This is a genomic window from Bacillus sp. 95MFCvi2.1 (genome assembly GCF_000374965.1).
Lineage (GTDB): Bacteria > Bacillota > Bacilli > Bacillales > Bacillaceae_G > Bacillus_A > Bacillus_A pseudomycoides.
The window spans coordinates 1-49552 of the sequence record NZ_KB895716.1; the positions used below are offsets into that span (position 1 = coordinate 1).

47 protein-coding genes and 1 pseudogene are annotated in these 49552 nt (G+C 36.7%); 21 read left to right on the forward strand and 27 right to left on the reverse strand.

Going from position 1 to position 49552, the window contains the following annotated elements:
• Together C568_RS35750 and trpS are read left to right on the forward strand one after the other, a co-directional pair.
• A partial coding sequence (locus C568_RS35750) for a hypothetical protein (RefSeq protein ID WP_331271565.1) occupies positions 1-185 on the forward strand: 185 nt, incomplete at its 5' end.
• Complete coding sequence (trpS, locus tag C568_RS0124745) at positions 125-1114, forward strand: tryptophan--tRNA ligase (RefSeq protein ID WP_018783033.1); 990 nt, start codon at positions 125-127, stop codon at positions 1112-1114. The genes C568_RS35750 and trpS, both read left to right, overlap by 61 nt.
• Before the next feature lie 277 nt (positions 1115-1391).
• Here the strand turns inward: trpS and C568_RS0124750 are convergent, their stop codons facing one another.
• From C568_RS0124750 to C568_RS0124780, 7 genes are all read right to left on the reverse strand, one after another.
• Positions 1392-2138 carry a YjbA family protein gene (locus C568_RS0124750; RefSeq protein WP_003206164.1) on the reverse strand — a complete coding sequence of 249 codons (747 nt, stop codon included), beginning with the start codon at positions 2136-2138 and terminating at the stop codon, positions 1392-1394.
• A gap of 171 nt (positions 2139-2309) precedes the next feature.
• On the reverse strand, positions 2310-3098 hold the full coding sequence (locus tag C568_RS0124755; RefSeq protein WP_018783034.1) for a DUF2268 domain-containing protein: 789 nt from the start codon (positions 3096-3098) through the stop codon (positions 2310-2312).
• A 414-nt stretch (positions 3099-3512) separates the two neighbouring features.
• A complete protein-coding gene (gene fabF / locus C568_RS0124760) occupies positions 3513-4751 on the reverse strand; it encodes a beta-ketoacyl-ACP synthase II (protein ID WP_018783035.1) in 1239 nt (412 codons plus the stop codon).
• A gap of 31 nt (positions 4752-4782) precedes the next feature.
• Positions 4783-5715 (reverse strand): beta-ketoacyl-ACP synthase III, encoded by a 933-nt coding sequence (fabH, locus tag C568_RS0124765; protein ID WP_018783036.1) that lies wholly within the window; start codon positions 5713-5715, stop codon positions 4783-4785.
• A gap of 345 nt (positions 5716-6060) precedes the next feature.
• Positions 6061-6234: a ComZ family protein gene (locus C568_RS0124770; RefSeq protein ID WP_003195910.1), complete on the reverse strand. Its 174-nt coding sequence runs from the start codon at positions 6232-6234 to the stop codon at positions 6061-6063.
• Positions 6235-6650: 416 nt separating this feature from the next.
• On the reverse strand, positions 6651-7511 hold the full coding sequence (locus C568_RS0124775) for an NAD-dependent epimerase/dehydratase family protein (RefSeq protein ID WP_018783037.1): 861 nt from the start codon (positions 7509-7511) through the stop codon (positions 6651-6653).
• A 57-nt stretch (positions 7512-7568) separates the two neighbouring features.
• Positions 7569-8303, reverse strand: a complete 735-nt coding sequence (locus C568_RS0124780) for a hydrolase (protein WP_018783038.1) — start codon at positions 8301-8303, stop codon at positions 7569-7571.
• A gap of 157 nt (positions 8304-8460) precedes the next feature.
• Between C568_RS0124780 and C568_RS0124785 the strand changes: the two genes are divergently transcribed.
• Positions 8461-8643, forward strand: a complete 183-nt coding sequence (locus C568_RS0124785; protein WP_016113766.1) for a YjzD family protein — start codon at positions 8461-8463, stop codon at positions 8641-8643.
• A 38-nt stretch (positions 8644-8681) separates the two neighbouring features.
• On the opposite strand, the gene clpB is transcribed toward C568_RS0124785, so the two are convergent.
• Positions 8682-11282 carry an ATP-dependent chaperone ClpB gene (gene clpB / locus C568_RS0124790; protein ID WP_018783039.1) on the reverse strand — a complete coding sequence of 867 codons (2601 nt, stop codon included), beginning with the start codon at positions 11280-11282 and terminating at the stop codon, positions 8682-8684.
• Between the two features lie 206 nt (positions 11283-11488).
• Positions 11489-11668: a YjzC family protein gene (locus tag C568_RS0124795; RefSeq protein WP_018763997.1), complete on the reverse strand. Its 180-nt coding sequence runs from the start codon at positions 11666-11668 to the stop codon at positions 11489-11491.
• Positions 11669-12211: 543 nt separating this feature from the next.
• On the opposite strand from C568_RS0124795, the gene C568_RS0124800 reads away from it, so the two are divergent.
• From C568_RS0124800 to C568_RS0124810, 3 genes are all read left to right on the forward strand, one after another.
• Complete coding sequence (locus C568_RS0124800; RefSeq protein ID WP_003195903.1) at positions 12212-13021, forward strand: Cof-type HAD-IIB family hydrolase; 810 nt, start codon at positions 12212-12214, stop codon at positions 13019-13021.
• A gap of 100 nt (positions 13022-13121) precedes the next feature.
• A complete protein-coding gene (locus tag C568_RS0124805; protein ID WP_003195901.1) occupies positions 13122-13262 on the forward strand; it encodes a hypothetical protein in 141 nt (46 codons plus the stop codon).
• The gene (locus tag C568_RS0124810; protein WP_003195898.1) at positions 13263-13460 is read left to right on the forward strand and encodes a DUF3813 domain-containing protein; all 198 of its coding nucleotides are present in this window, start codon (positions 13263-13265) and stop codon (positions 13458-13460) included.
• A gap of 27 nt (positions 13461-13487) precedes the next feature.
• Here the strand turns inward: C568_RS0124810 and C568_RS0124815 are convergent, their stop codons facing one another.
• Positions 13488-14345, reverse strand: a complete 858-nt coding sequence (locus C568_RS0124815) for a YitT family protein (protein WP_033798724.1) — start codon at positions 14343-14345, stop codon at positions 13488-13490.
• Positions 14346-14452: 107 nt separating this feature from the next.
• Here C568_RS0124815 and C568_RS33655 point away from each other — a divergent pair, with 107 nt between their 5' ends.
• Together C568_RS33655 and prsA are read left to right on the forward strand one after the other, a co-directional pair.
• Positions 14453-14584: a DUF3941 domain-containing protein gene (locus C568_RS33655; protein ID WP_001120851.1), complete on the forward strand. Its 132-nt coding sequence runs from the start codon at positions 14453-14455 to the stop codon at positions 14582-14584.
• A gap of 123 nt (positions 14585-14707) precedes the next feature.
• Positions 14708-15562, forward strand: a complete 855-nt coding sequence (gene prsA / locus C568_RS0124825) for a peptidylprolyl isomerase PrsA (protein ID WP_018783040.1) — start codon at positions 14708-14710, stop codon at positions 15560-15562.
• Between the two features lie 322 nt (positions 15563-15884).
• Here prsA and C568_RS0124830 read toward each other — a convergent pair whose 3' ends face one another.
• Positions 15885-16751 (reverse strand): CvfB family protein, encoded by an 867-nt coding sequence (locus C568_RS0124830; RefSeq protein ID WP_006093927.1) that lies wholly within the window; start codon positions 16749-16751, stop codon positions 15885-15887.
• Positions 16752-16893: 142 nt separating this feature from the next.
• Here C568_RS0124830 and C568_RS0124835 point away from each other — a divergent pair, with 142 nt between their 5' ends.
• The gene (locus C568_RS0124835; protein WP_003195889.1) at positions 16894-17385 is read left to right on the forward strand and encodes a YajQ family cyclic di-GMP-binding protein; all 492 of its coding nucleotides are present in this window, start codon (positions 16894-16896) and stop codon (positions 17383-17385) included.
• Between the two features lie 841 nt (positions 17386-18226).
• A complete protein-coding gene (locus C568_RS0124840; RefSeq protein ID WP_029427737.1) occupies positions 18227-19567 on the forward strand; it encodes a SpaA isopeptide-forming pilin-related protein in 1341 nt (446 codons plus the stop codon).
• 653 nt (positions 19568-20220) lie between these two features.
• On the opposite strand, the gene C568_RS0124845 is transcribed toward C568_RS0124840, so the two are convergent.
• Positions 20221-21492 (reverse strand): alpha-amylase family glycosyl hydrolase, encoded by a 1272-nt coding sequence (locus tag C568_RS0124845; protein ID WP_018783042.1) that lies wholly within the window; start codon positions 21490-21492, stop codon positions 20221-20223.
• 247 nt (positions 21493-21739) lie between these two features.
• Here C568_RS0124845 and C568_RS0124850 point away from each other — a divergent pair, with 247 nt between their 5' ends.
• Positions 21740-23002 (forward strand): ammonium transporter, encoded by a 1263-nt coding sequence (locus tag C568_RS0124850; RefSeq protein WP_018783043.1) that lies wholly within the window; start codon positions 21740-21742, stop codon positions 23000-23002.
• A 212-nt stretch (positions 23003-23214) separates the two neighbouring features.
• Here C568_RS0124850 and C568_RS0124855 read toward each other — a convergent pair whose 3' ends face one another.
• Both C568_RS0124855 and hemH read right to left on the reverse strand, forming a co-directional pair.
• Positions 23215-24681 (reverse strand): catalase, encoded by a 1467-nt coding sequence (locus tag C568_RS0124855; protein WP_006093931.1) that lies wholly within the window; start codon positions 24679-24681, stop codon positions 23215-23217.
• A gap of 57 nt (positions 24682-24738) precedes the next feature.
• Positions 24739-25698 carry a ferrochelatase gene (gene hemH, locus C568_RS0124860; RefSeq protein ID WP_018783044.1) on the reverse strand — a complete coding sequence of 320 codons (960 nt, stop codon included), beginning with the start codon at positions 25696-25698 and terminating at the stop codon, positions 24739-24741.
• Between the two features lie 479 nt (positions 25699-26177).
• On the opposite strand from hemH, the gene C568_RS0124865 reads away from it, so the two are divergent.
• On the forward strand, positions 26178-26975 hold the full coding sequence (locus C568_RS0124865; RefSeq protein ID WP_018783045.1) for a LysM peptidoglycan-binding domain-containing protein: 798 nt from the start codon (positions 26178-26180) through the stop codon (positions 26973-26975).
• Between the two features lie 245 nt (positions 26976-27220).
• Here C568_RS0124865 and C568_RS0124870 read toward each other — a convergent pair whose 3' ends face one another.
• Both C568_RS0124870 and asnB read right to left on the reverse strand, forming a co-directional pair.
• A complete protein-coding gene (locus C568_RS0124870; RefSeq protein ID WP_018783046.1) occupies positions 27221-28459 on the reverse strand; it encodes an N-acetylmuramoyl-L-alanine amidase family protein in 1239 nt (412 codons plus the stop codon).
• Positions 28460-28762: 303 nt separating this feature from the next.
• Positions 28763-30616 (reverse strand): asparagine synthase (glutamine-hydrolyzing), encoded by a 1854-nt coding sequence (gene asnB / locus C568_RS0124875; protein WP_018783047.1) that lies wholly within the window; start codon positions 30614-30616, stop codon positions 28763-28765.
• Between the two features lie 272 nt (positions 30617-30888).
• Here asnB and C568_RS0124880 point away from each other — a divergent pair, with 272 nt between their 5' ends.
• Entirely contained in the window at positions 30889-31443 is a 555-nt protein-coding gene (locus C568_RS0124880; RefSeq protein ID WP_003195877.1) for a DUF2777 domain-containing protein, read from the forward strand.
• A gap of 141 nt (positions 31444-31584) precedes the next feature.
• Here the strand turns inward: C568_RS0124880 and C568_RS0124885 are convergent, their stop codons facing one another.
• Complete coding sequence (locus tag C568_RS0124885; RefSeq protein WP_033794635.1) at positions 31585-31944, reverse strand: YisL family protein; 360 nt, start codon at positions 31942-31944, stop codon at positions 31585-31587.
• Positions 31945-32105: 161 nt separating this feature from the next.
• Here C568_RS0124885 and rocD point away from each other — a divergent pair, with 161 nt between their 5' ends.
• Positions 32106-33296 (forward strand): ornithine aminotransferase, encoded by a 1191-nt coding sequence (gene rocD, locus C568_RS0124890; RefSeq protein ID WP_003195875.1) that lies wholly within the window; start codon positions 32106-32108, stop codon positions 33294-33296.
• A 34-nt stretch (positions 33297-33330) separates the two neighbouring features.
• On the opposite strand, the gene C568_RS0124895 is transcribed toward rocD, so the two are convergent.
• A complete protein-coding gene (locus tag C568_RS0124895) occupies positions 33331-33837 on the reverse strand; it encodes an HXXEE domain-containing protein (RefSeq protein ID WP_029427741.1) in 507 nt (168 codons plus the stop codon).
• Entirely contained in the window at positions 33806-34705 is a 900-nt protein-coding gene (locus C568_RS0124900) for a fumarylacetoacetate hydrolase family protein (protein WP_018783050.1), read from the reverse strand. The genes C568_RS0124895 and C568_RS0124900 overlap by 32 nt, the downstream gene beginning before the upstream one ends.
• Before the next feature lie 241 nt (positions 34706-34946).
• Between C568_RS0124900 and C568_RS0124905 the strand changes: the two genes are divergently transcribed.
• The 7 genes from C568_RS0124905 to gerPF all read left to right on the forward strand — a co-directional run bounded on the left by C568_RS0124905 (position 34947) and on the right by gerPF (position 37250).
• Positions 34947-35126 (forward strand): aspartyl-phosphate phosphatase Spo0E family protein, encoded by a 180-nt coding sequence (locus C568_RS0124905; protein WP_018783051.1) that lies wholly within the window; start codon positions 34947-34949, stop codon positions 35124-35126.
• A gap of 135 nt (positions 35127-35261) precedes the next feature.
• The gene (locus C568_RS0124910) at positions 35262-35483 is read left to right on the forward strand and encodes a spore germination protein (protein WP_006093916.1); all 222 of its coding nucleotides are present in this window, start codon (positions 35262-35264) and stop codon (positions 35481-35483) included.
• A 16-nt stretch (positions 35484-35499) separates the two neighbouring features.
• A complete protein-coding gene (locus C568_RS0124915; RefSeq protein WP_006093915.1) occupies positions 35500-35691 on the forward strand; it encodes a spore germination protein GerPB in 192 nt (63 codons plus the stop codon).
• Positions 35692-35774: 83 nt separating this feature from the next.
• Entirely contained in the window at positions 35775-36389 is a 615-nt protein-coding gene (locus C568_RS0124920; RefSeq protein ID WP_006093914.1) for a spore germination protein GerPC, read from the forward strand.
• A gap of 6 nt (positions 36390-36395) precedes the next feature.
• On the forward strand, positions 36396-36590 hold the full coding sequence (locus C568_RS0124925) for a hypothetical protein (protein ID WP_018766557.1): 195 nt from the start codon (positions 36396-36398) through the stop codon (positions 36588-36590).
• A 12-nt stretch (positions 36591-36602) separates the two neighbouring features.
• On the forward strand, positions 36603-36989 hold the full coding sequence (locus C568_RS0124930) for a spore germination protein GerPE (protein WP_006093913.1): 387 nt from the start codon (positions 36603-36605) through the stop codon (positions 36987-36989).
• Between the two features lie 45 nt (positions 36990-37034).
• Positions 37035-37250 (forward strand): spore germination protein GerPF, encoded by a 216-nt coding sequence (gene gerPF, locus C568_RS0124935; RefSeq protein WP_003195867.1) that lies wholly within the window; start codon positions 37035-37037, stop codon positions 37248-37250.
• Between the two features lie 85 nt (positions 37251-37335).
• Here gerPF and C568_RS0124940 read toward each other — a convergent pair whose 3' ends face one another.
• The 8 genes and pseudogenes from C568_RS0124940 to C568_RS0124970 all read right to left on the reverse strand — a co-directional run.
• Positions 37336-37629, reverse strand: a complete 294-nt coding sequence (locus C568_RS0124940; protein WP_006093912.1) for an RNA polymerase alpha subunit C-terminal domain-containing protein — start codon at positions 37627-37629, stop codon at positions 37336-37338.
• A 77-nt stretch (positions 37630-37706) separates the two neighbouring features.
• The gene (gene addA / locus C568_RS0124945; RefSeq protein ID WP_018783052.1) at positions 37707-41432 is read right to left on the reverse strand and encodes a helicase-exonuclease AddAB subunit AddA; all 3726 of its coding nucleotides are present in this window, start codon (positions 41430-41432) and stop codon (positions 37707-37709) included.
• Entirely contained in the window at positions 41429-44941 is a 3513-nt protein-coding gene (addB, locus tag C568_RS0124950) for a helicase-exonuclease AddAB subunit AddB (protein ID WP_018783053.1), read from the reverse strand. The genes addA and addB overlap by 4 nt, the downstream gene beginning before the upstream one ends.
• Before the next feature lie 125 nt (positions 44942-45066).
• On the reverse strand, positions 45067-45630 hold the full coding sequence (gene lepB, locus C568_RS0124955; protein WP_018783054.1) for a signal peptidase I: 564 nt from the start codon (positions 45628-45630) through the stop codon (positions 45067-45069).
• Positions 45631-45688: 58 nt separating this feature from the next.
• Complete coding sequence (locus C568_RS0124960; RefSeq protein ID WP_006093908.1) at positions 45689-46282, reverse strand: TVP38/TMEM64 family protein; 594 nt, start codon at positions 46280-46282, stop codon at positions 45689-45691.
• Between the two features lie 399 nt (positions 46283-46681).
• On the reverse strand, positions 46682-48469 hold the full coding sequence (locus C568_RS0124965) for a PAS domain-containing sensor histidine kinase (protein WP_018783055.1): 1788 nt from the start codon (positions 48467-48469) through the stop codon (positions 46682-46684).
• A 71-nt stretch (positions 48470-48540) separates the two neighbouring features.
• Positions 48541-48806: pseudogene (locus C568_RS36570) on the reverse strand (DDE-type integrase/transposase/recombinase); the annotation flags it as partial.
• Between the two features lie 257 nt (positions 48807-49063).
• A partial coding sequence (locus C568_RS0124970; RefSeq protein WP_018783056.1) for a Cna B-type domain-containing protein occupies positions 49064-49552 on the reverse strand: 489 nt, incomplete at its 5' end.

Sequence of the window (49552 nt, forward strand, 5' to 3'; positions counted from 1 at the left end):
AAGGCGCGAAGCCACCCATCATTCTTGCCGCTGGAGCTGGATTATATAAAAAGCGCAAGCGGCTCGCATTGACCTACTTCCCCCACTCTTCAACAATACATACAAATTTCAAGGAGGCATTATTATGTCAGTTATTTTTTCTGGTATTCAGCCAAGCGGAACAATTACGCTTGGAAACTATTTAGGAGCAATGAAACAATTTACAGAATTACAAAACGAACATGATTGTTATTTCTGCATTGTAAACCAGCATGCGATTACAGTTCCTCAAGATTCTGTACAACTTCGTAAAAACATCCGCAGCCTTGCTGCGCTATATGTAGCTTGTGGTATTGATCCTGAAAAATCTACTTTATTTGTACAATCAGAGGTACCTGCGCACGCTCAACTCGGATGGATTATGCAATCTATCGCATATGTTGGAGAATTAGAACGTATGACGCAATATAAAGATAAATCATCTGGTAGAGAATCTGTTCCAGCTGGATTACTTACGTATCCACCATTAATGGCAGCTGACATCTTACTTTACAACACTGAGATTGTGCCAGTTGGCGACGATCAAAAACAACATATGGAATTAACTCGCGATTTAGCAGAGCGTTTCAATAAACGTTTCCGTGAAATTTTCACAATTCCAGAGATTCGCATTCCAAAAGTAGGCGCTCGTGTTATGTCATTAACAGAACCTACGAAAAAAATGAGCAAATCTGATCCAAATCCAAAATCAATGATTAGTATGCTTGATGAGCCAAAAACAATTGAAAAGAAAATTAAAAGTGCAGTAACTGATTCTGACGGTATCGTAAAATACAACAAAGAAAACAAACCTGGTATTTCCAACTTATTAACAATCTACTCTTCATTCTCAGGTAAAACAATTGAAGAACTAGAAGCTTACTATGAAGGAAAAGGATACGGCGACTTTAAAGGTGATTTAGCACAAGTAGTCGTAGAAGCAATTCGTCCAATTCAAGAAAAATATAACGAACTAATTAACTCCCCTGAATTAGATGAAATTCTTGACAAAGGTGCTGAAAAAGCAAACCGCGTTGCAATGAAACAACTACGTAAAGTTGAAAATGCAATGGGATTAAGCAGAAAACGTAGGTAACTAAAAAAGCGGAGGCGACTGCTTAGCCCTGGGTGGCTAAGGTTCTTTCCCACAGAAGGTGCTTTTTACCTTCTCGTGGGGAAGGTTCTTAGACGCAAAGGGCTAGGAGCCGGAGCTGGATTATAACAAAAAGCGGAGGTGGATCATTCAGCTCTGACGGTCTAAGGTTTTTTCGCATAGAAGGCGTTCTTTGACTTCTTATGCGGAAGGTTCTTAGACACGAAGAGCTTGCCACCGGAGCTGGATCAAATTAAAAAACCGCCAATTTGGCGGTTTTTTAATTTACCTTTTGTTCATTTTCCATTTCCCATAACTTTTCAAAGAATGGTTGCCCTTTTACAAGGCGTTCACATAGCTGTTCATGCTTTTTTGACCAACCATATTTCGCTTCCTCATAAAGGCGCTCCCAGACGTCTTCAAATTTCATATGTTGAACAGTCCCATATGCAGATGGATCCCATTCTGTATACCAATAGCGAATTTCAGCTGGATTTTTCGTTGTATGTAGTTGATCTAGCGCCATAAAAAGCAATTGTTTTAATTGTCGTTCTTTACGAGTTAAGCCATTCATAATATATGGCGATGGCGATAAAATATGATGCTCTTTTTGTGATTCTTCCACTTGAAACTCATACTTTTCTGCTTGGACATTTTCCACCATCTCATATACCATCTGCTCTTGACGAGGAATAAGCCTACTTTTTCGAATCGGTACATTGTACCCAATTGAATCCACTGCAATAATTCCTTTTCCATCTGTAACAACAAAACAATACTCTTGTTGCAAACGCTCATGATTTTTACGAATATACGCCTTATGATGTACGTCTTCCAATAGTTTTTGCGGAAGTTCCAATAATTCGTTCTCGATGTAATGATATAATGTAGAATCTACTTTTAATAATGGCACTTGATCTAATAATTCGATCGTATCATCCTTCCGCCATTCGTAAAAATGACAAACGTTATACCCATTTTCTTCACCTTCAAACCAATTTACCCACACATCATGTAGATATAACATTTTCTACCCCTCACTTCACTACTGTTTGTACATCTCATTATGTTCATTTCTTGTGAAATTTATTCCATCCAAGGGAATATATTCTACTTATTATTTCTTCACTACTTCTCACTTCCATTTTCATCATGCAAAAAAACTTGGCAGCGCCAAGTTTTTTATATTTATCACCTATTAAGAGGTAAAAGTATTTGCTTTATTTAATATACATATGGCATCCATGGGCAATAAAGAAAGCGTGTTATCTTTCTCAAATTCCACACAATCTTTTACAATATGAAATCCAACGCCATATCCAAGCATCTTCGGGTACATTTGCATTCCATTTAGTAAGCAGTCATGCTCCCTTGTTCCTCTCTTCATATCCAGTTTCTTTTTTACAACCTTCTCCCAATAATGAACCGCTTCCTCTTTTGTATAGTACGATGTCCACGGTGCATAACTTTTTTCTGAGTGCCTTTCATACACCGCTTGCTCTGCAAGCCCCTCCATTATCATTGTATCAAGTAATGTATAATCCTTTTCTTTCTTTTCAATTTGATGTAACCGACATATGTGATGATATTCATGGGTAAGCAATGCTTTTAATTCCTTCACTGTATTCCGTCCACAGACAAACAGGAAAATCACATGACGCATTGTTAAGCCAGCTTTTCCGTTATATTCCGCTTGTACCATGCGATTATATGAATCTGATAACAAAATAAAGATAGGGACATCTGGCCCTTGTAACCAGTGCTTTAGTTCCTCATACTCCTCAGAAAGCTCTTTCCAAATCTGCTTTTCCTCTAGTCGCTCAATTTCTTTTTGTCCTTCCATCACTGGACGATACATACCTTTAGAAATTAAAAAACGGTACAACCTCTCCTTTGGCAATGGAATGTATTTTGTAAACTTCTCACAAAGCTTTTCTGGACGCCCATAATAAAGGTGCAGCCAATCTGCCGTTTGAATAACCCCCATCTTCACTCCTCCCTTTTCTTCTATATATATGCAAGAAAAGGAGCGAACGCGAAGTAATAAAATGAAACTTTTGATTGGCTTTACTTTGTTTCTGATTGCGTTACTTCATCTTTCCCGCATGCGCCCAAAAAGATTAGTAGTAAAGTCATGATGCCGAAACAAATCCCCTTCATTTTTACTACATTATTTATAAGCTTTAAATACTAACACTGCGTTATGACCACCGAATCCTAGTTATGGCTATGCAATCAAAAGCTGACCCGCTCTCACTTTCTACTTTTGTTTTTACATGGCATGGGGCGAAAACAGGCACTGACCGCTTCTACACATGATCGGACGCTCTCTTCCATCCAAAAAAGGGTGTTTTAAGAAGTAGCTCTCCTTTGCTACTTCCCAAAACACCCTTTTACTACATTATTTATAAGCTTTAAATACTAACACTGCGTTATGACCACCGAACCCTAATGAGTTACTTAAAACAGTGCGTACTTCTTGATGTCTCGCTTTGTTTGGTACGTAATCTAAATCACATTCTGGATCTGGTGTTTCATAGTTAATTGTTGGCGGAATCACGCCATCTGTAATAGATTTAACAGAGAAAATCGCCTCAACAGCGCCAGCTGCTCCTAATAAATGACCAGTCATTGATTTTGTAGAGCTAATCGCTACTTTATATGCATGTTCACCAAATGCTTCTTTAATTGCCATCGTTTCGTATTTCTCATTCGCATCTGTACTTGTACCATGCGCATTAATATAATCGATATCCTCAGGCTGAAGACCGGCATCTGCTAATGCTTGACGTATCGCACGAACACCGCCCTCACCGCCAGGAGCAGGCATTGTAATATGGAACGCATCACCTGTTGCACCATATCCGACAAGTTCAGCATAAATACGTGCACCTCGTGCTAACGCATGCTCCAACTCTTCTAGTATAAGAATACCAGCTCCTTCTCCCATTACAAATCCACTACGATTTTTATCAAATGGACGACAAGCAGTTGCTGGATCCTCATTAAATGTTAATGCTTTCGCTGAACTAAATCCTGCAAATGCCATACTTGTTAACGGCGCCTCTGCACCGCCTGTAATCATTGCATCTGCATCACCGCGCTGAATGACTTTAAATGCGTCACCAATTGAGTTTGCCCCAGATGCACAAGCTGTCACAGAACAAGTATTAATTCCTTTTGCACCTGTAGCAATTGAGACTTGGCCCGCAGCCATATCAGGAATCATCATTGGTATCAAAAATGGACTTACACGGCGCGGGCCTTTTTCCGTAAAGATTTTAAATTGCTCTTCATACGTTTCCATGCCACCAATACCAGAACCTATCCATACACCAATACGCGGTGCATTTTCTTCTGTAATGTCCAACTTTGCATCTTCAACTGCCATTTTCGCTGCTGCTACCGCATATTGTGTGAAGCGATCCATACGGCGCGCTTCTTTTTTCTCAACATATTTTTCAGCTTCAAAGTCGTTAATTTCCGCTGCTACTTTTGCTGGAAATTGTTCCGGATCTAAGCGTGTAAGCCGTCCGATTCCAGATACACCATTTTTAATGTTTTCCCAAGCTGTTTCTACATCTGTTCCGATCGGCGTAACAGCTCCTAGTCCTGTAATTACGACACGCTTCTTTTCCATACAAAATACACTCCTTTTTTTCTCTCAGTCCTTATTTGCCCCAACGAAGAGCGACTGCTCCCCATGTTAATCCGCCACCAAAGCCGACTAATATAATTAAATCACCGTCTTGAATACGTCCATTTTGCAATTCCTCTACCATCGCAATTGGAATTGAAGAAGCTGACGTATTCCCAAACTTTTCAATTGTTGTACTCATTTTTTCTTGTGGCAAACCTAATCGTTCCCTTGCCGATTCCATAATACGAATATTTGCTTGATGCGGAACTAAAAAGTCCACATCTTCTTTCGTAAGACCTGCTTTTTCTACAACACGAAGACAAGAATCACCAAGTTGACGAACAGCGAATTTAAAGACTTCTCTGCCATTCATCATAACATATTCATCTTGATAAAGGTGCTTGCCACCACTTCCATCTGCGCCTAATTCAAATGAAAGGATACCGTTTCCTTCTGAAACAGCTCCCATTACAACAGCACCTGCTCCGTCTCCAAATAACACTGCCGTATTGCGGTCGTTCCAATCTACAATTTTAGATAATTTATCACTACCAACTACTAATACGTTTTTATAAGTTCCAGTTTGAATAAATTGCTGCGCTGTAATCATTCCGTACATAAAGCCCGCACATGCTGCACCTAAATCCATTGCTGCTGCATGTTTCGCACCAATTTGTTCTTGAATTACACAAGCAACGGCTGGAAAAGAGCGATCTGGCGTTACTGTTGCAACTAAAATAAGGTCAATTTCTTCTCCACTAATCCCTGCATTTTCAATAGCTTTCTTGGCAGCTTCTACCGCCATATATGAAGTATCTATTGTATCATCGGCAATGCGTCTCTCTGCAATTCCCGTTCTCGTACGAATCCACTCATCAGATGTATCCATGATTTTCTCTAAGTCGTGATTTGTGACTACTTTTTCTGGCACATATCTTCCGATCCCTAAAATGCCTACGTTCACATCGCAGCCCTCCGTTTTATATCAATTATTATGACTTGGTACTAATTCTAAAACATAAATGTTTATTTGTCTAGAATATATTTCTAAGTAAAAAAATAAAGCCGACATATTGTCGACCTTATCTCATAGTAGAACCAAAAGCAAGCTACCTATATATCCCGCTCTTTTCCAATTGAACTCCCCCCTCCTTCACTTTGCTTAGAAGAGGGAGCCTTCTCGGTTAAAATGACAAAAATACTTCCGTATCTGCTTTTACTTGGCGTGGGGCAGAAAAAGGCTCTGACCGTTTCTATGCATGGCTAGATGCTCTCTTCCTCCAAAAAAAGGTTTTTTGTCTAGTTCACCTTATTTTCCCGCTTTTCCAAGCTCATATGCTTCGTTCATTACTTTCATTAACAACTCTAGTACTGGCTGCGCTTTTTCCATATCAAGTGCAATCCCATTATCATCCAAAATGGCCTTTGCTTCCGGCAGGTGTTTCATAGCGATTTGTAAAAACTGCATATTTTTTTCATTCATATTTCTTCATCCTTTCCATAAAAGGAGCACTAATCTCCTTACTTCTACACTATATAAATTCCTTTTGATTTTTCAACATATAAGTCGGTGCTACAAAAACAAAAGGTGACTTGCACTCGTGTTCTCTCTTTGTTTTTAACTTTTGGTATGGGGTATGGCTTCTATGCATGGGCGGATACTCTCTCCCACCTAAAAAAGAAAGGTTTTATATCGGTTTTTCAATTTGTATTTATATTGATTTTCCAACATACAAACCACGGCTTTGAAAATAAACGGAGATTTTCACTCGTTTTCTCCTTTTGTTTTCACTTGGCATGGGGCCAAAAAAGGACCTGACCGCTTCTATGCATGGGCGGATACTCTCTCCCACCTAAAAAAAGGTTTTATATCCGTTTTTCAATTTATATTTGTATAGTTTAACATATGTTATGTTCTTCGTATAACTCTTTATATCGTTTTAAATGTGTCAATTGCTTATTTAAACCGAATTCTAACGGCGTGTTTTTCACAATACAAACACTCTTTATCTCTTCTCTTTTTACTTCTTTAACAGTTTTTTTCACTTTATGCTCAGCATTTAAAAGGATAATTCCTTTTTCCCATAGATTTTCTTTACCACTGATCATATTATATACACCTAAATTTTCTATGGTTTTACCTTTTTCCCACAAATATTCACACACATCTTCTACATAAAGAAGGTCCGCTCCATTTTCATTTTGAAGAAGCTCATATTCCTTTTCCATAAGTTCAGAAAGAATAAGCCTGTGGTACGTCATAAAGGAAGGCTGCCATGGGCCATATAAAGTTGGAACACGAAGTATACTATAACGAATATTCCCCTTCTCCACTTCTTCCTCTACTTTCATAAATAATCGTTTATTTTCAGATTGATCTTGCACATTTGCTATTTCAATAGAAGAAAGTACATTTAGCTTCACTTGTTTTCTTTCGCACATATGAATGACACGCTTTAAATATTGTAAAATGATTCGTTCATTTCGAAATCCGCTTTGCCTGTTCGGTTCACATAAACAAAAGTAAGCCGCATCAAATTGATCGGTTTCTACTGTCTTCCATCCGCTCTCATCTCTTATAGACGAATACATAAACAAATCATTCCGCCCAATTAGAAATAACTTTTCTTCACTTACTTTTGACATACTTTCCAGATCAGCAAAATCAAGGCCATATACTTCTACTTCTTCCGCAAGCATTTTATTTACAAGATGATAGCCTACAAACGAAAGTGCTCCTATAATTAGTACGCGCTTCATGTCACCAACCCTTTCTCCCTCTAAACAAATAGCTCCTCATTTATGTATATTGGAGCTTCATAAATCTTCTTCATATTTTTTAAAGAAATGACATGTATGTTGAACCATCTTATATTTTACATGTTGCAAATGAAACGATAGTGAGGTCTCACAATTTTTATTTATCCGCTTTTTTTCATATTCACGTAACAATTGCTTGCGCGCTTTTTGTTCTTGTGTGGATACAAATATTTTTACAGGCACACAAGAAGGTAAATAAGAAAAAGACTTCTTAGCAATTTCCGCTTCTAACTGAGCTTCCTTCACATCATACGCAAGCAATAACTCTCTCACTAACCTTTTATAGAAAAATTTATGCTCTTTTTCAAATTCCACATGTGCAGGCAAATCTAGGCATGGAGTAAGCATCACTACAGATCGAATACATTCTGGGTATCGATTCATCATTTCAAGAGCCACAAGAGCCCCCATTCCATCTGCAATGATATGAATTTGTTCGTTTAGTGTTTCTTTTTTCATAACAACATGATACAAACGCTTCGCTAAACGAACCGATTGATCATTCCCCCAATGTCTCCCGTATAAATTAGATGAAAAAACGGTATATCCATTTTCTATCAGCCCATTTAAAAAATGAGCGCGCCCCGCATGCTGCGTCCATAAACTTGTACCATTCTCAATAAAATAATTGTAATCACCAAGAAGCATGACACCAAATCCATTGGGCTTCTCTGGCAAATAAATCACACATGGTTCTTGTTCTAAGTAAAAAAAACGTTCCGTAACACTCATCATTCTCCCGCCTTATTTTCTAAACATAAAAACTACTCCTTTATAATGTATGAAAGGAATACAATTTTGCTTTGAAAAATCTACAAATATTTTTTCTATATTCTTTTTTCAATTGTGTTACAATAAGGACAGATTGAACGAATAGGGGTGTGAAAAGATGCGTGTAATTTGGGCCTTTATTTGGTCGTTTATGCTTGTACATATGATGAGCTACGTAATTAGCTCTATGACTGGCGGTGTATACGATTTCGCGCTAGCGTCTAAATTCTCAATTGTTCTTGCTGTGCTTGTAATGGCAATTGCAGCAGCAATTCCAAACGAACCAGTAGAACAACACTAATAAAGAAAGAGCCCGGATTCAATCTCCGGACTCTTTTTTTATTGGGCATGAACAACTAGTTCGTTATTTTCCACATCAACAACTACATGACTATTATCAGTAATTGTTCCCGCAATCAATTCACGTGCTAACTTTGTTTCAACTTGACGCTGTACATATCGTTTTAATGGACGCGCTCCATACATCGGATCGAACCCAGATTCCACAACAAACTCTTTTGCTACTTCTGTTAATTCCACTGTAATATGACGATCTATTAAACGCCCTTGTAACTCTTTTACAATTTTATCAACGATTCCTTTGATCTCATTTGTTGTAAGTGGTTTAAATAAAATAATTTCATCCACACGATTTAAAAACTCTGGACGAAAATGTCCTCTAAGCTGCCCCATAACAAGATCTCTTGCTTCCTCTTTAATTGTACCATCTTCTTGTAACCCTTCTAATAAATGCCCTGAACCAATATTCGATGTCATAATAATCACTGTATTTTTGAAATCCACTGTTCGTCCTTGTGAATCCGTAATACGCCCATCATCTAACATTTGTAATAAAATGTTGAATACTTCTGGATGTGCTTTTTCAATTTCATCTAATAAAATAACGGAATATGGTTTACGGCGTACGGCTTCTGTTAATTGTCCACCTTCCTCATATCCTACATATCCAGGAGGAGCTCCAATCAAGCGAGACACAGCATGTTTCTCCATATACTCGGACATATCAATGCGAATGATTTGCTCTTCACTATCAAATAAAGATTGTGCTAATGTTTTCGCAAGTTCTGTTTTCCCAACGCCTGTTGGTCCTAAGAAAATGAATGAACCGATTGGACGATTTGGATCTTTAATACCAGCGCGAGCACGAAGAACTGCATCCGCCACAAGACTAACTGCTTCCTCTTGCCCAATAACACGTTCTGATAAAATTTGCTCTAAACGTAGCAGTTTTTCACGTTCACCTTCTACAAGTTTTGCAACTGGTATGCCAGTCCAACGTGAAACGATATTTGCAATTTCTTCTTCACTTACTTCTTCACGAAGCAAACGGTTCTCTTGTTCGTTATGCGCTCCCGTTTCTTCCGCTTCTCTTAATTCTTTTTCCACTGCTGGAATTTTACCATGACGAAGCTCTGCTGCTTTATTTAAGTCGTAATTCCCTTCTGCTTCTTCTAATTCACGACGTAAACGTTCAAGGTGTTCCCTTAAGTCACGAACTTTATGGATTTCTTCTTTTTCTTTTTGCCATTGCGCTCGCATTCCATTTGCAACTTCTTTTAAATCAGATAGTTCATGTTGCAATGTTTTTAGTCGCTCTTGACTACCACGATCCGTTTCTTTTCCTAAAGCAGCTTCTTCAATTTCCAGCTGCATAATGCGGCGCGTTACTTCATCCAATTCTGTTGGCATAGAATCAATTTCTGTTCGAATTGTTGCGCACGCTTCATCAACAAGGTCAATCGCTTTATCTGGTAAAAAGCGATCAGATATATATCGATCAGACAATACAGATGCCGCTACAATCGCACGGTCATGAATATTTACACCATGATAAATTTCAAAGCGCTCTTTTAAACCACGTAAAATAGAAATTGTATCTTCTACCGTTGGCTCTTCTGCTAACACTTGTTGAAAACGACGTTCTAGCGCTGGATCTTTCTCAATATATTTTCGATACTCATCTAAAGTAGTCGCACCAATACAATGAAGTTCACCGCGCGCAAGCATTGGTTTTAACATATTCCCTGCATCCATCGCCCCTTCTGTTTTACCAGCACCAACAATTGTATGGAGCTCATCAATGAATAAAAGAATACGCCCTTCACTTTTTTTGATTTCATTTAACACAGCTTGCAAACGTTCTTCAAACTCACCACGGAACTTTGCACCCGCCACAAGCGCGCTCATATCTAACGCAAAGATTGTTCTATCTTTTAATCCTTCTGGTACATCTTTTCGCACAATTCGTTGTGCCAATCCTTCAACAATGGCTGTTTTCCCAACGCCTGGTTCACCAATTAAAACAGGGTTGTTTTTTGTTTTACGAGAAAGAATGCGGATAACCCGACGAATTTCGCTATCACGACCAATGACAGGATCAATTTTCCCTTGTCTTACTTCTGCCACTAAATCACGGCCATACTTTTCTAACGCTTCATATGTTACTTCTGGATTTTGACTAGTCACTCTCTGATTCCCCCGAACTTCCATTAAAGACTGTAATAATGTATCCTTCGTAATGTGAAATGCTGTGAACAAGTGATTCATATCACCTTTTTCCTCACAAAATGCGAGCAATACATGTTCCACTGAAATATATTCATCTTGCAGTTTTTTTGCCTCTGCCTCTGCTTTAACGAGTAATTGCCCTAAAGCATTTGTCACATACACTTTGCCAGCTTCTACACCACTTCCTGTAACAGATGGTTTCTTTTGAAGCAATCTTTCTACTTCTTTCGTTAATTGTTCTATATTGACATTCATTTTTTGAAAAATACGCACTGCTAATCCATCTTGCTGCTGTAATAATGCAAGTAATAGATGAACAGTATCAACTTCTTGATGATGATGAGATACCGCTAAAGATTGAGCACTCATAATTGCTTCTTGTGTTTTCGTCGTCATTTGATTTAAGTCCATCTTCACAAACCTCCAAACATTGGAATCCTCTTGATGTTTGACCTTTTTTGATTTTTTGACTTTATTTGACCTTTAATTTAATTATACGCCAATTGTCTTTTTTATACAATGAATTTGATTATGAAATTTGAACTTTGTTTCCCAAAAAAAGTATGTATACCTCTGCTCTTCAATCACAAAAGCCGCAATATAAATTGCGGCTTCTCTTACGGCTTTCTTTTATATGTCCACTGGCGGTTCTGATTCGAATTCTCAGGAAACCTTTGACCAGCAGTTAATTTTACCAGTTGTGGATCTTTAACCATACTTCCTGTTTCACCAATTTCTACATAAATCCCATCATTTGGTGCTTTCTGTCCAGAACGAAACCTATGATTTTGTCCCATTTTCATTCTCCTTCCATGACATCTTTACACCGTTAGTATATCCATTTTTGAAAAAGCCTTTCTGTTATGTTTAGGAAACGAGTCATATTTTTTATTACTGTTCATATGTATGACTTTACATGATAAAGCAGGAGAACAAGCATCACTTGTTGAAAAAAAAGAAACCGACCTATTCTAGGCCAGTTCCAAAGGAGAGTCAAACATATACGAGAAGATTACATGTTCATTATATGTCTTGCTGCGCCCGTAATGTAACCCTTTTCACAAATTGTACAAAATGAAAGAAACATTATTTGAACTTTCAAAAAAATCATTGACTTTTCTGATTTTGGGTAGGAAATAGTGGACACTAACATGTTTCGCGACGTAAGATGAATATATAATGAAACTTCCATTCATGGTTGTTTCTCCCGCATTAACGGGGGATGGAGCCCCCCGCTGATGGAAGTTCCACTTTATCTATACACTTTCCAACCTCTTATTTCTGCATCTTAAAACGGAAATACAGATAGAAACAAAAAATTTTTCATAAGAGGTGAAAACATGAAAAAACAACATTTAATCGCATTAGATTTAGATGGCACTTTACTTACAGACAATAAAATTATTTCCGCACGAACAAAGCAAACAATTGAAAAAGCAAAAGAACAAGGACATGTTGTTGTCATTTCAACAGGACGTCCATTTCGCGCTAGTCACGCTTATTATAAAGAACTTGGTTTGAATACACCTATCGTTAACTTTAACGGCGCTTATGTTCATCACCCGCTTGATACAAATTGGGGAACGCACCATTCCCCCCTTGAGCTTTCTACTGCACAAGAAATCGTTCGGGCTTGCTTTGATTTTGGCGTTAAAAACATTTATGCCGAAGTAATTGACGATGTATATGTTCGCGAAATTGATGAGGATAAAAAGCATATCTTTGAATTTGGCTCTCCAAATATTTTTACAGGAGACTTACTAAACATTTTGCAAGATCATCCAACATGCTTATTAATCGATGCACTGGATGAGCAATCAACAGCTATTCGTAAGCATTTAACAGATATGCATGCAGAAGTGATTGATCATCGAAAATGGGGTGCTCCTTGGCCGATTATTGAAATTGTGAAAAGCGGCCTCAATAAAGCGATTGGACTTCAAAAAGTTTCTAGCTATTATAACATTCCACAAGAACGAATTATTGCGTTCGGTGACGAAGACAATGATTTTGAGATGATTGAGTTTGCAGGTCACGGCATCGCCATGGGTAATGCCATTCCTGAATTAAAAACATTAGCGAATCATACGACATTAACAAACGAAGAAGATGGAATTGCTCTTTATTTAGAAGAGGTTCTTGGATTGTAATCTAAAAATTCCCTACTTATAGTTTGGTTCAAAACGCTCATACTATAACTAGACACAGCGATGTGTCAGTTGTTTTCTGCTAAAAAAGGGGGAATTACGAATGGGTAAAAAGAACAAATCAAAACGTTTCACCCAACAAGGGGCCGATGCTGTTATGAAGCATGCTGAAAGATTCCCGTACCGCGGTACATTAGCTGATGCAGAAAAAGAACGAAACAACTCTTCTCTCGGAGGGGTTTAAATGGGTAACTTATTATTTCAGCAAGCACGAGATGCTGTTGCAGGCGCCGTTTCTTGTTCAAGCGGCACAGAACAGCGGGAACTCGTTTATAGAGCAAAAAATGCTTTGCAATCCGCTTATGCCAATTCTTCAACTGCTGAAAAGGTACAACTGCGTGAGATGCAACAGCAACTGCAAAACATCACTAACACACATTAAAACAAGAGGACCGATTCCCGGTCCTCTTTAATCTTTCCGAAACAACCCAAATATACCGACTGTTTGAATGACATTTGTAAATGCGCCAGGATCTACCTGTCTAATAATTCTCTCTAATTCATATAGCTCGTAACGGGTAATCACAATCATTAGCATTTCTTTATTTTCATTTGTATATGCCCCTGTCGCTGGTATAGTTGTAATACCGCGTACTAAACGTGCTTGAATCGCTTTTCGTACATCTTTACCATTTTTCGTAACGATAAATGCTGTAATTTTCACATGACGAGTATGAATTGCATCAATAATCCTCGATGATACATATAGTGTCACTAACGTGTATAACGCTTTTTCCCATCCGTACAAATAGCCAGCTGCAATAATGATGATTGCATTAAAGAAAAAGAAATATGTTCCGACAGGCTTATCTTTTATTTTTGACAAAATCATTGCAATGATATCTAAACCACCTGTAGAAGCTCCCCATTTCAAGGCAATTCCTACCCCTATCGCTGAAATGAGACCACCAAAAATAGCATTCAATATAATATCATTTGAAACAGCCTTCACTGGTATAATTTCTAAAAACAGTGTCATAAATACAACACATAAAAAACTAAATAACGTAAACGCTTTTCCGACCTTTTTCCATGCTAAAATAACGACCGGAATATTAAATAAAGCAAAAAGTACTCCCGTCGATATGTGAATCGATGCAAAATCGCCTAACACTTGCGAAAGCAATTGAGATAATCCCGCGAAACCGCTCGCATATACTTTTGCTGGTGTTAAGAACAAGTTCATTCCAATTGCATTTAATAAACCTGCGATGATAACAACAATTAGTTTTTTCGTTAATTCGGCATAATTTAATTTTAAGTCCATACCCCATCCACCTTTATACATAATAGGTTCACCTCTACTCGTATACATAGTCTTTACGAAAACGGAAATGATAAACGTACAACTGTTTAGAAATGGAGTTGATATGTATGCCGCATACAAGCGATAATGACAAAAAAGCACGCGATAATAATGCAAAGCGCACACAAAAAAATGAACAAGAACAAAAAAATATTCAGCAAGGAAAACGTGCATACTCTAAAAAAACAGATCATCTTTAATTATTTCGTACATCAACATAATTGTTGATGTACTTTTTTATTTCACAAAAAACATCTCAAATTCACTTCTTGTTCACTTCTCTATTTTACAATAATAACAGCATAATTAGATGAGGTGTTAGGATGCAAAGAAAACAATTATGGATAGCAACAGCTGCGCTCGGAACGTTAATGCTGTCTGCTTGTGGTCCAAAAGATAACTCAGAGGCGATTGCAACATCAAAAGTTTCAACCATTACAAAAGGTGATTTTGACAAGCAGTTAAAAGAACGGTACGGAAAAGATATGCTATATGAAATGATGGCACAAGATATCATGACAAAAAAATATAAAGTATCTGATGATGAAGTCGATAAAGAATTCAAAAAAGCAAAAGATCAATTTGGTGATCAATTCAAAACGGTATTAGAAAGTAACCGCCTAAAAGATGAAGATGACTTTAAAAATCAAATTAGGTTCAAATTAGCAATGAACGAAGCCATTAAGAAAAGCATTACAGATAAAGATGTAAAAGCAAACTATAAACCTGAAATTAAAGCCAGCCACATTTTAGTAAACGATGAAAAAACGGCAAATGATATTAAGAAACAACTGGATGAAGGTGCTTCATTCGAAGAGTTAGCAAAACAACAATCACAGGACCCAGGTTCAAAGGAAAATGGCGGAGACCTTGGATACTTCGGTCCAGGTAAAATGGTACCTGAATTTGAAGAAGCGGCTTACAAATTAAATGTCGGTGAAATTAGCAAACCTATCAAGTCATCACAAGGCTATCACATTATTAAACTTACCGATAAAAAAGAATTAAAACCATATGATGAAGTAAAAGATTCCATTCGTAAAAATCTGGAAGAAAAGTTGTTAGCAGATCAAACTACCGGTCAAAAAATATTGTTAGACGAATTCAAGAAAGCTGATATTAAAGTAAAAGATAGTGATTTGAAAGATACATTCTCTCGTCTTTCCGGACAACAATAAAAAATCTAGCAACAGAGTTGGCTGGTAGAAAAGTAGTAAATGAAATTTCACCCCGCATTAACGGGCAGTAAGACTCCCACCTCAAGATTCAGAGAAAAACAAGAAAGATAAGTGAGGAATCAACTGCTCGTAAAAGCCCGATTGGCGAGAGCTAATAATCAGTGGGAGATGAAGAAAACCCCACTGATTAAAGTTTCACTTTATCGGAGCAAATTCGAATATATCGACGTTCCGACACATAACGACAAAAAACAGGAGCCTGCTGACTCCTGTTTCCCAACACTCTGAAAATCCGAACAGGCATGAGCCTGTTCGGATTTTTTTATTTCTTGAAGTACGTCCAACCTTCTTCTTGATAAACCTTTTCTTCTTTCATCAACTTACCAAGCGCACGTTTAAACGCTGCTTTACTCATATTAAAACGTTCTTTAATGTCTTCTGGATGGCTCTTATCCCAAAACGGCATTGCTCCTCCGCGGCTCTCCATGTACTCATAAACCACCGCAGCATCATCTTCCATTCCCTCTTCTTTACGCGGAAGAAGTGAAATATTAATCGTACCATCATCTTTCACATCAATAATACGGCCCGTTACACGCTCACCAATACGAACTTGTTCTTTTCTTTCTGTGTGGTGTAAAAAGGCACGGAAATGTTCATCCGTTAATACAAACGAACCAACTTGAAGTGAGCGATATACACGTCCGTTCACATTTTTATTACGCATAGATGGCGTTGCCTCTACAATAATTTCCTGCATATCTGAATCTCTTGCCGGAAGAGCAATAAGACGACCACGATTTGTTAATTTTAATGTACAATATAACTCATCGCCTTCTTCTGGCCAAACTGGTGTATAAATTGGAAACTCATCAGCTGGGATTAAGATATCCTTAGAAACACCGATATCAACGAACACACCTAAATCAGGTTTTACTTCTACGACTTTTACCCAATTCCAATCACTTATCGTAATAAGCGGCGTCTTCATTGTCGCAGAAATTCGCTCTTGATGATCAAGATATAGAAATACATCAATCGTATCGCCTTCCTCAATTTCTCCCGCTACTTCATTTTTATGTAAAAATACTTCTTCATAACCATCCTCATCGTCAAATCCAACCATATATCCAATTTCCGTTTCTCGTAAAACAGTTACCTGTTCAATCGATCCTGGCTGCAAATACATATATTTTAATTCCCTTCTATATATAAAGTATATTTTTATCATTCCAAAGAAAGCTTCATTATAACACGAATTTTCCTTTATTTGTCCAACTCGCAAAAATTCACTATAATAAGAGGTGGAATTTAATTTGGAGGTGCTTACTATGGCAAAAGATAGTTCTTTTGACATCGTTTCAAAAGTAGAATTACCAGAAGTAACAAATGCTATTAACATCGCATTAAAAGAAATTCAAAATCGATATGACTTTAAAGGAAGCAAGAGTGATATTAAATTAGAAAAAGAAGTAATCGTTTTAACTTCTGATGATGAATTTAAATTAGATCAAGTAAAAGATGTTCTTATTTCAAAACTAGTTAAACGTGAAGTACCAATTAAAAACTTAGACTACGGAAAAGTAGAAAGCGCTACTGGTAACACAGTACGTCAACGTGCAACACTGCAACAAGGTATCGATAAAGATAACGCGAAGAAAATTAATAACATTATTAAAGAGTTAAAATTAAAAGTGAAAACACAAGTACAAGATGATCAAGTACGCGTAACAGCAAAAAGCCGCGATGACTTACAAGCAGTAATCGCAGCGGTTCGTAGCGCTGATTTACCAATCGACGTACAATTCATTAACTATCGTTAATAGAAAAATAATAAAAAATGATAAACACACGTAAAATAGCGCTTCACCTAACCCTTTTTGGTCAGATGAAGCGCTATTTTTTCATATTTTGGCACGCTACGATGAGATAGGCCTGCATTTGGACAGACTTCAGCCCTCAGAACCGAGCGTATCGATAACCATCTACTTTTGTCTATAATTGAAATTTATCAGGATTACACTTTTTTCAAATATTCTCATTAATCAATTCTATTTTACAGAAAAAAACTGTTTCACCTTCTAACTAATTGAACTACCCCCACCTTCACTTCGTTTAGAGGAGGGGGTCTTCTCGGTTAAAATGATAAAATCCATTATTCTACCCATGATATTCCTTATATATAAAATTATAAATTATAACATAAAACTATAATAACTTCATATGCAATATTGCATATGAAAACGGATTGCAAATCATCTATTTTCTGAATATAATAAACATAAAATATGGCTAAATTTTCAGAAAATAAATAAAGGTAATTTTAAAGAGCGGATTGAATACCAAAAACGTTCATCTAATAAACGAATTATTAATTGTGTTTATTTTCAAATAGCTAGATTTCACCTTTCAAAACTCATTTTTTTGAAAAGATTTTTAATAGTATAGAATAATATTTATATCAAGAAAGTTAGTCCAATACATAGTAATCTTAATAAAGGTTATAGCTCAGATAAGTCAACAAATATTGTCAGACATTATAAGATTCTAAAATAACCATTATTTTAATTTAAATTTTCAGAATAATCAAACTGAAATATCGAAGTAAGAAAAATTAACATGTACATATTTATTACTAAAACTTTAATGAATGGTGGGAATGAAATGAAACGCAAAGTATTAACAAAATGGTTTGGAATTATAAGTTTAATCATTATGTTGCTAGGAGTTTCTATTCCACAAGCAGCAGCTGAGATAATACATCAAGAAAAGTTTCAAATTAACTGGAATCACATTAAATTCAAAGGTGCTGAAGTAAAAATAAAGGCAGATCTCTTAAAAACTTCATCAAAAGATGTTGCATATTGTTTATCACCTGATTTGAATTCACCAAACGGAGAGGAACTTCCTGAAATCGGGAAAGAAAATGATTTTGTATATCGTGTTTTACTTTATGGCTATCCTCAAAAAACACCAGCTGAACTGGGAGTTTCTACAAAAGAGGAAGCATACTATGCAACTCAATTAGCTATCTGGGTTGCATCTAAAAAAATCGAAATTGCTGATTCAAAACCAGAGAACCAACCGGTATATAATCTTGTAAAACAGCTGATAGACAAAGCTTCTAAAGGTACTGAAGTACAGGAAACATACTTAAACATAATACCTAATGAAAAACAGACAGTAGAGCAAAATGGGGACTATCTTGAAACCAAATTATATACGGTTCAATCAAATGCCTTATCTGGAGTATATTCCGTTCAATTGGAGGAGGCACCAGAAGGAGTGAAAATTTTAAATGAACAAGGTGAAGAAAAGAATGAATTCTCTATAAAGGAAAAATTTAAAATTTTAATTCCAAAAAAATCGACAAATGGAACTTTCAAACTAAGAGTACATACAAAATTGCAAAGTTTACAAGCAGTTGTTTTTGATGGCAAACAAAAGGTTCAAAATACCACAGCTTTATTGCCAAGAATGAGTGAAAAAAGTAGTACTGATATAGCAGTGCAATGGGAATCATTAGGATCTCTAAAAATTACGAAGGTAGGAGAGAATAGAGAAACTTTAAAAGGAGCGGTATTTGAGGTTGCAAGTGAAAATGGCGATTTTAGGAAAGAAATCACTACAACTAAAGATGGAGTTGCACTATTAAATCAGCTTCCTATTGGTACATATATTATAAAGGAAATTCAGGCACCAGAGGGTTATGTACTGGACCCTACAATACAGAGAATGGAAGTAAAGAACGGCGAAATAGCAAAAATAGAAATAAAGAATAAAAAAATAAAAAATGAGCTGCAAGTTACAAAAATACATGATACATATAAAAACACTAAACAATCTGATGATATACAAAATAAAGAGTACACAGAAGAAAAAGAGCATGTAAGTCAAGAACAATATTACTTACCATCAACAGGAGGAAAATTTCCAATTACATCATATATAGGAATATCATTTGTTGTTTTAGGACTCTACATATTGAAAGTAAAACACAAATAAGTTACAAATAGTAGAGGCTTATTATTAAAATTTATAGAAGGTAGTAGATAATACTTAATATTCAAGATACCTTAATAGCCCTATATAATGTTAACAGATGTTTTGTAAAAATGTAGCTTATAATGATTCTTAAAAATGAAAACGCTTGCAAAATTAAAGGTTATTAAAACTATAGGTATGTCTTTTTATCCTAGGAACCATGAGAGACGCCTACTAAAATAAATGAACATTAATTTTGTATTCAGGAGAATCCATCCAATTTTGCAAGTGGTAATAGTTTAGTAAATAGGTAAGATAAAGAATAAGCCAAAAAACAAATTTATCAAATAGAACCGTATAATGCACAAAAAGGGTATTCATTGGCGGCAATTACATTTACATACTAAAGCATAAAAAGCTTTTTCACCATGAAACTGATACTGTTGAACCTATGTCCGCAGAACAGGAGGAGCTACTTAAATAGAATCTGCGATGTCTTTTCGAATCTCTGAACCATTTAAATAACGTTTTACAGCCTTTAACTTCTCTTCGATTGTAAATTAAAAAGCACCTCCAATTGTTAAACTGTGTCTAACAATTGGAGGTGTTCTTCATAATCTCCTTTTATTTTCATAACTACGGCTTGTATATAGTCTAAAACCTACCCTCTCCTATTATTTCTTCTTTTTCTTTACCGCGATTAAAAAAGCAATAAACAAAACATTTACCCCAATTAGTAAAGAGATAAAAAGCCAATTAACCCCTGTTTTTTCTCTAACTTGATATACATTTGCTTCTTCTCGCTTCAATACGAGATAATAATTCCCATCTTCTTCTCTAATGATTTCATCTTCCAATAATCCCTTTAATTCTCGATTTTCTCCTATCTCATTTGCCGAAAGTGAAACTTTTTGTGTCTCTTTCGTGTTGTTAATTGCAACAAGTGTCACTTCATCTTTATACGTCCTTTTTAGCACACTCATCCCAGTCTTATCATATACCAACTCAAATGTCCCACGGCGAAGAGAAGGGAATTTTTGACGGATCTCTCCCAATCTCGTTACATACTGTAAAAACTTTTCATCTGTTTTAAAATCCATTAAGCGGCGATTATCTGGCACTCCCCCGCCATCAAGCGCAATTTCCGTTCCGTAATACACAATCGGCATCCCTGGTGTTGTATATAAATAAGTAAGCGCAAGTTTTAAACGAGCCGGCGGATAATATGCTTTCTCTTTCGCGATTCTGACAAACCGCTTTGTGTCTTGATTATCTAAAAAATTACTTGTTACTTTACCATTTTCTATTAAACTAACGTCATAAAGTGGTTTAATAGGTGTATCCGTTTTCGTAAAGACATCTGTTATGTGCTTATAGTACTCATTATGTATACCCTCTCCCTCATCAGTCATAACGAGGAAATCTTTTTTTATTCCTTGAACACTTTGTTTTACTGTATTTAAAAAGGCACGAGATATTTCTTTACTATGCATAAGATAACTTCCATCTATGTTCGCTTCTTTCATCCACCATTTTATCGAATCAATAAGCGTTTCTTGCTCTTTTTCTACAACAAATTGAAACACCACTTTCATATCTCGTTTATGTGCTTCTTGTACAAGTTGTTTCACATCTTGCATTGACCCAAAATGTTCATTCACTTTTTGCAAATCAACCATACCATACCCATCATACGTTTCACCTTTAAAAATTGGCGAAAGCATAATAGTAGTGAATCCCATCTCTTTTATGTAATCTATTCGCTTTACAATCCCTTGTATATCTCCCCCTTGGTATCTTTCTAAATTCCCTACATCAAGCTGTTTATCATTTTTTGCATCTCCATTATTAAAACGGTCAACCATAATAGAATATACTACTTCATCTTGCCACTCTCTTTTTTCTTCCGCTAATGTATGTATAGGCGCTAAGAAAGCAAATACCATACAAAAACAAATCAACACTCCTCTTCTCCATATCTTCTTCACATAATATCCCCCAACTTCTTTTTAATTGTAAGAATAGTATATCAATTTTCCGGACAAACCGCACTTACACAAACGACATGTCAGGTTTCCTCACGTAACATTTGAAATTTTCTGAAAAACATGTTGATTTTTTATTTATTATTGAATATGATATGAAACATAACATCGAATGTAATATTTTATAACATTATAGGAGGGGAAAAGAATGAACATGGGAGATACTGTGTTTTTATTTTTAGCGACGGTAATGGTTATGATTATGACGCCAGGTTTGGCACTTTTTTACGGCGGGATGGTTCGTAGCAAAAATGTACTGAGTACTACAATGCATAGCTATAGCGCAATGGCGATCGTTTCCATTCAATGGATTTTTATCGGTTATTCTTTATCATTCGGGCCAGATTGGAATGGCGTCATTGGTACATTAGATTGGTTCGGCTTACAAAACGTAACTTACGCACCAAACGCAGACTACTCCGCTACTATTCCTCACAATTTATTTATGATGTTTCAACTTATGTTTGCAATCTTAACACCAGCGCTCATTTCAGGAGCATTCGCTGAAAGAATGCGATTTTCTGCTTTTCTCATTTTCATCCTTATTTGGACGACAATCGTTTATAATCCCGTTGCCCATTGGGTATGGGGCGTTGGCGGATGGCTTCGCGAACTCGGAGCATTAGATTTCGCTGGCGGTAACGTTGTCCATATCACATCCGGTGTCGCTGGGCTTGTATTAGCGATTTTCCTCGGCAAGCGAAAAGACGTAAACGGATCTTCTCCTCACCATCTCCCCTTTACACTTTTAGGCGCAGGCTTATTATGGTTTGGATGGTTCGGGTTTAACGTCGGTAGCGCCCTTACACTGAACGATGTAGCACTGACCGCATTCATTAATACAAATACCGCAGCCGCAGCTTCCGCCTTAACATGGATCTTAGCAGAGTGGTTCTTCCAATCAAAACCGACTGTAATGGGAGCGGCTTGCGGCGCTGTATCAGGCCTCGTTGCTATTACACCAGCTTGCGGATTCGTCACTCCTTTCTCCGCTCTTTTAATCGGAGCGATCGGAGGCGTTCTTTGCTTCGGAGCTGTCTTCTTTTTAAAACATAAACTTGGCTATGATGATGCACTTGATGCATTTGGATGTCACGGTATCGGCGGAACATGGGGCGGCATTGCAACAGGACTATTTGCAACCACTTCTGTAAATAGCGGCGGCGCTGATGGATTATTTTATGGAAATGCCGCACTCCTTTGGAAACAGCTAGCTGCAATTGGAGCGACTTATGCATTTACAATCGTGATGACGTACGCCATTATTAAAGGAATTAGTTTCTTCCTTCCCGTTCGCGCGCATGAGCATGAAGAGCAAATGGGGCTCGATATTTCGATGCATGGGGAGAAGGCTTATGAATATAGTGAGAAATCACTAGGCGAGGTGGCAATACAAAAAGAGGCTAAGTGATGCATTTTATAAGTATATAACTTTTATAATAGAAAAAGGTTTATCTCTTTTTAAATTCGAATTTAGAAAGTAAAAAATCTAATAAAAAATAAAGTTCTTATAAGTATTTTAAAAGAAAAGACGACTGAAAATTCAGCCGTCTTTTTATTCATTATATTAGTAGACACATATAGCAATTAAAATTTGAGAATAAAATAGAACCATGAATATTATTATTTCTTAGGATTTCCTACATACGCTGAAATATCAACGTTTAATGATTTTGCTAAGCGCATACCGTAATCACGATCTGCACGGAAGAAGTTACAGATTGCAAGTAATTTTGTTTGCTCATGCACATCTTTTAAATCGTTTGTTAAGTTGGCAATTAAGTTATCTTGTTCCTTTTTAGAGAATGAACGGTAACGCTCACCCGCTTGCTGGAAGTCGTTTGGTTTATCGATTTTTTCACGAGATACATAACCTTCAAGCTTCATAGTTGAATCACGGTATGCTGGATCCTCAACTGGATTTTCCGCATGACGACTTGGCTCGTAGTTAATTGTTGATGGTTGTTGATTCATTTGCATTGCACCATCACGTTGTTGATTACGAACAGCTGCATATGGGCAGTTCACAGGGATTTGTAAGTAGTTCGCACCAAGACGGTAACGTTGTGTATCTGGATAAGAGAATAAACGTCCTTGTAATAATTTATCTTCAGACGGTTCAATACCAGGTACAGTTGCACTTGGAGTAAACGCAGCTTGCTCTACTTCTGCAAAGAAGTTTTGCGGGTTGCGATTTAACGTCATTGTTCCGACTTCTATTAACGGAAAGCGATCTTCTGGCCATACTTTTGTTGGATCTAATGGATCAAAGTCTAAAGAATCCATTTCATCAAGTTGCATTACCTGTACGTGAAGATCCCATTTTGGATAATCTCCACGCTCGATTGCATCAAATAAGTCACGAGTTGCATGGTTGAAGTCTTTTCCTTGTACTTGTTCTACTTCTTTTGCACTCAAGTTACGAACACCTTGCTGTGGTTTCCAATGATATTTAATATAAACAATTTTACCTTCTGCACTAATCCATTTAAATGAATGTACACCGAAACCTTCCATTTGACGATAGTTTGCTGGCGTACCGTAATCAGAGAATACCCATGTCATCATGTGTGTAGACTCTGGAGACAAAGTCATGAAATCCCAGTAACGATCTGGCGTTTGAATATTTGTATCTGGCGCTGGTTTTAAAGAGTGCACCATGTCAGGGAATTTAATTGCATCACGAATGAAGAAAACTGGTAAATGGTTACCAACGATATCATAGTTTCCTTCCTCTGTATAAAACTTTACAGCGAAACCACGTGGGTCACGAGCTGTTTCCGGAGAACCTTGCCCATGAATAACCGTTGAGAAACGAACGAATACAGGTGTTTCTGTTCCCTCGTTTTGTAAAAACGCTGCTTTCGTATATGCTTTCATGCTATTTTTCGTTACGAAAACACCATGAGCACCTGCGCCACGCGCATGAACAACACGTTCTGGAATACGTTCACGATCAAAATGAGCAAGTTTTTCTACTAAATGATAATCTTCTAATAATACCGGTCCACGGCGACCAGCTGTACGAGAATTTTGGTTATCCCCTACCGGAGCACCTTGGTTTGTTGTTAAGCGATTATTTGGATTCATCAAGAGGAACCTCCTATTATTTCATAATAATAATTACTTATTTAAAATTATTATAATTTAATTATTGTTCAAAATTAATTTTTTGTCAATTATTTTATTCACTTTTTTGGAAACAATTTCTACTAAACAATCAATAAATAAGTCTTGAGCATTCGGCATAGCTGGTCTGAAATAGGATGCACCTAGTTCATCCGTTACAACTTTACATTCATAATCGTTGTCATACAGCACTTCTAAATGTTCTGCCACAAACCCGACAGGACAGTATACAAAAGATTCATAACCATGCTTTTCGTATAAATCTTTCGTTACATCTTGTACATCTGGTCCAATCCATGGATCTGGTGTATTTCCTGCACTTTGCCAGCCAATTGTATAATTTTGAATACCTGCTGCTTCAGCAATTAAATCTGCCGTATGCTGTAGTTGCTTCACATACGGGTCTCCTGCTGTAATAATCTTCTCCGGTAAACTATGCGCTGAAAAAATTACAACAGCTTTCTCTCCGTCTGTAATTCTAGTAAATGTTTCTTTTATTCGGTTTGCCCAATACGCAATAAATTTCGGTTCATCGTACCATTGCTCAATCGGCTCTATAACAGGACCATTTATGTTCTCAGAAATCTTTTCGGCACGCTCGTTGTACGCTTTAATACTAAAAGTTGAATAATGAGGTGCTAACACAATACTAATTGCTTCCTCAATACCATCCCGCTTCATCTCTTCCACCGCATCTTCAATAAATGGAGCGATATGTTTTAGTCCCAAATAACATACAAATTCAAATTCTGAAAAACTCTTATTTAACTCATTTGTTAATTTTCTAGCTTGTTCCTTTGTAATTTTCGCAAGTGGTGAAATACCACCAATCGCTTTATAACGCCCCACTAAATCATCAAGCGCTTCTTGAGATGGTTTACGTCCATGACGAATATGCGTATAATACGCCGCTACATCCTCAAGTGATTCCGGTGTTCCGTACGCCATCACAAGTAAACCTATTTTCTTCTTATTCATCTATATTCACCTCAATATTAGAAATGAGAATCTTTTTCAAGAACATTCGTTTCCAGTATACCAATCGATAATGAGTACGTCAAAATAATAATTATAAATAAGTATTATTTATAATATGATTTTTAATTTTATTTGACAATTTATTTAATATCATTTGTCATATTCTGGTTTACTTCCACTGAATTTTGAGATAGGGTCTTACTGTCCGCAAATAGCGAGATAAAAATGTAACAGTTAACATTCTAAAATCAAAATAAAATGAATAACAAATGAATAAAAATTATACGTAAGATATAAGATCATTAAGATATTCAGTTACATAAAGATCATTAATATGTTGATACACAATTAATGACGATACTCATTCAATTTGTTAGTATATAAATGACTTAACCACGAATGATAAATAAACATTCTAATTTATGAATTTTCATTCACAACTAAGTATATCTCAACGATTTTCAGGAGGTTTTTTTCAGATGAAGTTACATAAGATGAAACATTTGCTACCTATATCTGCTGCAACAATTACACTCGTATCTAATCAAGGAACGGCCGATGCAGCAACGGTTTATACTGTTAAAAAGAATGACACTCTCGGGGGTATTAGCATCCACTATGGAGTTTCAGTTCAAGCCATTAAACAAGCGAATCATAAGACAAATGATCGAATTTATATTGGAGAACAATTAACCATTCCAGTCTCGCCTTCATCAAGCGAATCTACACAACAAAAAGATGTGGAAGCTTCAAATCATTCAACTCAAATTGTTTATCAAGTTCAACGAGGAGATACATTAGAAGCTATCGCAAAACGATACAATGTATCCATACAATCAATTAGACAAGCTAACAATACAAACGGCGATCGGATTTATGCAGGTCAACACTTAATTATTACGACAGGTATTTCAGAACAAGAACTGGACTTAATGGCTCGTTTGGTCACTGCCGAAGCCGGAGGAGAGCCTTACGCTGGGAAAGTCGCAGTGGCCAAAGTTATATTAAATCGCGTTGATGCAGTAGGGTTTCCAAATACAATTACCGATGTTATTTATGAACCTATTAAATACGGCTATGCCTTTACACCAGTTACAGATGGAAGAATTGATCAACCAGCAACCCGCGAAGCGAGAATGGCGGTAGAAGAAGCAATTTCTACTAAAGGAATTAATTCTGATTGGCTTTATTTTTATAATCCAAAAACCTCTACCGACAAATGGATTACGACACGCCAAACTGTTGCAGTAATTGGGAATCATGTGTTTGCTAAATGAGGAATTGATTCATTAACTATATTTACTCTCGGACAGATCTCTTCCCTTGGAAGGTCTGTCCCTTTTTATTTCTCTTCTATAGATTCATAGAGAATATTCAACTCCCCCTCCCTTCACTTCGTTTAGAGGAGTGAGTCTTCTCGGTTAAAATGATAAAGAAGACACTCTAACAAGTGTCTTCTTTCGTTGTAAAAACCTCTTAAAATATGTATCTAGTATCCTACATACTCATAAAAAAACTTTCGTTACATCATAACGCCATTATCTTTGAATGAATACCATTTTCCATCAATGAAATGTTTACCTGTTGCCATTGCACCGTTAGACTGTAAATAATACCAATTGCCATTTTCTTGTAGCCATCCTGTTTTCATCGGGCCATCCGCATTCAGATAGTACCATGTACCCTCATCTTGCACCCAGCCTGTTTTCATCGGGCCATCATAAAAGTAATACCATTTCCCGTTATAACTTAACCAACCTGCGTGGCTTGCTCCAGTTTTATCATTAAAGTAATACCAATCACCATCAACTAATTCCCATCCCGTTACCATTGATCCATCTGGATTGAAATACCATACAGTACCACCTTCAGCTAGTTTTCCTGTCCGCATAGCACCACTGTCATCAAAAAAGTAACGCTTTCCTCCCTCATCTAACCAACCTTCGTTCCACCCATTTGCTGAGCTTTTCATTGTGCCATTTGCATTTAAGTAATACCATGTGCCCTTATCTTTTAACCAGCCTGTTTTCATCGTTCCATTTGCATTCAGGTAGTACCAATTCCCATTATCTTCAATCCAACCTGTTTGCATCTTAGAAGCCACAAAGTAATACCAGCTTCCTTTGTACTGTAACCAGCCATTATAGCTAATGCCCTCTTGATTAAAGTAGTACCACTCATTCTTAATCAAATTCCACCCTTTTACCATTGATCCATCTTCAAGAAAATAGTTACCATCTGGATGTGAACCTAACCAAATGTTCTTTTGCATTTTGCCACTCTCTATAGCCATGGAATATACCTTACCGTTATATTCAAGATAGCCCTCGTGTAGCTTTCCTCCTTGGTGAACGTAATACCATTCTCCTTCGTACTGAACCCAGCCTTCGTTCGTATATAACGCACCGTCTGCTCCTAATAAATAACATGAACCTTGATTAAAAATATTACCCGTTTTCATTGCTCCACTTTCAGCAAAGTAGTACCACTTTCCTCCATCACTTAACCAGCTATTACTTTTCATTGCCCCATCCGCATTCAAGTAATACCATGCACCATTATCTTTTAACCACCCTGTTTTCTTCACACCATTTTGGTCATAGAAATACCATGTATTCCCCTCTTTTACCCAACCTGTTTTCTGCATTGCCTGTTCTGTTTTTGGAGCAAATTGTTTTACAGCCTCTTGGTTTTCAGCATGAGATACTGCAGGAACTACAAACATTGCAGACATTAAAACTGGTAAAATAGTTTTCTTCATTTTCCATATCCCCCAAATAATGAATAATTTGTGTTTTTATTTCCACAAGGAGAATTATATTACGACGTTTCAATATAATCAACATTTTTGTAATTTATTTGTAATATTCTTTATTCAACCGAAACAAAAATTAATTAAAGTTAATTTTTATTACCTTTTTGTTATATTTTTATTTTAATAAATTTTCAAATTAGTTATTTCTTTGAGACATTAAGAATAGATAAAGGGCCCCTATTCTGGAAATGTATATTCAAGTTAAATAGCGAAAAAAAGCGGCTCACAATGATTGTGAGCCGCTTTTTACTATTCTTTAATATTTACCCCATACTCCTTAAACCACACATGAATTTGTGCCAAATGTGCCAATAGTTGTGGCCCGGTCATCAACTGACCAAACCATGGCGTTTGAAACGCACTACCACCTGATTGAATCAACCCTTGTAATTGTTCTTTATCAAACAACTCATGCAAAATTGAGTTTTTATCCGTTAACAGATTCTGTAACCACACTGTTACCGCTTCCGTGTAGTGCGGATTGTGCGTTTTTGGATACGGACTTTTCTTTCTGTATAATATATCATTTGGTAATACACCTTCTAATACTTTACGTAATAGACCTTTTTCGCGATTTTTATACATTTTTATTTCCCAAGGAATATTCCACGCATATTCGACCAGACGATGATCCGCAAATGGAACACGTACTTCTAGGCTCGCTCCCATACTCATGCGATCCTTTCTGTCTAATAATGTCGTCATAAACCAAACCATATTCAAATAAAATAATTGTCGTCTTTTTGCTTCAATTGTACTTTCTCCTTCTAAAATCGGCACTTCCTGTATAGATTCTTCGTAGCGTCGTTGTACATATTCTTGCAGTTTTAATTTATCACGCCATTCTTTTTTCAGGAGTTGTTCGCGTGCCTCTGTAGAGCGCATCCAAGGGAATGCACTTGATTGCAAATCATCTTCCCGGTAAAACCATGGATAACCTCCAAAGATTTCATCTGCACATTCACCCGACAAACCGACGACAAAATCTTGTTTAATTTCTCGGCAAAACCATAATAATGAAGAATCGATATCTGCCATACCAGGTAAATCGCGAACGAGTACTGCTTCTGTTAAATACTCCGCTAACTGTTCATTGGAAATCACACAGCGGTGATGAATTGTACCAAATGTTTCTGTCATCAAATCAATAAATGGTGCATCCGAATTTGGTTGAAAAGCATTTGCTTTAAAATATTTTTCATTATCTTCATAATCAATCGAATACGTATGCAACTTCCCTTTTCCTTCTCTTTCATATGCCATTGCCGCAAACGCTGTAATGGCACTTGAATCTACCCCACCCGACAAAAATGTACATAACGGTACATCTGAAACCAATTGTCTTGTAATCGCATCCTTAAGCAGAAAACGTACTTGTTCTACTGTTTCTTCAAATGAATGTTCATGTTTTTTACTCTCAACATTCCAATAGCGCCATATACATAAACCATCTTTTGAAAAAGTAAGAACATGACCTGGACGTAGCTCTTGAATTCCTGCATAAATACCATGTCCAGGTGTTCGAGACGGTCCTAATCCAAATATTTCTGATAGTCCCTCTGTCGTAACTTCTGTCTTTACATCTGGATGAGCTAAAATAGCTTTTAATTCTGAAGCAAACAATAATCTTCCGTTTTCATATTTATAAAATAATGGTTTCACACCTAATCGATCCCGTGCAATAAACACTTGTTCTTTTTTCTCATCCCAAACCGCAAAAGCATATATTCCATTTAAATGATTCACACATTCTTCTTTCCATTCGATATAAGACGCTAATAATACTTCCGTATCAGAATGCCCTTTAAATCTATAACCTCTTTGCATTAATTCTTTACGAATATCTTCTGTATTATAAAGTTCCCCATTATAACAAATTGTGTAATACTCTTCTTCTTTCATACATGTACATGTCATCGGCTGTTTCCCACCTTCAGGATCAACCACAATTAAACGTTTATGCCCAAAAGCAACATGCCTTTTGATCCAGACATTCGTATCATCTGGACCGCGCTTTGCAAGTGTTTCTGCCATCTTCGTAACCGTTTCTCTTTCACCTTCTAACGACCGCTTATAATCAATCCATCCTGTAATCCCGCACATATAAATCATCCTTCCTATCCTATATCCGTATAACTTTACTCCATTCAAAACCCACATAGAACCAAAAAGGCTGAACTGAAACGTCTGCACGTAAAAGCCTAATTGATGAGGGCTAACGATCCAGACGGAATTTCTCCGTCCGGATAAAAAATTCACTGTTTGAAGCATGTTTTTATTCTATGCCCACCTTTCTTTAGGTGTTCCATGGTTATAAAGAATGCCTGAACTGTCCATAACAGGAATAACTACTTCTATAAAAGGAGAAATCACGAATGAAACAACGCAAACATATTTTGTATAATCAACCGCGTGCTCATACAATTGGGAATGTGGAATATATAAACAATGAATGGATATTCTTTGATGATGAAAATGATGAAGCATTTTTGCTTGAGGATATTATTGAAGATGGATTTGAAGTTTTATATAACAACAATTGGCTACCGGCAAGATTCTACGAACAAAACATATTACAAATTGCAAATGAACATCATCCATTGCAAAATGGTGAAATGATACGAATTCGTAAAAAATTACTACTCAGTTATCATGAATGGTTAGAAGAGCTATCCGATTCCGCTTTTGCGTTATTTGCAGAAACATTGCAGTCCTTCAATTATTCTTTATATGACTGTATATATTGTCATAATTTCTTATCGTTTCAGCCGAAAGAAGGGCCTTGTGAAGGTGTAAACCTGCTATTATTTGATAACGAAGAAATGATTTGCTCGTTGCACCATCATTACGTTCGGTATTCCACTTGTAATAAGAATATATTTCAATTTACAAAAACAAATGGGGAACAACTACATATAGAATCTACGTGAATACAATAGCTATACCTCGTCTCTATCTTTTCCGTAATCAAACCTCATAAATGTATTTTATTTCATATAAGTTCAAATTTGACAAACCATTAAACAAAAACCATCTTATTCTCCTTTACAGAAAAATAAGATGGTTTTATTTTACGCAAATGGTGAAAATCCCATCGGTAATCGTAATCCAAGATATAGTACAATAACAAGCGCAATAATAAATTGAACCCAAAACGCCCCTGCTGGTTTCTTCTTACTTGTTTTCACAAGAATCATTTCCATTGCAGCAATAACCCAAACACCAACTAACATTTTTAGGCCATACCACATATGCATGTTCCCTGTTGCTGTTTTCATAATGCTTTGATACAGTAAGAAACCCGTTACAATGATGATGATATACACAAGACGAAGCCCCATATGTACGCCTTTACCTTTTCTTCCTGCCGTATACATAGAATACGCCACAAAGAATAAAATAAGCCCTAGTGCCCACGCTGTAATATGCATGTGTGTTGTCACGATATCCCAACCTCCTCTTTTCACACTTTTTCACTTTATATGATACCATGTCCACTTCTTTTCAGGAAATATTTCGCTTTTTTACATTTAAATGATATAATATTTAGAGTATTTATAAACTTCTTGTAATAACAAAAGGGGGAACAATCATGATTCAAACAAAAGATATTATCGAACTAACAGACACATATGGAGCTCACAACTATCATCCGCTACCAATCGTAATTTCGAAAGCAGAAGGAGTTTGGGTAGAAGATCCTGAAGGAAACCGCTACATGGACTTACTTAGTGCATATTCTGCGGTAAACCAAGGACACCGTCATCCGAAAATTATTGACGCTTTAATTGAACAAGCAAACCGTGTTACGTTAACTTCACGTGCCTTCCATAGTGATCAATTAGGTCCTTGGTACGAAAAAGTAGCGGAATTAACAAATAAAAATATGGTACTTCCAATGAATACAGGTGCGGAAGCTGTTGAAACCGCAATCAAAACAGCACGTCGCTGGGCATATGATGTGAAAAAGGTAGAAGAAAATAGAGCTGAAATTATCGTTTGTGAAGATAACTTCCATGGTCGTACAATGGGGGCAGTTTCCATGTCATCCAATGAAGAATACAAACGTGGCTTCGGACCAATGCTTCCTGGCATTATTGTGATTCCTTACGGTGATTTAGAAGCATTAAAAGCTGCAATTACACCAAATACAGCTGCATTTATTTTAGAACCAATTCAAGGAGAAGCAGGAATTAACATTCCACCAGCTGGATTCCTAAAAGAAGCATACGATGTATGTAAAAAAGAAAACGTTTTATTTGTAGCTGACGAAATTCAAACTGGTTTAGGTCGTACTGGTAAACTATTTGCATGTGATTGGGACAACATAATTCCTGACATGTACATACTTGGTAAAGCACTTGGCGGCGGCGTATTCCCAATTTCTTGCGTTGCAGCAAATCGCGATATTTTAGGCGTATTCGAACCAGGTTCTCACGGCTCTACATTCGGTGGTAATCCACTTGCATGTGCTGTTTCTATTGCGGCTCTTGACGTATTATTAGATGAGAAATTAACAGAGCGTTCTCTTCAATTAGGTGAAAAATTAGTAGGACAATTAAAAGAAATTGATAATCCTATGATCACAGAAATCCGTGGTAAAGGATTATTTATCGGAATCGAATTGAACGAGCCTGCTCGTCCATATTGCGAAAAATTAAAAGAAGCGGGTTTATTATGTAAAGAAACACATGAAAATGTAATTCGTATCGCACCACCTCTTGTTATTTCTGAGGAAGACCTAGAGTGGGCGTTCCAAAAAATTAAAGCGGTATTATCTTAATCAAAACAAGCTGCCTCTTACGAGGCAGCTTGTTTCATGAAACAATCATTTTTGAGAAAAGTAATATCCCAACGATAACCGGAAATAGAAGCAACACACCTGCTATACAGGAGACAATCACATGTTTCAATTCCCACCAATCATTTCTTATCCCTTTCCGAAACCAAAACAATGAAAAAGGTATAATGAATATCACTGCCGTTACCAATCCTGGAACATATCTTTCTGTCAAAATTGCCCCAGTGATATGAAACAACCCATTCATAAAAATCATCGCTTGTATAACGAGCAATATATAAAGCGTGACTTTCTTTTTAAATATAGAATGAATACACACAAGCAGAAAGACAATGCTTGTTAACAAACATAATGCAATGAAGAAATATTGTTTTTGCCACGCGTTTTCTTCCATACGAATCGGTTGGAAATATTTCATTTCAGGGAAAAAATAATATTCCTCAGCATTATGAAATGCAAATAGAATAGGGATGAGCCAAATATATAACGTACTATTTGACCAGGTTTTGAAGCGTTCCAACATGCTGCACCGTTATTGTTACTTCATCACCAGCGCTTAGAAATTTAGGTGGTATAAACCCTTTCCCAACTCCCGCTGGTGTTCCAGTCGCAATAATATCCCCAGGCTCTAACGTCATCCCTTTACTTACGATAGAAATAATATCTTCTATTGAAAATATCATATTTGCAGTATTTGAAGTTTGCCGAACCTCTCCGTTCACTCTTGTTTCAATATCTAATTGATTCGGGGTTTTAATAGCCGTCTTATGAACTAAATACGGCCCCATTGGGCAAAATGTATCAAAACTTTTTCCTAAGAAAAATTGTTTATGTTTTCTTTGAATATCTCGAGCAGTTATGTCATTTACAATTGTATAACCGAAAACATATTCAAGCGCCTTATCTTTTGCAATTTGTTTTCCGCGTTTCCCAATCACAATTGCGAGTTCTCCTTCATAATCTAGTTCACTCGTTGCATGCGGATGACTGTGAATTTTCTCTCTATTCCCGATAACCGTCGTCGGCGCCTTTGTGAAAATCATGATATCTTTCGGAATAGACTCTTCTCCACCCATCTCTATCGCATGATCACGATAGTTTTTTCCGACGCAAAGAATATTCTTTCTTGGTCTTGGAATAGGTGCTAATATTTTAACGTCTTGCAATGGATAATACGCCGTCGTTTCATTTTCCTTTGCCCAATTTATAATTTCTACCACCTTTTCAATAAAAGCATTTCCTTTTTCGATACACTCTAGCATTGTAATAGGAACTGTAATCTTTTCGCCTTTTTGCCGCTGTGCTTCTCTAATATGCAGCACTTTTTCTTCATACTCATCCACAATGCCAACAAATACTTTCTCTTCCTTCTTCACTGTAACAAACCGCATGATTTCCACTCTCCATCCTAAAACTCATACAATGTAATTGTATTCGCATTCCTTTAAAAAAAACCTGCCAATACATTTTAATTTTTACAAGATTCTTCATTTTTCACACTGTCCGATGTTATTTTGGAATAAAATGTAGAATTTTTACTTTTTTTATCGAAGCTATTTCTTTTTTATGGAACTTTTGTATAATATGTACTACATATATACTTAAAATTTATAAAGAGATGGAGCCGATTCTATGTTTGAGCAAGCGATTGAAAAAAAACGTGAGAAAATGATGTATTTTGCTGAACGTTACGGAATAACTTCTCAAAAAACAGTGAATTGTAGCCAAGAACTGGACAGGCTCTTAAATGTGGTTTGGCTTTTGAAAGCGGATTTCACCTCAACTTATACTATAGACGAACACACACAATGAAGTGTGTGTCTTTTATTTGAAAAAAGACACATTTTAATGAAAACGCCCATACAATAATAGAAAAGGATATTGATTTTTCATATAGAACATGGATGATAACAGCAGTAAAAATTTTATTTATGAAAGGTGTTTGCTATGCCAGCGATGGTTGGACATATTCATATCGTTAACATTGGATCAAGTGGTATTTTTCATGTTGGAGATGTATTTGCAATTAGACCGATTAGTTACTCACGTGCTTTTGCAGGAGCTGGTTCTTTTAATGTTGGTGAAAATATTTCAGTATACAATTATCAAAATGCGACAACAGTCAATGATACAGACATAATCGATCAAGCTATAATTGGATCCAACTAAAGGAGGCGATTCGTAAGTGAACTTTTATGTACAGCAAAGTATTATCATTAACAATATAAGAATTGATAGCATTACAACATCCTCCGTTTTTCAAATTGGAAGTGCCGGTAGCATTAAAGCATTATCTAAATTTTCCAATACAGGTGGATTTACAGCGCCACTTCGCCCCTTGAAATCAAAAGGACAAATTATTTCTATTAAACCATGATGGGTTCTTCTTAAGCTCTTTATGTCATAAACATATAGAGCAAGCATACACACCCCTCCCTATTGAAAAGGAGGTTTCACACAGTGAATCAAGATGTATATATTTACCTACAACAATTTCAACAAGTTCTTCAAAAACAACAAGAAGCAATTCATGCATTAGAAGAGCAAGTACAGACATTAAGGAAAGAACTTGATGAACTAAAAGGCCGGCCCTCCTCTTCTATAGGAAAAGTAGAATATAAATTCGATCAATTAAAAGTAGAAAACTTAAATGGTACGTTAAATATCGGCTTAAATCCATTCGCAACGAAAGGACAACAGATTGAAGATTTTGAGGTGGATACAGAAACATTAAAAGTAAATCCAGAAACACAAACAAACCCTGATTTTTATCAAGGCATTATTCAAGAGATGCATCGCTATTTAGATGAAGAAGCATATAGCAGAATTCTTCATTTTGAACAAGAACAGCGGACACCACTCGATGATATGTATCGACAAATGATGATTGATGATATAAAAAAACAAATGGAGCATCGCCTTCCTTACTATTTATCACAAGTACAACCGTATGAAGAGATTACATCAGATCCTCAGTATATGAAAGATGCAATTATTCAAGCTATGAAACAAGATATTGATAAAGCATTCCTTTCCTTTATTCAGCACATACCGAACAATTTTCGAAAGGAGTAAGTTTATATGAATTTTAACGTGATAAATCGTGAAATGAAAGTTGGCCAGATTAAAATGAACGGGGTATCTTCATCTGCACTTTTTTTAATCGGTGATGCGAACCTTCTCATTCTCTCTTCTATTCTCGATACACCTTTCGAATCAGTTACTGAGGGTCCATTTGTACCTCTCGTAACTGCCGCGCCTACTACTCCAGGTTAAGGAGGGAGCTTTATGCTTCAGCACATTTCAGTTGTTCATCAATCCAAAGTTATTTCTATGGGGATTGCTAGTGTTTTTCAAGTTGGCGATGCGAAACAGATGGAATTAAAAAGTCGTGCACTTATTGTTCATCGAGAAATCCCTTTTTATTTAAAAGATGAAGGAAGTTTCGAGGCTTTTAAAATCTTTACAGATGAGTATATTACAATTCCCAAAAGATCGACAGATGTCAAAGTGAATATTATAAATGAATGTCCCTTCATTGAAGTAAATGATGTTACGATTCGTACTTTATTAAATTCTGCCTGCTTTCAAATCGGCTCCGTTGACTATGCATTTAATAATTCACGCATTCACCAACTCCGTCAATATATTACAGATGAACCTTTCAACAAATAAATCATATAGTGATGTTAAAGAAGACTAATGAAGTAGGTGAATAACATGCCCTCTGTCGTTGGAAACCTCGTTGTTCAAAATAGTAATGGCTCTTTTAACTTAGGTGACTTCTATAATGTCTCTCCTAAGGAAAATACAAAGGCATATAACGGTTCAGGAGCATCAAATGTTGCTTTTGTTGTTAATACATTTAACGGTGTCAGCGCAACAAATACATTCGATTCAGATGTTGCGGATCAAGATCAAATTGGAACGGCTTAAAAAAAGTAGGAGAATTGTTCTCCTACTTTTTTCGTTCTTTTGATTTTCTTGTTCGCGCTTCAATAAGTGTAATCATTCTTATTGTTTAGCCTTTGAATGATAACCCACTTTCCTTCAAAGCAGTTCTAAGTTTAGGTAAAGATGCTGACCCCATACCGTGCAGTTGTAAAATCTCTTTCTCACTACATTTTGAGAGCTGCTGCAAAGAAGTTATTTCATTGTATTCCAATGCTCTTCTTGCTGGTGCCGAGAGAAGTGAAAGAAATCCACTTTCCGGTTTTCGTTCTTTCTCACAGATCGGGCAAGAAGGACAATCGCTACTTTTATAGTATTGGTGTCCATTATCACAAGTTCTTAAACTTTTTTTGGAAGTTACCATTTTACATACTCCCTTCCTAGAGTTACATCTTTCCCCTTTTTCACATTTATACTTTGATGTATGTTTCACTTACTTTGTTAATCAACATGTACTATGTGATTTCCATCAAAGAAATATAAACACTTTTCTTTCACTGGATGATGTAAACTTTTCTCTAACGCTTTCGCATATAATGAAAGCTGTACTTTATAACGTTCTTCTAAAATCGGCTTTGCTTGATCGAATCCACCTGAGAACTTTCCTTCAATTGTATCTGTTTTAAAATCGATTAATACAACTCCGTCTTCCTCTTCTATCATACAATCGATAACCCCTTGGACAAGTACAGATTCTCTGCTCTGATTTTGCCAATCTTGATACGCTTCTTCCGCTGAAAGCATCATCGTAAACGGCACTTCACGTTCTACACTTTTCGCAGCTAACACACGCTTACCAAGATCCGTATCAAAAAATGCTACAATTCGATCAATCGCAATTTCTTCTGCTTGCTCAAATGTTAGTAATTCTTTATTTACCATTTCCGCAATTTGCTCTTGAACGGTTTCAAGCGTGATCGGTTTTTGTAAATTAACATGTTGCATTACGGCGTGAACAGCTGTCCCCCGTTCAGCATAAGTTAACCCCTTTTTCTCCATAAAACGAGGACGCGTTTTTATAGGAGTACGAATTTTTTTAATAAAGGCATTATCACTTCCATCTTCCGATTGATAATTCCGCTTTATCTCAGTAACAGACTGCTTCGCCCGATGCGCTGTTGCACCTTCATACGCATATTCCCAAGTTAAACGAGCATACACCTCTTCTTTTCGTTCACTTTCTAGAGGAACAGGTTTTTTCTCACGAAGCGCTTCTAACAATTCTTGCTTTTCTTCTTGTACTGGTTCCGGTGCAAGTAAAGTGCTACCATCAACCACTTCCACTTTCCAGCTCGCATCGTATTCATAAATTTCATTTGGTATATTTCCTTGTCCAAGTTCAAGAAGCATTTCGCTATCACGATGTCTATATAGTGACGGTGCAATCCAATCTAAGTAACAAGATGCTCCTGCACGAACGTAATCCGGTAACAACCAATCTGTATGTTCACGCGAGTCAAGCCACTTTTCAATTTCTTTTTCTTTATCTTTCACCGTACCAATTAAAATTAGTTTTTCTTTTGCACGCGTTAGAGCAACATATAATACGCGCATCTCTTCCGCAATTAGTTCCATCTTCATTTTACGTTTAATGGCTAGTTGTGATATCGTTGTATATTTAATTCGTTTACGAGGATCAATAAACTGTGATCCAAAACCGAAATCTTTGTGTAATAAGAATCGTTTCATTAAATCTTGTGTATTAAAACGGCGTCCAAGCCCCGCTACAAATACAACTGGGAACTCTAACCCTTTACTTTTATGAATCGTCATAATTCGAACCACATCTTCTTGTTCGCCAAGCGCTCTCGCTGTTCCCATGTCGTCCCCGCGCTCTAAAATACGTTCAATAAAGCGAAGGAAACGGAATAACCCGCGGAAAGATGTTGCTTCGTACTGCCTTGCGCGATCATATAGTACGCGTAAGTTAGCTTGACGCTGTTTTCCCGCTGGAAGACCACCAACGAAATCGTAATAACCCGTCTCACGATATACTTTCCAAATTAAATCAGAAAGAGACTGCTGGCGCGCAAATTCACGCCACACTTGCAAGAGATTATAGAACCATTGTAATTTCCCATGTAATTCTGCCTCTTCTTCAAGTGGCGCGCCTTGTAAGAAGGAACGCATCACTTCATAAAACGAACCTTTTTTCTCATGAGCACGTAACATCGCAAGCTCTTCATCATTTAACCCAACAATCGGGGAACGAAGCACAGCAGCAAGCGGAATATCTTGCATCGGATTATCAATTACCCGAAACACATTCATCATAACGGTCACTTCTGTCGCTTCAAAATAACCTGTCGCGAGCTCAGCGTAAACAGGAATGCCTTGTAATTTTAACTCTTCCATAATTTGCGGAGCCCACGGCATCGAGCGAAGTAAAATGACAAAGTCACGGTATTTCACAGGGCGCATGCTATCTGTTTTACGATCATATACTTCATAACCTGAATCAACCATCGCTTTAATTCGCTGCGCCATTAAACGTGCTTCAAGCTGTGCTTTTTCTACTTCTACACCGTCTTCTCCCTCTACCGATTCTTCTCCCTCAGACTGATGAATACATAACAGTTCGGCTGCTACATCTTCTCCTTCTGGGTAGCTCGCACCTAACTTTAGTTCAGCATCAGCATCGTAATCGATTTCCCCGACAGTTTCGCCCATAATTTGTTTAAAAATAAAGTTCGTACCTGCTAGTACTTCATGACGACTGCGGAAGTTTTTGGCTAAATCAATCTTCATCCCGCCGTCTATTCCTTCAGGTGTAAAACGTTTATACTTTCCTAGAAATAAGCCAGGCTCTGCTAATCGGAATCGGTATATCGACTGTTTTACGTCGCCGACCATAAACAGATTACCTTCTTGTTCAAAGTCTTTCGTTACAAACTTAATAATTGACTCCTGCACAAAGTTCGTATCTTGATATTCATCGACAAGTACTTCGGCAAATTTATTCCGATATTGAAGCGCAACTAGTGATGGACGAAGCTCGCCATCGTTCGTACGTTCACTTAAAATTTGTAAGCAAAAATGCTCTAAATCTGTGAAATCAACCATTCCTTTATCACGCTTTATCGTTTGAAAACGCTCAGTAAATACTTTTACAATCTGAACAAGCTTTTCTAGTATAGGGTGCATATCCTTGAAATCACGTAAAAAGCTTTCTGGTTTCCGGCTAAACAACTCTTCTTGTAGCTTCTTCACTTCATCTTTCGCTTTATTTCTAAGTGAATCTACTTGTTTGACAATCTCTTCATTGTAATCACTCTTTTTAATACGCTTTAACGTTTGCCACGAAACATTTTGCATCGCTTCATATACACTTGTCCAAGACTGATGTGCTGCACTAGATAACGTCCCGAGTAACACAAGGTCCGCTTGTAATGTCTCAATGCGAGGCGCTGGCCCATCCGGAAGCATAGCTAACTCAATTGCTTTTCGAATATGCTTTTCAGCAGTTTCCAGCTGAAACTTCACATCTTCTAATAAATAAGTTGCATACGATAAGTCTTCAATTGATTTCCCTTCCACATCATATGCTTCGACAAGCTTATCCAGCCACTTCTCTGGATCTGGATGTGCCCTCGATTCCGTATGAAGCGCTAAAATCATACGCTGCAGGTCATCATCACTACGATCGCTTGTATATCGATCAACTAGTTCAAAGAAAATGTCATTTCCTTCGATTCCATATTCCTCTTCTAATATGTCATCTAATACTTCTTCTTTTAACAATTCATTTTCCGTCTGATTAGCAATGCGAAAACGTGGATCAACGTCGAGCATATAATAGTACGTTCGAATCACTTGTAAACAGAACGAGTGAATGGTTGAAATGGATGCTTTATTTAATAAGCTGAGCTGTTTCCGAACATGCCCTGATCCTGGCTCATCAATTAATACTTTTTCTAACGCTTCACCAATTCTGTTTTTCATCTCTTGTGCCGCTGCATTTGTAAATGTTACGACAAGCAAGCGATCCACATCTACTGGATTCTCAGCATTAATAATTTTGCGAATAATTCTTTCTACAAGTACAGCTGTCTTTCCCGATCCCGCTGCCGCCGCTACTAAAATATCACGGCCATCTCTGACGACTGCCTTCCATTGATCATCTGTCCATTGACTACCTTCAGGCTTCTGTGGCCAATTCTCTATCATTCGCCAACCTCCTCTCTCATTTTCTCCATCGCTTCACTATCTTTCATATCTTTTAACGTGCGGAACTGATTATCCTCAAGTGATTCATCAAACTGACAAACAGAACGGAAATTACAGAATGTACAAGCTGCTTTGTTCCCCATTTTATACGGTGCGATATCAATAACACCTTCTGTAATGTCTTTCCCGATGTTTTCAAATGTATGATGTACATATTGCTGTAAGGTTGTAAATTCTTGCTCACTTGCAATACTAGAACGCGCACTAAAGCTACCATCTTTTTTCAGACCTGCAGAAATAATGTCTGAACTTCCTGTTGAAAGCTTGTTATCCATCAATCGAACAACATCCGCATCTCCTAGTACGAGACCTTTCATTTTAAATTTCTTTAAAATTTCCTTTTCAATCTCTTCTTCCGAAGCGTCGCCTTTCATCTCCACAATCGGGTTATGAATATGGAAATATAAAACGCCAGCAGGTGATGCCGTTCCATCTTTTTTCATCCACGTATTCGCATTTGAAATAACAACGTCTAAATACGTTAACATTTGAAGTGCTAACCCATAATATACTTCTGTTAAATCTAAAGCTTTTGTGCTCGATTTATAATCAATAATGCGAAGGAAGGTACCATTTTCGTCTTCCGCTTTATCTACACGGTCAATCCGGCCAACAACTTCCATTTTCACACCGTTTGGCAACGAAAACTCCATCGGCGGAAGTGAGCCTGTCCCGCCCATACCAAATGGAACCTCTAAATCAACTGGCACAAATCCACTGGACTTCGCATGTTCACGAAGGATAAGTGACGTACGGAAAATGATTTGCTGTAACTTTTGTTTCAAATAATAATTCCGATTAGAACTTAATAAAATTTGTCTTTGTAATAACGGTGCGATTTCTTCAATTACTACGGCAGAAAGATGCTCACACTCTTTTATCGATAAATCAGCCCAAGTACGATTTTCCCTAAGTAACTTGTCTGCAATTTTCTTTAATGCTGCATGGAATAATTCGCCGATATCCGGTGCATCTAACTTGAAAATATCACGCTCTCTCAGCGATAATCCATGCTGCGCAAAATGAGCATATGCGCATCGATTAAATAATTCCATGCGAGAGACGCTTCCTTTAATTTTATCTCCGTATAGATCTCTACTTACAACTGAGCTAAGCTTCTGCGCACGGTTTCGATAAAATAAACTAGATAGTACACGACTACTTTTTTGCTTCCACTCGGGCGATGTAACATAGAAGTTGTAAACATCCCACCAAAAATCAAGGTTCCCTTCAAAACCATATCGTTTCCAATTTTGTAATTGCTGCGTTACATATGACAAGGTAACCTCTGGCGTTGCTACATACGAAATTTGTACCTGACGAGATAAATCATTCACATCATTCGTTACAAATACTTCTTTAACAGAAGGAAACATTCTTTTCACTTTCTTAATAAAGCTAGATGAAAGTAGCGTCTTTCCTTCTTCATCCGCAAGGGGGCAAGAAATATATAACTTCTCAGATGCACGAGTTACTGTTTGATAAATAACAAATTGCTCTTCTAATAACGTCTGCCTTGTTGTTGGTGCTAATTCTACACCAGCCGTAACGAGAAATTCCCTTTCTTCATCCGATAACATCCCTTCATCTGAAGGGGCTGCCGGAATGATTCCTTCATTCGCACCAATCACAAAAGCCGCGCGAATATCCGATAACCTTGAACGATCAATGTTCGCAATGAGCACTTGATCTAAAGAAGGCGGGATATTTGCAAATTGAAGTGCCTCAAGTCCCGTTGTCATTACATCGATAAACATTGAACGAGACATCTTTTCCTCACCAAGCATTTCTACAAATGTATCAAGAAGATTCATTACTTCTTCCCAAACTTGATCATGGTCACTTGCAAATAGAAAATTCCCTTCTGCCTCAGCACGCATACGCAAATCTTCCAGTTTTTTAGGAGCATCTAATTCTTCTAAAAACAAATAAACCGCTTCACACATTTGTACAACTGAACTTGCACGTTTTAAACGCTTCTGCAAACGAATAATTGGTGTCCTTACCACATCACGAAGGCAGTTTATTTTCTCTTCCATTTCACGTTCGCTATCTGTTTGCATTCCGTTTACTCCATCTAGCGAACGATAACGACGATACGTCCAAGGCTCATCTGCCGTCCATCTCTTTCCTTGTACGCCATATGCTAAACAGTAATTTTCAAACTCATCCATTTCTTCGCGCATTGATTCTTTTCTCACATCCAACGGATATAATAATTCCGTTTTTATACAGCGAAAAATAGCATCATAGCGCCAATTCCCACTAATCACTTCTAGTGCAGAACGAATGCATTCAATCAATGGATGATGTGACATTGGGCGCTTTTCATCGATAAAGTGCGGAATATCATAATCAGTAAACAATGTTTTCATTACATCATAATAGCTTTCTCCATTACGAAGAAGAACCGTAATATCTCTGTAGCGATACTCCTCTTCCGCAACAAGTCTGCGAATTTCCCTAGCTACACCTTCAACTTCCGCTCGCAAGTTTGCCGCTGTATATAATGTAATGTCTGGTTCACTTTGGAACTTCTTAGACGGACGAGATTCAAACTCAGCTTCTAGATGTGCCAATGCTGGCGAAAGAAAACGTGGCTGTTCGCTCATTGAAATTGTACTTTCAACTGCGATTTTCTCCTCACGTGCCAGTTGTTTTACCTTTTCATACGTAAGTACTGTTTGATAAAACAAATCTAGTTCACTTGTTGGCTGCGATAATGTTTTTTCATCTACTGTTAACGTAATTGTTATTCTTGCTCCGCAAATCATGAGCTGTCTAATAATCTCTAATTCCCCAGGTGAAAATGAATGAAATCCGTCTATATAAATTTCTGCGCCTTTTACATAATCAGAATCCGGAAGCTTTTCTACAAGCAACTGTAAATAATCTTCTGAATCTAAATATTTACCAATTAAAGCCCGTTCAAAATCATCATATAAAAGCTGAAGGTCGTACATTTTATTTGCTAATAATTTTTGTTCATCACCGCTACTGTGAGCATCTAACTGTTGCCACATCTCATATACATTCGATGGCGTTACATTATAACGTTTAAACTCGGCAATCATGCTGCCTAAATGCTCAAAAAAGCCATTTTGTTCTGCTGCTTTTTGAAACACATACAATCCTTCTTTACGCGCTTCTACAATTTTACGTAGTAACATATGCACGCCAGCCTCATCAATATGAAGGCGGCTTGCACCACCAACTTCTTGCAAGACCTTCCACGCTAACCTTGAAAAACTAAAAACTTGCGCCCTGATGGAGGCGCTAACTCCTTCATTACCTATTAAAGCTTGCTGCGTTTGGAACGTCATTTGTTCCGGTACAAGATATAAAATTGTTTCGCCTCTTGGACGCTGCCCTAATTCTTCTTGCACTTCATGTAAACAAAATGTACTTTTTCCACTTCCAGCTCGTCCAATCACAAATCGAAGCGACATGTAATCCCCACCTTTCACTTACATAACGAACGTTAGTTTGCTGTCATCATTGTATTATAGGACAGGAAAAAAGACAAACAGAGGCTGCTTGTCTTTTCCTTCCCTATAGGCTGTAAACTCTTTCATTATCCTTTTGAAAAATTCGTCTGCACTTCATTAATCGGCCAATAGCGTAAATCCACTTTCCCGACAACAGTATCTGCTTTTACAAATCCAAAATGCCTGCTATCCCAACTGCCGAGACGATTATCACCAATCACAAAAATATACCCCTTCGGAACAACCTTTTCTCTCGTTAATTCTTCTAACGTAAAATCACCTGTCAACTGCCGGCCTTCCGCTTGCCTCTTATATGTTTCCAAATAAGGCTCATCAATAAATTGACCGTTTATATACAATTTGTCATGCTTATATTCAACCCGATCGCCTGGTAAACCGATAATTCGCTTTACATAGTCTTCCTTTTTATTCGCATGAAACACGACAACATCAAATCGGTTCAACTCCCCAACTTGATAGCTAACCTTATTCACAACAAGCATATTTCCATCTTGAAGTGTCGGCATCATTGACTTTCCCTCTACAACATACGTTGAGAAGAAAAACGTTCGAAAAAAAACAGCTAATAGCACACCTATAAAGATTGTTCTCATCCACTCTAGGCCTTCTTTTTTCAAAGCTCGCTTCATCCGCCTCTCCCCTCACCCTTTTCCTATAATGAAGTTGTAATTACAGTGAAGACTAGTCTTAATGTAGTTCTAGCTTTACCTCAATCTTCTTACCGACATACCATAAAATAAAAATGACACCTATGACAATAATAGTTTTCACAGGCTTATGGATAAAAGAAGTTAAATCATGCCCAATATAACTTAAAATAAGAATCATGACTAACTTTCCAAGCGCTAACGCTAACACAAATTGTCGTCTACTAATACGTGATAAACCAGCCACAACATTAATAAGTGCAGACGGCGTAAAAGGAAAACAAAATAATATAAAAATAGGTGCGAATCCTTTCCGCTCAATCCATCCCATCGCTTTGCGCACTTTCGGATGTTTATTCACAAACGAGAAGAATCGACTTCTTCCAAAACGACGAATAACTGAAAATACAATTAATGCACCAAGAACCGATCCAAGCCATGAATACAAAAAACCAAGCCAAAACCCGAAGGCAACTGCATTTGCCATCACAAACAAAATAAGTGGCAGTGCCGGGATAAGTGCCTCTACCATCGGCAAGCTAATACCAAGGAGCGGTCCAAGTGCCCGATAACTAGCTACAAGCTGATCCATATTTTCTGCTGAAAAATACTCTTTGATTGTTTGAAAATCCATTCTACAATTTACCCCTTTGCTATATTCCTATCTCTACTTTATCATCGCTTATTGTAAAGAGGAAATGGTAGATACGACATATGGAGATGTATTTATTAAAGTTCCATAATTTTATGTAAAAATCCTTCATTATTATTGTATGATAATCTATCATTATTTGACAGGATGTTACATATTGAGAAATAAAGTACAACTTTAATCAGTGGAGTTTTCTTCATCCTCCACTGATTATTAGCCCTCACCAATCGGGTATTTACGGGCAGTTATCTCCCACCTATCTTCTTCGCTTCTCTCGGAATCTTGAGGTGGGAGTCTTAATGCTCGCAAATAGCGGGATAAATTTATATCCCCAAAAACGTCCTTTATCTTCCTTCATATTGTAAATTATCAATCCAGTTTTCAACTAAAATCAACAACCGCATTATTATAAATGGGCAAAAATACTATAACAGTGGTTCCTTTCCCTACTTGGCTTCTTATGTTTATTTTTCCACCATGACTTTCAATAATTTGATAACTAATCATAAGCCCAACACCCGTTCCCTTTTCCTTTGTACTATAGAAAGGTTCCCCTAGCCTTTTAATTCTTTCTGGTGGAATACCTACTCCTTTATCTGAAATACAAATCATAACCTCGGTACTATTATGTTTTTTCACGTTAATGGTGATTTCTTGACCATTCTGTATAGCTTCAATAGAATTTTGTAAAATATTAAAAAAAACTTGTTTTAATTGAATTTCGCAGCATTCAACCAATAAATTTTCAAAATCCATGTTTAATGTAATACGAATATTCTTCATAATTGCTTGCGTACTTATTAAAGCAACCACGTTATCTAATATAGTACAAAGATTTTTAGGTTCAAATACTACAACGTTCGGTTTTGCAATAGATAAAAATTCTTGAAGAATTGTTTCAATACCTCTGATTTCAGAAAATATTAGCCTAAAATATTCCTTGTCTTCTCCTACTTCTTGTTGTAATAATTGCATGAACCCTTTAATTACTGTTAAAGGGTTACGAACTTCATGAGCAATTCCAGCTGCCAATTGCCCTACTGCTTTAAGGGTGTCTGATTTTTTTAATAATTCCGTTGTTTTTTTACGTTCTGTAATATCACGTACAATAATCATAATTTTATCCTTAAAAAGCGGTAAAAGTCTCGCTTCAAAATAATAAATTTCATCATCTAGTTGTAGAGGATAATCTATTAAAACCGGAACAGCTGAAATTTGTATTTGATTAATGGCTTTCTCAAATTGCTTTGTTATAGAAACAGGTAATACCTCTTGAATTTTTTTCCCTATAAATTCTTCGATTTGAACATAAAATTTAGATATAGAATTAGTTTTACACTTCCTAATGGTCCCATCAAGGTCTGACAAAAAGTATAAATCAGGAATTGCTTTAAAAATTAATTCCAGTTCAGCCGATGTTTGTTTAAGATTTTCTTCCATTCTCTTACGGTTGGTTATATCAATCCCAATTGCTCCAATATTCCATCCTAAAATAGGAATACTCTGTAATATATTTGACCACATGATAGTTTTTATCTCACCATTTTTACAAGTTATGTTCACTTCCCAATCCCTAAAATCATTTCCATTTTTTAATAAATCGTTACATAACTGATCTCTATAAGCTTTATCAGGGTGTAGCAATTCTATTGCTGTAGGATTGTTAATAATTTCATCTGCACTATATCCAGTTACTAATTCACATTCCCGATTCCACATAATAATACTTCCTTTTTCATCAAGAGCATTAATCATAATTGGCATATTTTGTAATATGCTATATAAATGATTTTCATCATGTTGTGTTACGGTTTTTATTTGTGAATTTTTTTCATGAAAATTTTTTAAATATAATTGTTGAGTTGCCATCTCTTCAATGAGATTTACAATACATTTAAAAGGTGTTATCTGAGAATCTACAATAACCTCTTTATTAATACTTGTCCCAATAACAAAGGTCCCTATATGCTCCTGTTCAATAACGATGGGAATATGAGTTTCTTTGAACAATTTGCTTTTTTGATTATAAAAAAAAGGTTCGCCTTTGAAAAATATAACATTTTGATTATTATCGAGGAGACAGTATGGAACTTTAGTTAAATTATAAAATTGTTCTGTTATGTTCTTGAACTCGTTTATATTTATAAGGTCTTTAAGTGTATATCTCATTATTTAACCCATCTCCTTTTTATTTAATATATCATTATAACTCTTGGGAAAACTAATTATTCAGAAAATAACATGAGTACTTTAAACAGTTTCCTAATACAACGATAATTTTGTTCTACATTGTGATTTAGATATTTCACCTGTCTTTTCGTAATGCTTGCTGGCATCTTTTTCTCTTCCTTCGACTCTACGCCAGATACTTGTCTAGAGTGATAGCACACGGATTTGAAATATGAAAAGGCCGCAAAGCTTTCTTGAAAAAGCGCTTTGCGGCCTTATGATCTCTTGTTTTCCCTAAATAAAAATCAGTTGTATTTCCTTCTGAATCAACGGCACGCTATAAAGTGAAACTTCCACCGGTGAGGGGTCTTCATCTCCCACTGATGGAAAGCCCTCACCAATCAGGTATACGCATTAGATAATCTATGTTCTCCTATTATCTTCACTAAGTCACTTACTATTAACAAGATAATACCTTGATAGTTTCTATTTGAAATTATTTGACTTTGATATACATAATCTCCAGTCTTTCTAAGTTACTAGGATCAGCATGTCCAAGTTTGATAGATTTCTTGCACCAGAACCAGTTGTTTATTATCTCATTCGTTGACGAGCGAATAGGAATCCACCTAAAACGAACAATACCATACCTCCAATAATTGAAATCATTTCCGTTGGTGTTCCACCTGTTTTAGGAAGTAATGCTGTCGTCTTATCATTTTCTTTAGTAGGTGGAACTTTTGAATCGCTATTTATGTTTGTGTTTGTATTTGGATCTTTGTCTGGATCTTTGTTTGGATCTACACCTGTTTCGTCCTTGATTTTTGTATTCGTGATATCATAACCATTTACTTCTGTTTGATATCCATCTACCGGTTGTTCTTTCACTTCATACTTGTAGGCAACACCATTCGCATCGTATGCCGCTAAGTCTTTAAATTCGTATTTCCAACCTGTTGCTTCACTTACTTCTTTCGTATCAATCAATTTGCCATTTTGGAGTAGGTCTACTTTGATTGTTTTCGGACGTTCTTTCGCATTATCGTCTTTCCACGTTTTCTTTCCTTCTACTTTTGTTTGACC

Coding starts and splice junctions, on each gene's coding strand:
- trpS (WP_018783033.1), top strand. CDS start 125: ATGTCAGTTATTTTTTCTGGTATTCAGCCAAGCGGAACAATTACGCTT.
- C568_RS0124750 (WP_003206164.1), bottom strand. CDS start 2,138: ATGTTATATCTACATGATGTGTGGGTAAATTGGTTTGAAGGTGAAGAA.
- C568_RS0124755 (WP_018783034.1), bottom strand. CDS start 3,098: ATGGGGGTTATTCAAACGGCAGATTGGCTGCACCTTTATTATGGGCGT.
- fabF (WP_018783035.1), bottom strand. CDS start 4,751: ATGGAAAAGAAGCGTGTCGTAATTACAGGACTAGGAGCTGTTACGCCG.
- C568_RS0124770 (WP_003195910.1), bottom strand. CDS start 6,234: ATGAATGAAAAAAATATGCAGTTTTTACAAATCGCTATGAAACACCTG.
- C568_RS0124775 (WP_018783037.1), bottom strand. CDS start 7,511: ATGAAGCGCGTACTAATTATAGGAGCACTTTCGTTTGTAGGCTATCAT.
- C568_RS0124780 (WP_018783038.1), bottom strand. CDS start 8,303: ATGAGTGTTACGGAACGTTTTTTTTACTTAGAACAAGAACCATGTGTG.
- C568_RS0124785 (WP_016113766.1), top strand. CDS start 8,461: ATGCGTGTAATTTGGGCCTTTATTTGGTCGTTTATGCTTGTACATATG.
- clpB (WP_018783039.1), bottom strand. CDS start 11,282: ATGGACTTAAATCAAATGACGACGAAAACACAAGAAGCAATTATGAGT.
- C568_RS0124795 (WP_018763997.1), bottom strand. CDS start 11,668: ATGGGACAAAATCATAGGTTTCGTTCTGGACAGAAAGCACCAAATGAT.
- C568_RS0124800 (WP_003195903.1), top strand. CDS start 12,212: ATGAAAAAACAACATTTAATCGCATTAGATTTAGATGGCACTTTACTT.
- C568_RS0124805 (WP_003195901.1), top strand. CDS start 13,122: ATGGGTAAAAAGAACAAATCAAAACGTTTCACCCAACAAGGGGCCGAT.
- C568_RS0124810 (WP_003195898.1), top strand. CDS start 13,263: ATGGGTAACTTATTATTTCAGCAAGCACGAGATGCTGTTGCAGGCGCC.
- C568_RS0124815 (WP_033798724.1), bottom strand. CDS start 14,345: ATGGACTTAAAATTAAATTATGCCGAATTAACGAAAAAACTAATTGTT.
- C568_RS33655 (WP_001120851.1), top strand. CDS start 14,453: ATGCCGCATACAAGCGATAATGACAAAAAAGCACGCGATAATAATGCA.
- prsA (WP_018783040.1), top strand. CDS start 14,708: ATGCAAAGAAAACAATTATGGATAGCAACAGCTGCGCTCGGAACGTTA.
- C568_RS0124830 (WP_006093927.1), bottom strand. CDS start 16,751: ATGTATTTGCAGCCAGGATCGATTGAACAGGTAACTGTTTTACGAGAA.
- C568_RS0124835 (WP_003195889.1), top strand. CDS start 16,894: ATGGCAAAAGATAGTTCTTTTGACATCGTTTCAAAAGTAGAATTACCA.
- C568_RS0124840 (WP_029427737.1), top strand. CDS start 18,227: ATGAAACGCAAAGTATTAACAAAATGGTTTGGAATTATAAGTTTAATC.
- C568_RS0124845 (WP_018783042.1), bottom strand. CDS start 21,492: ATGGTATTTGCTTTCTTAGCGCCTATACATACATTAGCGGAAGAAAAA.
- C568_RS0124850 (WP_018783043.1), top strand. CDS start 21,740: ATGAACATGGGAGATACTGTGTTTTTATTTTTAGCGACGGTAATGGTT.
- C568_RS0124855 (WP_006093931.1), bottom strand. CDS start 24,681: ATGAATCCAAATAATCGCTTAACAACAAACCAAGGTGCTCCGGTAGGG.
- hemH (WP_018783044.1), bottom strand. CDS start 25,698: ATGAATAAGAAGAAAATAGGTTTACTTGTGATGGCGTACGGAACACCG.
- C568_RS0124865 (WP_018783045.1), top strand. CDS start 26,178: ATGAAGTTACATAAGATGAAACATTTGCTACCTATATCTGCTGCAACA.
- C568_RS0124870 (WP_018783046.1), bottom strand. CDS start 28,459: ATGAAGAAAACTATTTTACCAGTTTTAATGTCTGCAATGTTTGTAGTT.
- asnB (WP_018783047.1), bottom strand. CDS start 30,616: ATGTGCGGGATTACAGGATGGATTGATTATAAGCGGTCGTTAGAAGGT.
- C568_RS0124880 (WP_003195877.1), top strand. CDS start 30,889: ATGAAACAACGCAAACATATTTTGTATAATCAACCGCGTGCTCATACA.
- C568_RS0124885 (WP_033794635.1), bottom strand. CDS start 31,944: ATGCATATTACAGCGTGGGCACTAGGGCTTATTTTATTCTTTGTGGCG.
- rocD (WP_003195875.1), top strand. CDS start 32,106: ATGATTCAAACAAAAGATATTATCGAACTAACAGACACATATGGAGCT.
- C568_RS0124895 (WP_029427741.1), bottom strand. CDS start 33,837: ATGTTGGAACGCTTCAAAACCTGGTCAAATAGTACGTTATATATTTGG.
- C568_RS0124900 (WP_018783050.1), bottom strand. CDS start 34,705: ATGCGGTTTGTTACAGTGAAGAAGGAAGAGAAAGTATTTGTTGGCATT.
- C568_RS0124905 (WP_018783051.1), top strand. CDS start 34,947: ATGTTTGAGCAAGCGATTGAAAAAAAACGTGAGAAAATGATGTATTTT.
- C568_RS0124910 (WP_006093916.1), top strand. CDS start 35,262: ATGCCAGCGATGGTTGGACATATTCATATCGTTAACATTGGATCAAGT.
- C568_RS0124925 (WP_018766557.1), top strand. CDS start 36,396: ATGAATTTTAACGTGATAAATCGTGAAATGAAAGTTGGCCAGATTAAA.
- C568_RS0124930 (WP_006093913.1), top strand. CDS start 36,603: ATGCTTCAGCACATTTCAGTTGTTCATCAATCCAAAGTTATTTCTATG.
- gerPF (WP_003195867.1), top strand. CDS start 37,035: ATGCCCTCTGTCGTTGGAAACCTCGTTGTTCAAAATAGTAATGGCTCT.
- C568_RS0124940 (WP_006093912.1), bottom strand. CDS start 37,629: ATGGTAACTTCCAAAAAAAGTTTAAGAACTTGTGATAATGGACACCAA.
- addA (WP_018783052.1), bottom strand. CDS start 41,432: ATGATAGAGAATTGGCCACAGAAGCCTGAAGGTAGTCAATGGACAGAT.
- addB (WP_018783053.1), bottom strand. CDS start 44,941: ATGTCGCTTCGATTTGTGATTGGACGAGCTGGAAGTGGAAAAAGTACA.
- lepB (WP_018783054.1), bottom strand. CDS start 45,630: ATGAAGCGAGCTTTGAAAAAAGAAGGCCTAGAGTGGATGAGAACAATC.
- C568_RS0124960 (WP_006093908.1), bottom strand. CDS start 46,282: ATGGATTTTCAAACAATCAAAGAGTATTTTTCAGCAGAAAATATGGAT.
- C568_RS0124965 (WP_018783055.1), bottom strand. CDS start 48,469: ATGAGATATACACTTAAAGACCTTATAAATATAAACGAGTTCAAGAAC.